This window comes from uncultured Friedmanniella sp., from assembly GCF_964244005.1.
Lineage (GTDB): Bacteria > Actinomycetota > Actinomycetes > Propionibacteriales > Propionibacteriaceae > Microlunatus.
In genome coordinates, this window is the sequence record NZ_CAXTHG010000009.1 from 1 (window position 1) to 57671 (window position 57671).

Below are 57671 nucleotides of genomic sequence, written 5' to 3' on the forward strand. Positions count from 1 at the left end.
CGCTGGAACCCCAAGATGAAGCGCTTCATCTTCACCGAGCGCAACGGCATCTACATCATCGACCTGCAGCAGTCGCTGACCTACATCGACCGCGCGTACGCGTTCGTCAAGGACGTCGTCGCCCGCGGTGGTCAGGTCATGTTCATCGGCACCAAGAAGCAGGCGCAGGAGACCATCGCCGAGCAGGCGACCCGGGTCGGGATGCCTTACGTCAACCAGCGTTGGCTCGGTGGCATGCTCACCAACTTCCAGACCGTCATCAAGCGTGTCCAGCGGCTCAAGGAGCTCGAGGGCATGGACTTCGACGACGTGGCCGGCTCCGGCTTCACCAAGAAGGAGCTGCTCGGCTTCCGTCGCGAGATGGTCAAGCTCGAGAAGACCCTCGGCGGTATCCGCGACATGAGCAAGACCCCGCAGGCCGTCTGGATCGTCGACACCAAGAAGGAGCACCTCGCCGTCGACGAGGCGCGCAAGCTGAAGATCCCGGTGATCGGCATCCTCGACACCAACTGCGACCCCGACGAGGTCGACTTCGCGATCCCGGGCAACGACGACGCGATCCGCTCCGTCTCGCTGCTCACCCGGGTGCTGGCTGACGCGGTCGCCGAGGGCCTGGTGGCCCGCTCCGGCGCGCAGAGCGGCACCGAGGCGACCCCCGAGGGTGTCGCCGAGCCGATGCCCGACTGGGAGCGCGAGCTGCTGGGTGCCGCCGAGGACGCCGCGCCGGCGGTGCCCGAGGCCACCCCGGCCGAGGACGCGGCTCCGGTGCCGGCTGCTGAGCAGCCCGAGGAGGCTGCGGTCGAAGCTGAGGCCGCCGCGGATGCTTCGGTCGACGTCGAGCAGCAGACCGACCAGCCGGTCGCCAACTGACACGCTGCCTGACCACGCACGAAAAGACGAGGAACCCAAGAGATGCCAATCACTGCCGCTGACGTGAAGAAGCTCCGCGACGCCACCGGCGCCGGGATGATGGACTGCAAGAAGGCGCTGACCGAGGCCGACGGCGACTACGACCAGGCGGTCGAGTACCTGCGGGTCAACGGCCAGGCCAAGGCCGCCAAGCGGGGCGCCGAGCGCTCCGCGACCAACGGTCTGGTGGCGTTCGCCGACGGCGCCCTGCTCCAGCTCGGCGCCGAGACCGACTTTGTGGCCAAGAACGACGAGTTCCAGACCCTGGCCAGCGCCGCGGTCCAGGCCGTCGCCGCGACCAAGGCCGGCAACGTGGACGAGGCCAACGCGGCCGCGCTGCCGTCCGGTCAGACCGTCGGTGAGGCCGTGGGCGAGCTCGCGGTCAAGATCGGCGAAAAGCTCGAGGTCAGCAACGCCACGTACTTCGACGGCCAGACGGTGGTCTACCTCCACCGCCGGGCCTCCGACCTGCCGCCCCAGGTGGGCGTGCTCGTCGAGTACGAGGGCAGCAACGAGACCGCGGCCCGGACCGCAGCGATGCAGATCGCCGCGATGCGGCCGCAGTACCTGAGCCGCGACGAGGTGCCGAGCGACCTGGTGGAGAACGAGCGCCGGATCGCCGAGGCCACGGCGAAGGAAGAGGGCAAGCCCGCGCAGGCCCTCCCCAAGATCGTCGAGGGCCGGGTGAACGCGTTCTTCAAGGACGTCGTCCTGCTCGACCAGCCCTCGGTGACCGACAACAAGACCACGGTCGGCAAGCAGCTCGACGCCGCCGGGGTGAAGGTCCTCCGGTTCGCCCGCTTCGAGGCGGCCGGCGCCTGAGGTGACAGAATGCGCTGCGGACCTGCGGGTCCGCAGCGCATTCGTCTGTCCCGGGTCGCGTGAGCGGTCCGCACCCCCCAAGGTTTGAGGAAGGACGACGATGAGCGGACCCTACAAGCGGGTGATGCTGAAGATGTCCGGCGAGGTCTTCGGCGGTGGTCACGTCGGCGTGGACCCCAACGTGGTGCACGGCCTGGCCGAGCAGATCGCGCAGGTGGTGCTGGAGAGCGGCGTCCAGGTGGCCGTGGTCGTCGGCGGCGGCAACTTCTTCCGTGGCGCTGAGCTGCAGCAGCGTGGCATGGAACGCGACCGGGCCGACTACATGGGCATGCTGGGCACCGTGATGAACTGCCTCGCGCTGCAGGACTTCATGGAGAAGCAGGGGGTCCAGACCCGCGTCCAGACCGCCATCACCATGGGCCAGATCGCCGAGCCCTACATCCCGCGCCGCGCCGAGCGGCACCTGGAGAAGGGGCGGGTCGTGATCTTCGGCGCCGGCTCGGGGATGCCGTACTTCTCCACCGACACCGTCGCCGCGCAGCGCGCCCTCGAGATCGGGGCCGAGGTGCTGCTGATGGGCAAGCAGGGCGTCGACGGCGTCTACTCCGCTGACCCGAAGACCGCCGCGGACGCGGTCAAGTTCGACGACCTCACCTACGACGAGTACCTCGCCCGCGACCTGAAGGTGGCCGACGCGACCGCCATCAGCATGGCCCGGGACTACCAGCTGCCGATGGTCTTCTTCGGTCTCGACACCGCGGGCAGCATCGTGCAGGTGGTCTCGGGTGAGAAGATCGGGACGACGGTCCACGCCTGAGCGCTCCGGCACGACGAGAGCCTGGCCATCCACCACCACGTGACCCGCACGACCAAGGAGCACCGATTCCTGTGATCGCCGACATCATCCTCGAAGCCGAGATCAAGATGGACAGCGCCATCGAGTACGCCAAGGAAGAGTTCGCCGCCATCCGTACCGGCCGGGCTCACCCGGCGATGTTCGCCAAGCTGACGGCGGACTACTACGGTTCGCAGACCCCGCTGCAGCAGCTGGCGACCTTCCAGGTGCCGGACGCGCGGGTGGTCATGATCACCCCGTTCGACCAGTCCTCGGTGAACGCGATCGAGAAGTCGATCCGCGACTCCGACCTCGGGGTCAACCCGTCCAACGACGGCAAGACGATCCGGGTCACGCTGCCCCAGCTCACCGAGCAGCGCCGCAAGGAGTACATCAAGCTCGCCAAGGCCAAGGCGGAGGACGCCCGGATCTCGGTCCGCGGCGCACGGCGCACGGCCAAGGACGCCCTCGACAAGATGGTCAAGGACAAGGAGGTCGGGGAGGACGAGGTGGCCCGCGCCGAGAAGCAGCTCGACGCCGCCACCAAGAAGCACACCGACGTCGTCGACGACCTGTTCAAGCACAAGGAAGCCGACCTGCTCGCCGTCTGAGCGGGCCGCAGGCACCGGCGTGAACGCGTCCTCCTCGCCGACCCCGCCGCCGTCCGGCGCGGCGGGCGCGACTCCTGTCTTCGGTCGCGCGGGTCGCAACCTGCCGGCGGCGATCGGTGTCGGCGTCGGGCTGGGCGCGTACGTCATCGCGTCGCTGCTCTTCTGGCCGTTCGGCTTCGTGCTGCTGGTCGGCCTCGCACTGGCCCTGGCCTCCGTCGAGCTGCACACGGCGCTGCTCAAGGTCGGGATGCGCTCGGCGGTCGTGCCCATCGTGGCGGGCAGCGTCGCGATCGCCATCGGTTCCTACGTCGCGGGACGGCAGTCCCCGGTGGTGTTCTCCACCACCAGCGTGCTGTTGGCCTCGCTCGCCCTGACCGTGCTGGCCAGCCTGATCTGGCGGATGCCGGGTGGGGCCGAGGGCTACGTCAAGGACGTGGCCGCCAGCCTGCTGACCATCGGCTACGTGCCGCTGCTCGGCTCGTTCGCTGCGCTGATCCTGGCGGCCCCCACCGACGGCGTCGCCCGGACGGTCACGTTCCTGCTCGTGGTCGTGATGAACGACACCGGCGGCTACATCGCCGGCGTGCTCTTCGGCCGCCACCCGATGGCCCCGAGGATCAGTCCCAAGAAGTCGTGGGAGGGCTTTGCCGGCTCGGTCCTGCTCGGCACCGTCGCGGCGGTCTGCATGACGGTGCTCGGCCTGCACGCACCCTGGTGGATCGGCGTCCTGCTCGGGGTCTGCCTCGTGGCTGTGGCCACCTGCGGCGACCTGGTCGAGTCGATGGTCAAGCGCGACCTCGGCATCAAGGACATGAGCTCGTTCCTGCCCGGTCACGGCGGAGTGATGGATCGCTTGGATTCGTTGTTGCTCGCCGCCCCGGTAGCCTGGCTGATCATGTACATACTGGTTCCCGGCGGATGACCGCGTCTCCGCACGCTGCGGGTGGGGCGACGCCTCCCGCGTCCGCTGAGGCCGTCTCTCCCGCGCCCACCGCAGCGACCCGTTCGCTGCCGTTGGTGATGAACGCCCCCCGTCGCGGCCAGCCGCCGCAGCACTGGGCCGACCTGACCCCCACCCAGCGGCGCGAGATGGTCGAGGCGACCGGTCAACGGGCGTACCGGGCCCGTCAGCTGTCGGCTCACTACTTCGAGGGTCTGCGTGACGACCCGGCCGACTGGACCGACCTGCCGGCCGCCGTCCGCGACGAGCTGGCTCGGGCGTTTCTGCCCACGTTGCTGACGCCGGTCAAGACCACCGAGGCCGACGCCGGGACGACGGTCAAGACCTTGTGGCGGCTGCACGACGGCGCCCTGGTCGAGAGCGTCCTGATGCGCTATCCCGACCGGGTGACGATGTGTGTGTCCAGCCAGGCGGGCTGCGGCATGGCCTGCCCGTTCTGCGCCACCGGCCAGGGCGGCCTGCAGCGCAACATGAGTGCCGCCGAGATCGTCGAACAGGTGATGGACGGCGCCCGTCGCCTCGACCGCGGGCAGATCGCGGGCGGATCGGCCGGTGGGCCGGACGATTCCGACGCTCGGGACCGGGTCAGCAACGTGGTCTTCATGGGCATGGGCGAACCGCTCGCCAACTACAAGGCGGTCGTCGGGGCGGTGCGTCAGCTGACCACCCCCGCGCCGGACGGTCTGGGCATGAGCGCTCGCGGCATCACCGTGTCCACCGTCGGCCTGGTGCCGCGGATGCAGCAGCTGGCGCAGGAGGGTATCCCGGTCACGTTGGCCCTGTCGCTGCACGCCCCCGACGACGAGCTGCGCGACGAGCTGGTGCCGATCAACACCCGCTGGAACGTCGAGGAGGTCGTCGACGCCGCCTGGGAGTACGCCAAGCTGACCAAGCGTCGGGTCTCGATCGAGTACATCCTGATCCGCGACATCAACGACCAGGCCAGCCGGGCCGACCTGCTCGCCAAGGTGCTCCGCCGCCGCGGCAACTGGGGCTGGGTGCACGTCAACCTGATCCCGCTGAACCCCACGCCTGGCTCCAAGTGGACCGCCTCCCGGCGCCGCGACGAGGACGAGTTCGTCCGCCGGCTGCAGGCTCGCGGGGTTCCCGTGACCGTCCGCGACACCCGCGGTCGAGAGATCGACGGCGCGTGCGGTCAGCTGAAGGCCACTGTGCTTGATTGACCTCGCTCCGCTCGGTCTGCAGATTTCGCTCTGATCCGATGCCTTCCTCCTGCGTGGGCAGGACGGAAAAGCGTGTCCTGCCCGCTTAGTCGTCCAGGCACCGGCGCGAACTCAGGCGGTCGTCGCGACAGACTACTAGGGCAGTTGAGCGATTGTTGCCTTGATGGTGCCGTCGTGCAGCTCCAGGATGCCGAGGGTTCGGTGCGGCTGGCGGCGCTTGTCGGTGGGGGAGCCGGGGTTGAAGATGCGCAGGCCGTCGCCGGTGACGTCCATCGGGATGTGGGAGTGACCGAAGACCACGAGGTCGGCGGCGGGGAAGCGGCGGCGGAGCCGGGCGGTCCGCCGGTCCTTCGGCCCGCTGTCGTGGATCATCGCGACGGCTACCCCACCGAGCGTGAGCTCCAGGGTCTCCGGAGCGCCCCAGGCGGCGACGTCCGGGCCGTCGTTGTTGCCCAGCACCACGTGCACGGGGGCGAAGGCGGCCAGCGTGTCCAGGACGTCCGGCGTACAGACGTCGCCGGCGTGCAGGATCACGTCGGCGGTCGCCAGGTACGCGGCCACCGCCGGCGGGCAGTCCTTCCAGAAGCGCGGAGCGTGCGTGTCGGACAGCACGATGACCCTCACGGCAGCAGGTCCTCGAGTCGCACCAGCTGCTCGCGCGACAGCCACGACGGGTTGGCGGCGAAGGGCTGCCGCTGCACCTCGAGGTCTCCGATGCCGCTGGTCCGCAGCTCGGCGTCGGTGACCGGCTCCTCGAACAGCGGGATGTCCACCGCCACCCGGGCGCGGATCCCGTGCCGGGCTGACGGCTCGCGCCAGAAACCAGCCTCGTCCTCCACCCAGGTCTCCGCCTCGGCGACGATCTGGCCCAGCCCCCAGATACCGCGGGCGAACCCGGTTCGGCCGTCCCCGGACACCCACCACAGCACCCGGTCGGTGGGTCGCATCATCGCGCTGCGGTAGCCCGGCCGGACCGCCCACGAGGTCAGCCGCCGCTCACCAGCCGCCCAGAAGCCGGGCAGGTCCCACGCCGTAGGGTTGCACTTCAGCAGCCAGGCGCCGAGGTCGGACCGCCGAACCGAGCCTCCCGTTGCCATCCCGCCATCCTTCCAGGCCGCCGCCCTCGGACGTGTCGGGAACTCCGGTCCGGGCACGACAAGATGGTGCCCATGCCCAGCCCGACCTCTGCCCTGCACCGGCTCGCCGATGCCCTGTCCGTCGCCACCGCCTACGGAGACTGGCAGGGTGCTCACCGGCAGATCACCGACCAGACCCTGGTCGCGGTGCTCGCGGGACTGGGCGTCGACGCCGCCACCGACGAGGCTGCCGAGGCGGCGCTGGCCGCGCACGAGGAGCTGCCGTGGACCCGGTTGCTGCCGCCGTGCGTGGCCTTCCGCCGCGGTCAGCCCGTCGAGGTGCTCGTGCACCCGGCGCAGGGGGAGCAGATCGAAGCCTGGATCGAGCTGGAGAACGGTGGGCGGCGTGACGACGTCGTCCGCCGTCCCGGCGGCCGCCCTGCGCGCCGGGTCGGTGACCGGATGGTGGCCGAACAGCTGTTCGGGCTGCCCGAGGACCTGCCCCTGGGCTACCACCGGCTGCGGGCGCGCAGCGAGTCAGCGGAGGGCACCACCGAGCTGATCGTCACACCCACCTGGCTGGGGGTGCCCGATCGGCTGGGCGACCGCAAGGCGTGGGGGCTGGCCGCCCAGCTCTACAGCGTCTGCTCCCGGCAGTCCTGGGGCGTGGGAGACCTGACCGACCTCGAGGACCTGGCCGTCTGGTCGGCGGCCGAGCACGACGCCGACTTCGTGCTGATCAACCCGCTGCACGCGGCCGAACCGCTACCGCCGTTGGAGCCGTCGCCCTATCTGCCCACCACCCGGCGGTTCACCAACCCGATGTACCTGCGGCCGGAGCGGATTCCCGAGTACGCGAGCGCCACCGACGCCCAGCGGCAGCAGATCGCGGCGTTGCAAGCCCAGGTGGCGACCGCCGACGGGCCGGCGGTGCCGATCGACCGGGACCGGTCCTGGACGGCCAAGCGGGCGGCGCTACGGCTGGTCTTCGCGGTGCCACGGACGCCCGGCCGAGAGCTCGCCTTCGCCGCGTACCGGCGCCGGGAAGGGGTCGGGCTGCAGGACTTCGCCACCTGGGCGGTGTTGTCGGAACAGCTGGGACGGGGGACCGGCGACTGGCCGGCGGAGTTCCGGCACCCGAGCTCCCCGGCCGTACGGGCCTTTGCCGCCGAGCACGCCGAGGAGGTTTCGTTCCAGTCCTGGTTGCAGTGGCAGCTCGACGAACAGCTCGCCGCCGTCCAGCAGGCCGGTCGCCGCGCCGGGATGGGTCTCGGCGTGATGCACGACCTCGCGGTCGGCGTGCACCCGGCCGGCGCCGACGCCTGGAGCCTCCAGGACAGCTACGCCGCCGGGATCACCGTCGGGGCGCCGCCAGACCCGTACAACCAGAACGGTCAGGACTGGAGCCAGCCGCCGTGGCGACCCGACCGGCTCGCCGAGACCGCGTACGCCCCCTTCCGGGCCATGGTCTCCACGATCCTGCGGCACGCCGGCGGGATCCGGGTCGACCACGTGATCGGTCTTTTCCGGCTGTGGTGGATCCCGGCCGGCCTCGGCCCGACCGAGGGCACGTACGTGCGCTACGACCACGAGGCGATGGTCGGCATCCTGGCCCTCGAGGCGCACCGGGCCGAGGCGCTGGTGGTGGGGGAGGACCTGGGCACGGTGGAGCCCTGGGTGCGGGACTACCTCAGCGAGCGCGGGATCCTCGGGACCTCGATCCTGTGGTTCGAGTTCGACTGGGAGGGTGACCGGCTGCCGTTGGCGCCGGACCGCTGGCGCGAGCTGTGCCTGGCCTCGGTCACCACCCACGACCTGCCGCCGACCGCGGCGTACCTGGCGGGGGACCACGTCCGGCTGCGGGAACGGCTGGGAGTGCTCACCCGGCCGCTCGCCGCTGAGCTCGAGGCCGCCGCGGAGGAGCGCCGGGCGTGGACCGACCAGCTCGAACGCACCGGTCTGCTGGCCGCGACCGAGACCTCCGAAGCCGCGATCATCGAGGCACTGCACCGCTACCTGACGCTCACCCCGTCACGGCTGCAGTGCGTAGCCCTGACCGACGCCGTCGGCGACCGCCAGGCCCAGAACCAGCCAGGGACGACCAACGAGTACCCCAACTGGCGGGTGCCGCTCACCGGCTCCGCCGGCGAGCCCGTCCTGCTCGAGGACGTCTTCACCAGCGACCGCGTCGCCGCCCTGGCGGAGGTCTTCGAGGGCCAGAACCGCCGCTGACCCCATGCGTCACCGTCAGCGGGGGCCGACGTGCACGATGCCGGCGTCGGCGGCCTTCTTCACCGCGTCGGCCTCGGTCTGGGTCAGCGTCCCGGCCTTGACGGCGTCGGCGAGCCGGTCGTCGACGGCCTTGTCCCGCGCGGACTTCTCGGCGGCGCGGATCTCGGCGAGCGCGGTCGTCACCTTGGCCTGGTCGACGTCGAGGGACGTGGCCAGGGCCTGAGCGAGCGCAGCGTCGTCCTCCGCCTTGGGTGCCCGCTTCGTACCCGGGTCGGGCCTGGTGGTCGGACGGTTGGCCTCGCGATAGGTCCGCAGGGCGGTCTCGACCTTGGCTTGGTCGACCCCGAGCTTGTCGGCGAGCTGCAGGGCCAGCTGCTGCCCGTGCTCCCCACGACCGGGGCCGCCGCGACGGTCGCCGGGCGCTCCGCTGGGCGTTGCGGCGGGCGCACTCGCGCTGGGGGTGGGGCTGGGCGAGGTGCTCGGGTCGGCGGAGGCGAGGCCGGCCACCCCAAGGCCGAGGCCGAGGGCGAGCGCCCCGGTGGCGGTGACGGTGAGGGTCTTGGCGGTGCGGTTCATCTGTGCTCCTGGCGTCGGGGCCGCGGCGGCCCGGTGGTGCTCGAGTGTTCGGTCAACTGTGGTGGGTCAACCTGGGGTGTGACTGGCAGTGTCCTGGCAGGAGCCTGTCAGCGTAGGCGGAACTCCGGTTGGGTATCCGTCGTTAGGCTTTCCCCATGCCCGAAAGAGCCGCTGCGGCGGTCAGTACGCCGAACCAGGACGAGTCCGAACCCGCGAAAAGCGGAGGCGAAAGCCTGAAGACCGTCGTCATCGCCTTCGCGGCGAACCTGCTGATCGCCATCGCCAAGTCGGTCGCCGCCGTGATCAGCGGTTCAGCGTCGATGCTCGCCGAGGCGGCGCACTCCTGGGCAGACACCGGCAACGAGATCTTCCTGCTCGTCGCCGAGCGCAAAGCCGAACGCGGGCGGGACGCGCACCACCCCATGGGTTTCGGGCGAGAGTCCTACGTCTGGTCGCTCTTCGCCGCGTTCGGTCTCTTCACCGCCGGCGCTATCGTCTCGATCTGGCACGGCGTCACCGAGCTCCTCGACCCGGAACCGGCCGGGGACTACCTGATCGCCTACATCGTGCTGGCCCTCGCCTTCGTGCTCGAGGGCATCTCCTTTCGGCAGGCCTTCATGCAGTCACGTGCCGCAGCGAAGGGCCTCGACCGCGGGCTGCTCGAGTACGTCTCGAGCACCTCCAACTCGACCCTGCGGGCGGTTTTCGCCGAGGACGCGGCGGCACTCATCGGCATCCTGATCGCGGTCGTGGGAATCGCGTTGCACCAGGCGACCGGGTCGGTCATCCCCGACGCGATCGGCTCGATCATGGTCGGCGCCCTGCTCGCCGTCGTCGCGATCTTCCTGATCGACCGCAACCGGCGTTTCCTCGTGGGTGAGGCCGTCCGCCCCCAGATGCGCGAAGAGGTGCTCCGCGGGCTGCTCGAGCGAGCCGACGTCGAGCGGGTGACCTACCTGCACCTGGAGTTCGTCGGACCCGGCCGGCTCTACCTGGTCGCCGCCATCGACATGTCCGGCGACGACCGTGAGCACGACCTCGCCGTCCGGCTCCGCCGGGTCGAGCGGGACCTCGAGCAGAACGCCAACATCGAGGAGGCCGTCTTGACCCTGGCCACCCCCGACGAGGTGTCGCTGCAGGTCGGAGGACCGGACCACGAGGCAGCCGGCGGAGCTGGGTCCCGACGGGTATGACTTTGACCCAGTCCGCCGCTAGCACGTCAGAAACAAATCTGGCCCTCCCTGATACGAGTTCTTAACTTTCCGCTCGCGCCCCTCCGCGTCGGTGCAGACTGGTGTCCGTTCTGCTGTCGTCGCTCCGGCAACGCTCAGCAGAAGCAAGGCGCTGACAAATCGGGGGATTCCACATGCGCTCATCGGGGGAGACGACTGCCGTCTTCGTGCATCCCGCCGGCCTCTGCGAGAGCGACGAGGTCGGCGCGGGCACTCGCGTGTGGGCCTTCGCCCACGTCCTGAAGGGCGCCGTGGTCGGGCGCGACTGCAACGTGTGCGACGGCGCCTACGTCGAGGGTGGTGCCGTTCTCGGCGACCGGGTGACGGTCAAGAACCAGGTGATGGTCTTCGCCGGTGTCACCGTGGCCGACGACGTCTTCCTCGGTCCTGGCGTGACCTTCACCAACGACCTGCGCCCCCGCGCGCACCTGAAGAAGACCGGCGAGGAGCTGGACCGCACCACGGTCGGCAAGGGTGCCACCCTCGGCGCGCGGGTGGTCGTGGTCTGCGGCGTCAGCATCGGCGCCCACGCGTTCGTGGGCGCGGGCGCGGTGGTCACCCGCGACGTCCCCGACCACGGGTTCGTCGTTGGCAACCCGGCTCGGATGATCGGGTGGGCGTGCGTCTGCGGTCGGCGCCTGCCGGAGGACCTCGTCTGCGAGTGCAAGCGCCGCTACACCGTGCAGGACGGCGAGCTGCTCGCCCGAGAGGTCTGAGCGCTCGTGTACGTGACGTTGCGCGGTACACCGGAGCAGCCGTTGCCGACTGCTCTGGTCCTCGACGACCAGGTACCGCCGACGGGCCTGCGCCGCGGGGTGCCGGGCACCGTGCTGGCGCTCGGTGCGGTGAGCTTCTTCACCGACATCTCCTCCGAAGCGGTGGTGGCGGTGCTGCCGCTCTACGTCACCGCGGTCCTGGGCATGAGCCCGCTGGCCTACGGTTTCCTCGACGGGGTGTACCAGGGCGTCTCGGCGGTGGTGCGCGTCCTGGGGGGTTGGTGGGCCGACCGGACTCAGCGCAGCAAGGAAGTCGCGCTGCTCGGCTACGGGGTCTCCGCGGTCTCCCGGTTCCTGCTGCTCCCGGCCTCCGGTTTCGGTGCGCTGACCGGTACGGTCGCCCTCGACCGACTCGGCAAGGGGCTCCGCACTGGTCCGCGTGACGCGTTGATCGCGGGCGCCAGTGCCGAGCACCAGCTCGGCCGTAACTTCGGCGTCCATCGAGCGATGGACACGGCCGGCGCGCTCGTCGGTCCGCTGGCGGCGTTCGCCATCTTGATGTCCATCCCTGTCGGCCTCGGCGGTTACCGCTCCGTCTTCGTGCTGAGCGCCGCGGCTGCTGTGGTGGGGCTCGCGGTCCTCGTCCTGGCGGTGCCCGGTCGGTCGCCTCGCGTGATCGCAGCGGCGGCGGAAGCCGGCCCTCGGATGCGTTGGCGCGACCTGACCGACCCTCGGCTGCGCCGCGTGCTTGTCGCGGCTGGTCTGCTCGGGCTGCTGACGGTCGGCGACGGGTTCCTCTACCTCGTCCTCGCGGGCGCCGGCACCTTCGGGGCGAGCTGGTTCCCGTTGCTGATGGTCGGGACCAACGCGGTCTACCTGCTGTTGGCGGTCCCGCTGGGCAGGTTGGCCGACCGTGTCGGCCGGGCACGGGTCTTCCTCGGCGGTCACCTCGCCCTGGTCGGTGCCTACGTGCTGACCGCGACCCAGCTCGGCGGCGCCGCCTGGGTGATCGCGGTGCTGGCGCTGCTGGGGACGTTCTACGCCGCCACCGACGGCGTGCTGGCCGCGATCGCGAGCCGGCTGGTACCGCCAGCCAGCCGCGCCAGTGGGATCGCCGCAGCGCAGACGGTGGTGGCGTTGAGCCGGTTCGGATCCTCGGTGGGTTTCGGGCTGCTGTGGACGCTGACCGGTCGCTCGACCGCGATGGTCGTGGTCGCGGTGGGTCTGACGGCCGTGCTGCCGGTCGCCGCCGGCCTGCTGCGGCTGCGCCGTACCGCGGAAGCCTCGTCGTGACGCGGGGGCGGATGGTGCTGCTCGCGGTGATCGGCGTGCTCTGCTTCGTGGTGGCTGCCGGCTACTTCGTGTATGCCCGCAGTGCGGTGACGGCACCCGCGGCCGCCACTCCGGTGCCGACCATCGCGGTCGCCGCGGCTCTCGCCGCTCCCCACCTGGTGTTCCGCAACAGCGCGCTCGGCGCCGACTACGGCAAGCTGGCCCTCGTCCCGCTCGCCGACCCGGCTGGGCCACGGGCCGTGGTCGGTGACGTGAGCTGCGCGCGGGTCTACGCCGCTCCGCGGGCCGGCGTCTGCGTGACCGCGAGCCGGGGGATGACCCCCAGCTACGGGGTGTCCATGCTCGACGACGCTCTGCGACCGACCACCTCGACGGTGTTGACGGGAGAGCCCAGTCGGGCGCGGATGTCGGCCGACGGCCGCCTGGTCTCGACGACCACCTTCGTCACCGGGCACTCCTACGCCTCGACCTCGTTCTCGACCTCGACGATCATCCGCGAGGACGGGAGGGCCCTGGGAAACCTGGAGACCTGGCGGACCACCTTGCCGGACGGGTCTGACCTGAGGGCGCTGAACCGCAACTTCTGGGGCGTGACCTTCGCTGCTGATGACGACACGTTCTACGCCACGGCTGCCTCGGGCAGCACCACCTGGCTGGTGCGCGGCAGCATCCGGGCCCGCACCATGACCGCCCTCCGAACCGACGCCGAGTGTCCGTCGCTGTCCCCGGACGGGACGCACGTCGCCTACAAGAAGCGGCTCGGCAACGCCACCCCCGGAGTCTGGCGGCTCGCCGTGCTCGACCTCGCCACCTCCAGGGAGACCCTGCTCGCCGAGACCCGCAGTGTCGACGACCAGGTCGAGTGGCTCGACCGCTCCTCCGTCCTCTACGCCCTGCCACGCACCGGTACCGAGGCCACCACGACCGACGTCTGGGAGGTCCCGGCCGATGGCCTGGGCACCCCGACCGTTCTCGTCCCCCAAGCCAGCTCGCCGGCAGTTGTCCGGTGAGCAGCCCCTGCGTCAGCGTCACAGTCCACCCGCACCCCCCGGCGGCACCACCAGTCCCAGCCCAGCCGAGGAGAAGTCGATGACGACCATGACCGCGCCCCCCACCACTACCCTTCGAGCTAGTCGGGACTGCGGACCCGCGGTGCCTGTTCGCCAGCAGCCCGGCGAGGTCGACACCGCCAGCAACCCGCTCCCCCGAGCAACTTTGCCGACGGACGGTCGCTGACGTGGCCGCCATGCTCAAGCTTGCTCCGCGCGCACGTGGTCGTCGCGACCAGCGACCCCCGACCAGCCAGCCGCACGTCCTGATCGTCGTGCAGAACCTGCCCGTCCCCCTCGACCGTCGGGTCTGGCTGGAGTGCCAGGCCCTGAGGGACGCGGGCTACGCCGTGAGCGTGATCTGCCCCAAGGGCCCAGGAGACCCCTCCTTCGACGTCATCGACGAGGTCCGGATCCACAAGTACCGTCCGGCTCCTCAGGTGGACGGCGCCAAGGGCTTCCTGCTCGAGTTCGTCTACAGCTGGCTGCGTACCGCGTGGCTTTCCTTCGGGATCTGGCGGGACCGGCCCTTCGAGGTCATCCAGGCCTGCAACCCGCCGGACACCTACTGGGCGCTGGCGTGGCTCTGGCGTCGGCAGGGGGTGAGCTTCGTCTTCGACCAGCACGACCTGAACCCCGAGCTCTACCTCTCGCGGTTCGGGGAGCCGAAGACGTCCAACGGGAAGCTCCAGTACTGGGGACTGCGCTGGCTGGAGAAGATGACCTACCGGACGGCGGACCGGGTCATCTCCACCAACGAGTCCTACCGGTCGGTCGCGATCCGCCGCGGTCGTCGCTGGCCCGAGGACGTCGTCGTGGTGCGCAGCGGCCCCGACACCCGCCGGATGCGACCCCTTCCGTCCCACCAGGCCACTCAGCCCGGACGGCCCAAGTCGCTGGTCTACCTCGGGATCATGGGTCCGCAGGACGGTGTCGACATCGTCTTGGAGGTCATGCACGAGCTGGTCCACCACCGCGGCCGCACCGATGTGCGGGCGACGCTGATGGGCTTCGGCGACTGCTTTGAGCAGCTGCGGCGTCGGGCGAGCGAGCTCGAGCTCGACGACGTGGTCACCTTCACCGGCCGGGCGGACCTCGCGATGATCGCTGACCACCTGAGCAGCGCCGACATCGGGCTGTGCCCGGACCTCAAGTCACCGCTGAACGACGTCTCGACGATGAACAAGACCATGGAGTACATGGCTTACGCCCTCCCCTCGGTGGCGTTCGACCTGACCGAGACCCGGGTCTCCGGCGGCGAGACGGTGCTCTACGTCGCCTCCGGCGATCTCCAGGCCTACACCGATGAGGTCGAGCGGCTGCTCGACGACGACGAGCTGCGGCGCCGCCTGGGCCGTGCCGCCCGCAAGCGGGTGGTGGAGCTCCTGGACTGGCGCACCCAGGTCCCAGGCTATGTGGGCGTGTTCGACGGCCTGACCGGTGGAGCCGACCCGAGATCGGCTCCCGTGGTCGAGCTCGTCGACGACACCGATCTGTTCGAAGGGCCGCCGGACCATCGCGACCGCACGTACGTCGAGCTGGACACGAGCCGGGCCCTCGAGCCCGACGCTCTAGAGAGGAGCACCGCGTGATCGCCGAGCTCGACGGGCAGCCAATGTGGGAGGGGACGTCTGAGGCCGTCTCCCTCTCGGTCATCGGTTGCGGCTACCTCGGGGCGGTCCACGCCGCCGCGATGGCCAGCCTGGGTCACGACGTCGTCGGAGTGGACGTGGACGCCGGCAAGGTGGCGGAGCTGAACGCCGGTCAGGCCCCGTTCTTCGAGCCGGGCCTGACCGAGCTCCTCGGCGAAGGAGAGCGGACCGGTCAGCTCCAGTTCACGACCGATCTGGGCTCGGCGGCGTCCGCTCAGGTGCACTTCATCTGCGTCGGGACTCCGCAACGCCGGGGGGAGAACTCCGCCGACCTGCGTCACGTGGACGCTGCCCTGCAGCAGCTGCTGCCGCACCTGAAGCCGGGGGACGTGGTGGTCGGTAAGTCGACGGTGCCGGTCGGCACCGCCGAGCGGCTCGCCGAGCAGGTCCGCTCGGTCGAGCCCAGCGCCACGTTGGTCTGGAACCCCGAGTTCCTGCGCGAGGGGCTCGCCGTCAAGGACACCCTTTCCCCCGACCGCCTGGTGTACGGCGTGCCGGAGGGCCCGGCGGGGGAGCGGGCGGTGGTCGTCCTCAACCGGGTCTACGCGAAGGCGGTGGCCAACGGGGTTCCGGTCGTGGTCACCGACTACGCGACGGCTCAGCTGGTCAAGGTGGCCGCCAACTCCTTCCTGGCCACGAAGATCTCCTTCATCAACGCCATGGCTGAGCTGTGCGAGGTCACCGGTGGCGACGTGGTCCAGCTGGCCGACGCGATCGGGTACGACGCACGGATCGGTCGCCGCTTCCTCAACGCCGGTCTGGGGTTCGGCGGCGGCTGCCTGCCGAAGGACATCCGCGCCTTCATGGCCCGGGCGGGCGAGCTCGGGGTCGACCAGGCACTGACCTTCCTGCGGGAGGTGGACTCGATCAACATGCGGCGACGGGTCCGGATGGTCGATCTCGCCCGCGAGGTCTGCGAAGGCTCTATCGTGGGACGTCGGATCGCTGTCCTGGGCGCGGCGTTCAAGCCGGACAGCGACGATGTCAGGGACTCCCCAGCACTCAGCGTGGCTGCCCAGATGACCTTGCAGGGGGCTGACGTGGTGGTGACCGACCCGCAGGCGATCGCCAACGCCTCGGCGAAGTGGCCCGACCTCGTGTTCGCCGAGACCGCCGACGAGGCTGTCCGGGGGGCCGAGCTGGTGCTGCTGCTGACCGAGTGGCCCGAGTACATCGCCCTCGATCCGGTACAGCTGCGGGACCTGGTGGCCAAGCCCCGGATGCTCGACGGTCGCAACGCGCTCGACGCGGCGCGGTGGCGGGCCGCGGGCTGGACCTACCGTGCGTTGGGTCGCCGCTGATCTCGGCGTGCGCGATGCGAACTGAGATCGGGACTTAAGTCACTGATCTCGTCGGTGAGGGTGCAAGTCGTCGGGGAGCGGTGTACTCTCGCCGAGGCAGCTAATTAGGGGTTTGTTGTCCCCGGGGGTCAATGTCTTTCCGACCTCAACGAAACGGCTATTAGATGCGACTACGCACCATCTCAGTTGTCATGCTTTCCCTGATCGCGTTCGTCGCTCTCCTGCGTCCTGCAGGAGCTGACGCAACGACCGAGAGCCTGTTCGGGTCGACGGTCCCGGCGATCAAGTCGGCTAGTGACAGCCTTTCCGTCACGGTCGGATTAAAATTCAAGACCAAAGTCAATGGCAAGGTGATAGGTGTTCGGTTCTACAAGGGATCCGGCAACACTGGTACACACGTGGGAGCCTTGTACTCGTCTGCGGGAGTACAGCTCGCGAAAGCGTCCTATGTGCAGGAGTCCACGTCCGGATGGCAGTCGGTCTACTTCTCCTCTCCCGTGACTGTCGCCGCTGGGGCCACACTGACAGCAGCGACGCTGGCGCCGAAGGGGCACTACCCCTTCGCGGCCGGTTACTCCTGGCCCACGACCGGAACTAATCTTGCCGGACTCTCTGGCGTGTACCGGTACGGGTCGAGCATCAAGTACCCGAGCCAGACCCACAACTTCACCAACTACTTCGTCGACGTGATCTTCGCGGCGAGCCCGGTCCCGACGGTTCCTCCCGCGCCCAGCACAAGCCCGAGCCCCGTCCCGACGGTTTCTCCCACGCCCAGCACAAGCCCCAGCCCAAGCCCTAGTCCGAGCCCTAGCCCTAGCCTGAGCACAAGCCCTAGTCCGAGCCCTAGCTCGACCTCGAGCACCGCCTCAGCTCCTCCTGCTGTGGGCGCGTTCCCGGCCGCCAGCACCACCGGTGTTCCGTCCGGCGTAGCGCTCACCCCCACCGGCGGTCTGACGATCACCCAGCCGGGAGCTGTCGTCAACGGTCTGGATATCACCGGCCCGGTGGTGGTGCGTGCTGCCGGAGTCACGATCAGGAACTCCCGGATCAAGGGGAGCGGGGACGACGCGTTCTGCGTGCAGACCCAGGGTGCCGGCACTCTTACCATCGAGGACAGTGAGATCAGCGGCGGCTGCGAGAACGGCATCGGGTTCGACGATTGGACTGCGCGCCGGGTCGAGATTCGTGGGACGTTCGGCGACGGGGTGAAGCTGGGCAGCGACGTGTTGCTTGAGGACTCGTGGATTCATGACCTTGCCCCGGCCGCCGGCGCCCATGCTGACGGAGGGCAGGTCCAGAGCGGCGTCACGGACACAGTCGTCAGACACAACACGATCGACCTTGCCACGACCTCCCGAGCGAATGCGGCTTTGTTCCTTGCGCCGGATCTCGGTCCGACCACGAACGGTCCCCTGATCATCGAGAACAACAAGCTTAATGGCGGCAACTACACCGTCTTCTGCGTTGATGGTGCTGACGGTCGCTACGTCATCCGCAGCATCTCGATTAGGGGCAACCACTTCGGCGATAACTTCACCTACGGTCGTTCGAACGTGAACGTACCTATCCTGCAGTCGGCCAATGTTGTCGATTCCACCGGTGCGGCATTGACGCTCTAGGGGCCGAAAGCGCGCAATGCCGGGAGCCAAGAATGCCCGCTGCCTCCATCAAGTCGCCAGCACTCCTGTCAGTGGAAAATGTCTCCGAACGGTGGCGCTATTTGCTGACAAGGCTCGCAGGATGGCCGATCAGCCCGAGGAACTGCGATGCGCGCGCTTCCCAACTGTGGTCCTGCGCGAACGTCTGGCCGGCGCGCCGACGCTCGGGGCCAGTCGGGTTCCTGGCGAGGTGAGCGGTCAGCGCGGCGAACGCGGCAGGGGTGGAGGCGATGTGGACCAGTCCGTCGGGCAGGGCTCGCGCCGCCGGGAGGTCGGTGGACACCACATCGAGCCCGGCGGCGAGGTACTCGATGGTCTTCAGCGGGTAGCTGCCCTGATTGAACGGTGACGTCACATAAGGGGTCAACCCGACCGAAGCCGCGGCCAGGTACCGCGGTAAGTCCGGGAAGGGCCGCGGCCCGGTCCACTGCACGTTCGGACGCGCGGTCAGCGACTCGAATCCTTCCAAGCTGGACGTGAGCGCAAGAGGTCCGACGAGCAGCAGATTCACGCCGGCGTCAGCGACCGCCTGCAGGATCTGAATGTCAATGCGTTCGGAAATGTGTCCGAGGAAGACCGCGGTCGGGCGCGGTAGCGTCACGTCATCCGCGGGTGAGTCGGAGCTCGTTCGGGCTAGGGCTCGGGCATCGCAACCGTTCGGGAAGATGTGCACCGCCCGACCGGGTGCGGCCCAACGCTCGGCCAATTGTTGGCTGACACCCATGATGAGGTCTGCATTCGACAGCTGTCGCGACTCCTCCTGCTCGAGGCGCTCGACGGGTATGCCCATGAGATCCGCTCCGGCGACCCAGTCGTCCGTACCCCACAGGACACGGAGGCGGGCTCGGCTGGAGTTCAGGACGTCGTCGAAGGAAGCGGCGACGATCGCGTCGACGCGAGCCGCCCCAAGTCGATGAACCGCTCGCCGGATGGCACGACGTGTCATCAATCGTGCGACTTCACGGAGCACCGGGCGAGTCACACCGGGCAGAGAGACCGGTGTGACGCGGGCCAGGCCTGGAAGCACGACACGCACCGACGAGCTCAGGGGCCGTGATCGCAGGTGCGGTTTCCGCAACCAGGTCAGCGTGGAGACAGGCGGGTCGACGTAGAGCACAGGAACCCGCTCACTCAGGGCAAGCGCTAAGTGCTTTTCCGACATCCAGGGGTCGTCCCACGAGACACCCGCTGCGATGACGATGAGGTCATTCCATCCTCCCGGCTCCTCGGGCAAGGACCAGTCCCACTCGTCGGCGGATCGTGTGGCTGCAGCGCTGGTGGCCCGGTTGTCCCCGTGCCCTCTGACCCGAGCTGTCCTGCACTCGTCCCCCGTGCGTCCGGGGTGCGGGAAGGAGGGCCGGGTGCTCGAGAAGTCGAGATCGACCCGGACTTGGCCGGGGAGGGACTCCGTCAGTACGAAGCCGCTCAGGCGGAAAAGCGAACCGACTGCTCCGATGGCGAAGAACAGCATGCCGGACACCTGAGGGAAGCCGAAGGCGTCGAAGGTGGCACAGGCGAGAGCCGCGGAGGCGATCGTGGCCATCAGCGAGCGGGCGAGGCTGCGGTCCGTGGGATCAGGCAATGCCCGGCTCATCTTCTGAGCGACCACCAGCGTCGTGGCCAGAAGAGCGAGAAAAGCGACCAGGCCGACGACCCCCGTTTCGATGAGCAGGCCGAGATACTGGTTGTCCAATATTCGGTAGCTGGGCAGGAAGGTTGAGATTCCGCGTCCGAAGACGGGGTGCTGGCGGATGAACTCGAATGCCAGCCCGTAGCTGTCGGTGCGTGATCGGGCGCTGTCGTCCTCAGAGATGCCCGTGAACAGCCGGACCATCGTCCCCAGCACCCCTGGAAGGAGCAGGTAAACGGCGCCGAGGCCCGCGATGACAGCGACGTAGGCGAGTCGTCGGCGCGGAGGCGACCAAGAGGGCAGCAGAACGGCGAGGACCACGGCGAGCCCGAGGAAGGCAGACCTCGACATCGTGAGTGGGAGGGCGGCGCAGATGGCGACCACCGGGGCAAGCCGGGCAAAGCGCGAACGGTGCACGTCGGTGAACGCGAAGTGCAGGGCGATTGGAAGCACCATCGTCAGCACCACCCCGAACTCAATGGGGTGGGTCGCAGTCCCGGCCGTCCGAGCGAATCCATTGCGGTCGTACACGCTTCCGAGCGTTTGGTGGGTCGAGAGCCCGGGAATGGCGAGCTGGTCGACGTAGGAGGTGTGTGTCACGTACTGGACGACTCCGAGGATCCCGACCAAGGCCATGCAGGTGACCAGGAAACGAAGCAGTCTCAGCAGATGGTGGCGTGACACCACCCCATCGGTGGTCAGGAGCATGAGACCGGCCCACGACGCCACCAGAATGACCCCTCGGTCAGCCGAGCTGACCTCCAGGGCCTCCACAGGGCGGCGCGCCGCTGATACGTAGGAGAACAGCATGGCCAGAGCAAAGGCAAGCATTGCCGACCGGGTGGGGATGGAGGGCTGGATCACGTGCTGGGAACGGTTCAGCTGCACCCCAAGCCACCACAGCCCGGCCACAAGCCCGAGGATCTGGGCCGGGGTGCCGGCTGCCCCCAGCGGGGCAAAGAGGAGCGTCGATGGGATCAGGAGGAGCGCGCCTGCCCAGGCGTAAAGCACGATGCCGGCGTGAGCAGGCCCCCTAGTGGACGGCAACATGGTTGGCATCCCATACAGGGGCAAGCCGCTCACCGTGCTGAGTCTGCCCATACCCACGTTGTGTCTGAGTCCTCCGGCGCCTCAGTCTCGGGAGCCGGGCGAGGCTGCGGCTCAGACTTGCTGGCCGACCTGCGGCGCAGGAGGCCGTCCAACGCGTTCGTTCCCAGGACGGTCAACGCGAGGCCCCCAACGGCAGCCGCCAGAGTCGCCCTCAACTGCTTCTTGATCGACGGCTCGGGGCTGGTGTCCCGAGTGACCTCAGTGAGAGTGAGCAGGTTGGAGGTTGGCCGCACGCCCACCTGCGCCTGGAGCTTTGACAAGACCTCTGGCATCGCCTTGACCACCGAGTCGAGCAGCGCCAGGGCTCGGGCCGGATCGGAGTCGGTCACGTCGACCAGGAGCATCGGACCGCTTGACGTGGTGTCGCGCGAGACCTCGAACGTCGCTGAGCCGTGGGCCGGTGCGAGGGTGTCGTGAATGGGGCCGCTGTTCATCGCGGCCGCAAGCATGTCTGCGGCTGGTTCGAGTCCCCCGAGCACAAGGTAGGGGTTGCCCGCCTCGTCGGCGGCACGAGCGGTGGGGAGAACCATCAAGGACGCGCGAGCCTCTTGCTCAGCCGGTACAAGGGCGAAGGCGGCATATGTGAGGGCGGCGGTCGCCAGCAACCCGATCACGACCGCCCACCAGAGTCGCCTCAGTGCGCCCACAAGTTCCACCAAGTACATCGAAGCCCTCCGCCCCTATAGCCCCCGCGGGCATTCTCCCAACGTCCTGCGACTCCAGAGTAAGGGCTCTAGACTGCTTGGTCTGGTGGTCCGGGCAACTCGTGCCACCAAGTCATGGGTTGGGGTCCTCGGCGGGGGGACGACGAAAGAGCGGGGTGGCCGATGACCTTCGGGGACGTGCTTGTACTCAGCTGGCGCTTCCGGTTCGTCACCGCGGTCGGCCTCCTTCTGACCGGTGTCGCTCTGTTTCTTGTCTCGCCGCCGGTCGAGGCCTGGAACGTGCGTGTTTCGGTGATTCTGCTGGTCCCGAAAGGCACCCCGGGAAACGCAATCGCCTCGACGACCACCTCCCTGATCGCGACGACAGGAGTCGTGGCCCGCAACGTCAATGGTCCCAACGACCAGTCCCAGACGGTCTCCTCCGATCTGACACTCGCAAGCACGGAAACAGAACCCGGATGGAGTCTGCGCCAGCCGAACGCGGGTGGGCAGTGGGACGTGGACTACGAGGAGCCGCGGCTCGACGTCAAGGCTTGGGGCTACACCTCTGAGGAGGCGTCCGCGCAGATGCGGGACGCGCTGACGAAGATCGAAGGATCTTTGACAGCGCTGCAGGATAGCCGGAAGGTCGCTGAGAGCCAGCGGATCCGGCTTACCCTGAGCCCGGACCAGCCGGTCTTCACCATCCAGTCCGGATCACGCGTTCGCGCGCTAGCGGGCACCGGTCTCGCCGGAATCCTGGTGACCCTGGCCGGCATCCTCGGGCTGGAGCGCCTTCTACGAGGGCGAACATCAGCGCCGGAACCAAGCGGTGCGGACGGCGCCGCCCTCGACGAGTTCGCTGACAGTGACCGCTGACAGTCTGCGGATCTCCAGCTCGTCCAGTATCGCAGTTGTCAGCGCAGCCCGGTCGACGCTCGCAAAGACAGGGGACCCGTCCGGACCCGGCTCCAGGCGCTCGTGCAACAGAAGAATCCCACCCTCAGTGAGTCTCGCAAACGCCTGGTCGACGTGTTCGAGCAGCTCAAGATCCTCCCAGTCGGCTGCGTCGGCCGACCACACGACGACCTCTAGCCCGGCCCGGCGCGCGGCCAGCCAGCTGGTTGGTGTCTGCTTCCCGTAGGGAGGCCTGTAGTAGCTCACTCGCACCTGGGCGACATCCTCGAGCCGCAGTCGCGCCTCATTCAGGACGCGCACGGCAGCACGGTGCGGGAGCGACGGGAGCGGTGTGTGGTCAAAGCCGTGCAGAGCGATCTCGTGGCCGCTGTCACGGATCTCGCGCACCAGCTCTGGGTGCCTTTCGGCTTGGGAGACCAGCAGGAAGTAGGTGGCGCGAGCCCCTGCTCCTTCTAGCGCCCGCAGGATGAGGGGGGTCGTGCCGGGGTCAGGGCCGTCGTCGAACGTGAGGGCCGCGCTCCCCGGCGAGCTTCCCGCGTTGATCGAGCCGAACCCTGGAGCGAGCGCCAAGTCGGCCAGCTGGCGGGCGACGACTCGCCCCCCAGGTCCGAGCCGAGCGCGGAGTTCCCGCATCGCACCTCCACCCCTCCCACTTTCGGCTCCGGTCGAACCCACGCTACTGGCTCACCGATGCCGGTGAGCACGACTTACTGAATCCTGGTGCGTCGCCTGCACGGCTCACGACGGCCAGCGCGGGCGTAGAGCCTGCAGGCAGGCGGCGCCGCTGCAATGATGCTCGGCGGGTAGTGAAGAAGTGGAGGCCACATGTCGTCAGATCGCCGCGTTGGCGAGACCCGGGAGTTCACGATCGGCTTCGCCTGCCACTGGACCCGGCCCTTCGAGACCTCGTGGTCGGGGACCCCCTGGAACCTCCGAGCCGAGATGAGGAGCCTCGCGCACGTCGTGGACCTCGGGGTGGAACTGCCCACAGTGACCAGACAGGCTCTCCGTGCCGGGTACGCGCGGCAACGAGCCGGACGTTGGGGCTCCTCGTGGCGCCAGGGCCTGGCCACCCGGCACCTCGTCAGCAGGTCACTCCAGCGCGCTGCTGCTCGTAGCGAGGTCGATGCCGTCCTCGAGATCCAAGACCTCGGAGAGGTGTCGGTCCCCTTTCTGGTGCTGCAGGACCTCAACTACGCCATCCTGCTCGAGCGCTTTGGACCTGAGGGGGTTCCTCACTTCCGGACGATCTCACGGCGTCGGCTTGACGCCCTTCGCCGACGTCAGGACCACATTTACGCCAGCGCCGCCATGCTGCTGCCGATGAGCCGCTGGCTACGCGACCACCTTGTCGCTGGTGGTGTTCCCATCGAGCGTCTGCGAGTGGTCAATCCCGGTTCCACTGCAGTCCCCGCCGTCGGCGCCCCCGTCATGCCACGACGAGCGGGCATCGAGCGGAAGTTGCTCTTTGTCGGCCGGGACTTCGACACGAAGGGGGGCCCGCAGGTGGTCGCGGCCTTCGCACGGCTCCGCCAGCAGCTCGGAGCGCAGATCAGGCTGACGGTGGCCGGCCCGGACGTCTGGCCACTACGCGGCGACATCCCGGACGGCGTTACCTTCCTGGGCAAGGTGCCTCATCCCCGCGTCGGCGAGCTGATGGACGAAGCAGATCTTCTGGTGATGCCCTCCTTGATGGAAGGCTTCGGCATCGTGTTCGCCGAAGCGCTGTCCCGCGGGCTGCCCTGCATCGGTCGCGACGCCTGTGCGATGCCCGAGATCATCGACCCGGTGTCGGGTGGCCGGCTCGTCACGTCGAACTCCGTCGACGAGCTTGCCAGTCTCATCCACGACACCCTCGAGGACGACCACCTCTACGCCGCGTGCGCTCAGGCCGCCGACCAGCAACGTGGTCATTACACGTGGAGTCGGGCTGGTCGTGAGGTCGTCGCCGCTGTAGGAAAGGTGCTAACGACCGCGACCTGAGTCCGCGTGCCGATTCTAGCTCACGAGGGGCCGTCCAGCTCCACGAGCACCTAGGCCCCGCCGCCCCGTCCTTGCTCGACCGGCAGTCCGAAGAGGGTCGATCGTGCCCGTGGATAGCCCTCTGACCAGTCGCGGCGGCGTCGCCACACCGTCCACCACGTCCCCCGGCGACCGAGTGCGCGCTCGGCCGTGGCCCGTAGCAGTGTCCCAGCTGCGATCAGAGCGATGCCGATCCTCGCCCTCCCCGGGGTCCAGGAGCGCTTGAGCAAGGTTGTCTTACCCGCCATCACCATGCTCATCTTCGCGCCGTGCCAAGCGCTCGAACCGCCGACGTCGTGGATGACGACAGCCTGGGGGACGATGACTGGACAGTGGCCTTGCCGGGTGGCGCGGATGCTGAAGTCGGCGTCCTCGCCGTAGAGGAAGTACGTCTCGTCCATGCCACCGAGCGCGTCCCAGTGGGCACGGCGCATCAATAACAGGCAGCCGGTGATGATCGGTACCTCGCGCACCGTGTCGCGAGCCCAGGATCCGAGCGACTCGGGGTCGAACAGCCGTGACCGCTTGAAGATGGTCGAAAGGCCCAGGGCGAAGCAGGTCAGCGACCACAGGCTCGGGGCGCCCCAGCAAGAGCTCGGCTCGAGGCTGCCGTCGCGGTGCACCGTACGACCGCCGTAGAGCCCGTAGTGGGGGTTGTTCTCGGCGAAGGCCATAAGACTTGCGAGAGAGCCAGGTCGGACCACGGTGTCGGGGTTCAGCAGGAGGACGTACTCGCCCGCTGTTCGCCTCACCCCACGGTTGACTCCAGCTGCGAAGCCCAGGTTCGCCCGAGCTTCGTCAACGACCACTGAGGGATACCGCTCGCGGATCGCTGCGGCGGAGTCGTCCGTCGACCCGTTGTCCACAACGACGATGGTGGCATCGTTAGGCGGGGACTCGAGGACGCTGCTGATGCATTCGAGCGTCGCATCGCGAGTGTTGTAGCTCACGATGACGATTGAGACAGCCATGCCTCAACCTGACACGGGAGCAGAGGAGTCCGGGATGCCGCTGGCTTCGCCCGTAGAAGGCCGCATGCCGATCACTTTCGCGGGCACCCCAGCAGCGATGCACTGCGCCGGGAGATTTTTCGTGACGACAGCCCCGGCGGCGATGACAGCCCCGTCACCGATAGTGACCCCCGCGAGCACGACGACGTTGGCGCCGAGCCAGACATCGTTGCCAAGCACGACGTCCTGCTCGATCTTGGGCTGGTACATCACCGGGATGCTGCCCTGGTCGATCCCGTAGTTGGATGCGGTGATCGTCACGTGCGGTGCCAGCAGGCAGTGGTTGCCAAGCGTCACTGTGCCGGAGGTGTTGCCGGCCCAGATCATGTCGTGCTCGCCGATATGGCTCTCTTTCCCGATGGTGATGCGCTCGCCGTTGCGGAAGCTGGCGTTCGGGGCGATGCGGACCCCTGGGCCCAGAGTGATCTTGCGGACCTCACGGACGTAGGAGTACGAGGCGAAGTGCACCGAACGAGCCAGGTGGATCCAGGTCCGGGGGCTGAGCAGGGAGTGAACCGCCGATACCAGGCGCACCGCGCCGCGGCTCTCCCCAGCGGGAGGGGCGTCCTCCGTCGCCGGGCGAGCGGCTCGGCCCCCGCCGGTCCTGACCATGGCTCGACGATAGACCGTAATGCCCGTCGGCGCCGGAGTTCCTCGAGATGCGAGCAGCCGGTCTAGAGTGAGTTGAATTGCAGCAGGGAGGAGCGGCTCGGTGCCAGGACCCGTCAGCGTGATAATCCCGGCGCACGACGAGTCCGGCGTGATTGCAGGGACACTTCGGCGGCTCATCGACACCGATCCTGAGAGCCGGCTCGAGCTCGTCGTGGCGGCTAACGGTTGTTCTGACGACACCGTAGCAATAGCCGCCGCGGTCTCACCCCGCGTCAAGGTCGTCGAGGTTGCCGAGGCGTCGAAGATCGCGGCTCTCAACGCCGGTGACGCGGCAGCCACAGCGTTCCCACGAGCTTACCTCGACGCTGATGTCCGGGTCTCCGCCGGAGCGTTGCTCGCTGTTGCGGACGCACTCACCGAGGGCGGTTTCGTCGCGGGTGCGCCGCGGCTGGAGGTCGACGTGGCCGATGCGAGTGTGTTCGTGCGGTGGCAGTACCAGGTCTGGGCGCTCACGGACTACCGCGGTAGGAACATGATCGGGTCCGGCCTCTACCTCTTGTCAGAGGCCGGGCGTGCGCGGTTCGACCGGTTCCCGGACGTGATCGCCGACGACCTGTACGTTCTGCGGCTGTTCGACAGCGCTGAGCGACTGTCCGTCTCCGATCAGGTGTTCGTGATCACTGCTCCTCGAACCCTGAGTTCCTTCACCCGCAGGCAAGCGCGCATCATCGCCGGTAGCGAGGAGATCGCTCACCGCTTTCCGCACTTCCACCACGAGGAGCGCCTTGGGAGCAGCCGTGTCCTGATCAGGCGCATCGCCCGCAGACCGTCGTTGTGGTTACCCGCGGTTCCGTACTTCGGGTCTCGACTGCTAGCCGGTCACCGAGCAGCACGCATGCGTGGCCACTGGGCATCCCAGGCCTGGAACCGTGATGAGTCCACTCGCGCTCCAGGGCTCTGACGGGGCGACCAGGGGCTTAGTCGGGTGCGGAAGGAAGCTGATCCAGGCTCCGCGCAGGACTGACCTGCCAAAATCGGCTCGAGTGTCCGATCGTAATCGATTCGTGATACTTTCTCGCCCGGCGCCGATGGACCGCGGTCGATCGAATGCCGCCCTGCTGTCCTGCACCGCGACCCAGTCGCCGGTGCGACAGCGCCGGGCAGACAGTTCTTCGCACGCGCAGGTCAAGGCCATGTCCACTCCAGCAGATGTGAGCTGGTACGAAAAGGAAACAGATGAGACGAAAGAGATCGCGCACTGCGTTGCTGTCGATCGGCATGGCACTAGCCTTTGTGCTGACGCTGGGGGGACCAAGCCTCTGCTCGGTCGCGGCTGGTGGCGAGCGGACCATCTGGGGTTGGAGAACCCCTTCCGGGGTGACCGCTGCGACCGACGACTCGGATTCTGTCGAACTCGGAACAGCCTTCACCGTCGAGGTCGATGGCCAGATCACCGGTATCCGCTACTGGCAGACCGGTGCTTCGCCTGCAGTCGGTCAGACAGGGTCGCTGTGGGCCGAGGGGGGGCGGCGTCTTGCGATGGCTAGCTTCTCCAGCTCGACCGGGGCAGGTTGGCAGTCTGTGTCTTTCGCCTCCCCGGTCGGGGTCAAGGCCTCTGACTCATTCGTCGCGTCCTACTTCGCTCCTCGGGGGCAGTACGCCGTCACTGAGAACTACTCGGGGACGTCCGCCGCAGCAGAGATCACGATTCCGCGCGCGGACGCGGGACGCTACCACTACGGGTCGTCGAGCTCCTTCCCCGACCAGACCTATAGGTCCAGCAACTACTGGGTAACTCCGGTCTTCAAGCCTTCTACCCAGGGTGGGTCCTCCGCGCCTTCTGCGCCCGCACCGAGCACGGCACCGAGCTCGTCAACGTCCCCATCCCCGTCCGCGACCCCGGCTCCGTCGACGTCGACCTCCTCGTCGACGCCTTCCACCGGCGGCTCAGAACCCGGTCCGACGACTACGGGACTCCCGGTGGGCACAGTGCTCCGGCAGGTGGCCAGTCTCCGAGTCACCCAGGCGAACACGTTGCTGTCGGGGCTCGATATCACCGGGGGCATTTCGATCGAGGCTCCCGGCGTGGTGATCGAGAAGTCGAGAATCCACGGTTCGGGGAGCGGCAATGCCGTCCAGGTGCGGTCGGGCGGCGTGACCATCAGGGATTCCGAGATCTACGGGTTCGAGAACGGCATCGGTGGCGATGATTGGCAGGCCTACCGCGTCAACATCCACTCCACCTCCGGGGACGGCGTCAAGCTCGGCTCCGACACTGTGCTGGCGGACAGCTGGATCCACGATCTGACGCCTGACTCCGGTGCCCATGCCGACGGCATCCAGGTCCAGTCTGGGGTGGTCAACGCGGTGGTCCGCAACAACGTCATCGACATGGCGACGACGAAGTCGGCCAACACAGCGATGTTCGTCGCACCCGACCTTGGCCCGAGCTCCAAAGGGCCCTTACTCGTCGAGGGCAATTATTTCGACGGCGGTAACTACACCGTGCAGGTCGTCGACGGAAACAACGGCCAGTACTTCATCGACGATATCGAGTTCCGCAACAACACCTGGGGTCGAGAGAGCAATTACGGTCCTGTTCGTACGAACGTGCCCTTGACCTGGGTCAACAACACCTACGCGGACACAGGTGCGGCCATCCGTCCGTAGGTGGGGAACTTGTGCCCGCCGAGGTCTATCGAGCGACTCGGGCGGCGGCGACCGGCTTGGTGTTGAAGTCGTCGGTCGTCGCGCGCCCGAAAGCTCGGCGTAACTTCTTGTCCCGCTGGTAGCGCGCATACGCAGGCAGAGCCCTGGTCCCACCGGCGACCATCGCGGAGGTGCTGGGCTTGGCCTCCAGCGCCGACTCGTAGAATTCCACCTGACGGCGAGCTGCGGCTGTCAGCGAGAATCGTTCGACCACCAGCGTGCGACCCATGGTCCCGACCGTCCGGCAGACTTCTGGGTGGGAGACCAGGTGGTCGAGGATCCGTGTGAGGTTGGCTGAGCCCTGCGCGACATCCGAGCCCACGCCATACCAGCCCTGCCAGAAGAAGGTCGGGGCGCTGGCTTCGTCGAGCAGGGAGAAGAACCCACGTTCGCCCTGGACGATCAACGGCTTCGAGTAGGCGAGAGCGCGAAGCGCGGATCCCCCCATGCCCAGCACCGCGTCAGCCGCCGCATAGGCGGGCCGCGGGTCCATGAGCTGACCGGCGAGGGTGACGACGGTTCGACCCGCCTTGCTGTTGGCCGTAGCCGCAGCCTGCCGGATCTCTTCGCGTGCAGGACCATCGCCAACGATGAGGAGCCTGACCCGCCAGCTCGCAGGAAAGTCCGCGGTTGAGCTGATGGCTGTGAGCATGCCTTCGGCCTTGAGCTCGCGGGCCAGCCTGCTCACGCAGACGATCAAGAAGTCGCGCGTGCCTACTTCAAACCGACGCCTGAAGGACGCGACCTCTTCGGCAGGGACTGGCGCGTTGTGGGCGAGGTCCACCGGGGGCTCGAGCACGCCGACCTCCGCTCGGCCGGCAACGCGTTCCGCGTCAGCGATCTGCTCGGTTCCGACCAGTAGGGGCATCCTCCGGGGGAGAAATGGCGCAACAGACATCGACATCACTGTCGAAACGCCAACAGTTGCGTGTAGTCGAGCGGACGCCAGGTAGCACTCCAGTGCCGGTGGCCATTCGTATCCGTGCAGCACCGTCGCACCTCGGTGAGTCGCCGCACCTCGAAGTGCGCTCACCACCGCCGGAGAGGGCCGACGGCGAGGTCGAGGAGCTTCGACGAATTCCAGACCGAGCTCGGCGATACGCGTGTTCAGGGCGCCCGGACGCCCAAAGATGGTGGCATCGACACCCAGGTCCCGTACTGCCGCCGCAATCTCGATGGCGTTCAACTGGCTGCCGCCCATGTCGAGGTCGTGCGGGAAGACGATTACCTTCACGCAGCCACCTCCTCGCCCCGGTGTGAGCGGATTGCCGCGAGCTCTCCCCGTCGCAGGAAGATCAGGACGGCTGCGACCACCCCGGCCAGGAGGCCGGCGACGACGCAGACGGTCAGCGGGTTGCTGACTAGATACGCGATGAGGCTGGTGAAACCGACGATCACCCCGCCCCCGAGCGCAGATGGCGCGAATTCCCGGGCGAGCCCGCTGAGCCGGACGCCAGCCCGCCGCAACAACACGCAATAGGCCGGGACGACGACGCAGGCAGAGACCAGCAGTTGCCCTGCTGCGGCGCCCACAAGACCGAAGAAGTGCACGCCGACGAGCAGAGCGGGGGGTAGCGCGATCAACCAGAGGACTTGCACGACCAGGATGCCGCGAGTCGCTGTGCGCACCACGAGATAGTCGTAGCTGAGCTCGAAGAAGATCCTGGCGATGGCGGCCGCGGCTAGCCAGTGGAGGACCACCGCTGAGGGAAGCCACCGTTCGCCGTAAACCACCCGGACGACTGGGATGGCGGCGGCCGCCAGAAGCGCGCACGTCGGAATCGTGACCGCGAACAGGATGCCGAAGACCGAACGGAAAGCGTGGTTCATCTTGTCGGGCTGACCCTGGAGGCGTGCGAACGCTGCAGGAGCCACGCTGCGCAACGGTTGAGAGAAGATGCTGACCGGCCAGCTCGACAGGTTGAACGCGAGGACGTAGAAGCCAAGCAGGGCCGCATTGAGTCGGGAGCCGACGACCAACTGGTCGGTGTAGCCGACGAGAAAGACGATCACGCTGGCGCCGGCGAGGGGCAGTCCGAACCGCAGGAGGCGACGCGCTACGTTGCGGTCGAGACCGAAGCGATAGGGAAGAGGCGACCAGACCAGAAACAGGACGGCGGCGACGAGACTGCCCGCGATCCGACCGACGGCGAGGCTCATCGCCCCTAGCCCTGACAAGGCGAGGCCGAGCGATACGGCGGCCCCGAGCCAAGTGTTGACCTGGTCGATCGCCATCCGGCGGCCCTGACGGAAGTTGCGCTGAAGCAGAGCCGCGGGCGATGCGACGATTCCGTTGATCACGATCGAGACCGCCATCAGCCGGACGACAGGCGTGGCGGACGGGTCGCCCATGGTGCTGGAGAACCACGGGGCCGCGAACCACACTCCGACCAGCAGGAGGCTGCTCATCGCCACCGAGAGGGTGTTGACGGTAGGCGTAATCTCTTCGGGCTCGTCAGTCCATCGCACGATCGCCAGGCTGACGCCGAGCTCGTTGAAGCTCAGCATCGCGAGCAGGGCAACGGTCGCGACGGCGAAGGTGCCGAACGATTCAGGACCGAGCAACCGGGCGAGCGCGATGCCGATGGCCAGCGTGCCGAAGCGACCGACGATGCTGTTCAGGAAGCTCCAACCGAAGGCGCGGCCGGCCTTCGCTGCGAGGCCTGCGCCAGGGGGCGCTGGGGGTGTCTCGACCGGAGCCGTCATGCGAGGTCAGCGCTTCAACGATGCAGCAAGCGCCGCGACGACCCGAGCCTGCTGCTCCTCGGTGATGTGCGGGAACAACGGGAGGGACAGGATCTCTTCGGCCGCCGCCTCGGTGACCGGAAAGGCGCCGGCTGGGTACCCGAGGGAGGAGTAGGCCGGAGCGCGGTGGACCGGGACCGGGTAGTGGACGCCAGCGCCGATGCCGCCTTCGTTGAGTTCGGCCAGGATGCGGTCCCGCTCGGGCACGCGCACGACGTACAGGTGCCAGACGTCCACGTTGCCCTCCAGGGAACGGGGCCGGCGGACCGAGGGAAGGTCGGCGAGCAGCGCGTCGTAGCGTGCCGCCGCCTGTCGGCGCTGCTCGTTCCATCGCGGCAGACGCCTCAGCTTGGCGTTCAGCACGACGGCCTGGATGGTGTCGAGACGGGAGTTGATCCCGATGACGTCGTGGATGTACTTACGGCTCGAACCGTGGCTAGCGACCAGTCGCACGCGCTGAGCGACTCCGGCGTCGTCAGTGGTCACACCACCAGCGTCACCGGCTGCCCCGAGGTTCTTGCCGGGGTAGAAGCTCGTACCAGCCACGAGCCCCAGTGAGCCCGCGAAACGGCCGTACCGGGTTGCTCCCTGCGACTGCGCCGCATCTTCCACCACGACCGCTCCGACGGACTCGGCGATCGGGATGATCCGCTCGACGGGAGCGACCTGACCAAACAGGTGAACGGGCACTACGGCCTGCGTACGCGGGCCGACGGCTCGGGCGACCGCGTCCGGGTCGATGAGCAGGTGGACGTCGTCGACGTCGACCAGCACCGGCACCGCGCCGATCCGCGAGACCGCTTCTGCCGTAGCGACGAAGGTGTTCGCCGGGAGGACGACCTCGCCGCCCGGACCGACCCCGGCCGCCCTCAGGGCGAGCTCGAGGGCGTCCGTCCCGTTGGCGACGCCCACGCAGTGGGCGACGTCGGTCGCCTCGGCGTAGGCCAGCTCGAACTCCGCGACGGCCTTGCCGCCGATGAAGGAGGTCGTCGCGAAGACCTCGTCCAAGCCGGCGCGCACCTCGTCGTTGATCTCAGCCTGCTGAGCGCCGAGGTCTACCAGTGGGATGTTCATGCGGATCTGTTCCTCAGGTGGGTGACGTTGTGGTGGAGCGGACGGGCCGGGCAGCCGACCCAGGTCTGGTCGGCCGGAAGGTCCTCCAAGAGGACCGCTCCCATGCCGAGGGTGGACCGCGGGCCGACCGTCAGCCGCTCCCGCACCGAGGCGGCCATGCCCAGGTAGGCCTTCTCGCCCACCCGCACCTCGCCTCCGAGCGTGACCTGGGCGCAGAGCGTGACGTAGTCACCGACCTGGTTGTCGTGGGTCAGGGTGACGTGCGGCATCGTCACGACGTGGCTGCCCACGCTCACGTCAGCGGTCAGCACCGTGTGGGCCAGCAGGACGCTGCCGGGTCCGACCCGGCAGCTGGAGTGCACCCGGACGGTCGGATCCAGGACCGTGGCGTACCGCCCGCCGTGGATGCCGCGAGCGCTGAGGCGCTCGACGATCGCCGCCCGCGCTCGACCCGACCCGGCGCAGATGACGAACGAGGCCTCCCGGTACCGGTCGGCGGAGTCAATAGGGCCGCGAACCTCCACTCCGCCGACGCGAGTCCCGTGCACAGCGCCGTCGTCGTCGAGGAAGCCCAGTACCCGGTCCTGCCCCCGGGCCTCGACCGCGGCAAGCACCTCTCGCCCCAGTCCACCGGCGGCGATCAGGATCAGGGACGCCATCTAGCCGGCCGCCCCGGTGCCGGACAGCACCTCAAGCACGCGACCCTGCTCGCTGTCATCCATCTGGTGGAAGAGCGGCAGGATGAGCGTGGAGTCGGTGAGGTGCTCGGTGACGGGCAGCGTCCCCGGTGCGGCGACGCCGACGTAGGGCGGCTGCCGGTGGGTGGACATGATGCCGCGGCGGGCCGAGATGTCGGCATCCGCGAGCCGTACCAGCAGTTCGTCACGGGTGAGACCCGACTCAGGGGAGACCTCCAGCCAGAACGACTGGAAGTTGCTGGTGCCATAGGCCGGGTCCGCCACGCATCGCAGCCCGGTCAGCTCGTCGACCACCTTGGCGTAACCGGCCGCCAGCGCCCGGCGCCGGGCCACGATCTCAGGCAGCCGACCGAGCTGCACGATCCCCACTGCGGCCTGCAGGTCCGTCATCCGGAAGTTGTAGCCGACCTCGTCGTAGGTCTCGGCCGGCGCGAGCACCTGGCCGTGCCGGTCGGCGGCGGAGACGCTCATGGCGTGCTCGCGCAGCTTGCGAGCCCGCGCAGCCCACTCCGGGCGAGAGGTGGTGATCATCCCGCCCTCGCCGGTGGTCAGGATCTTGCGTGGGTGGAACGACCAGGCCGCGATCTCCGCACCGGCCCCGACGGGCCGGCCCCGGTAGGTCGAGCCGGCCCCGCAGGCTGCGTCCTCGATCACTGTGATGCCCCGGGGGTCGCAGATGGCGCGGATGGCGTCGAGGTCGACCGGGACGCCGCCCTGGTCGACGACGATGACGGCACGAGTCCGTTCGCTGCACACGGCCGCCACCGTCTCCGCCGTGAGGTTGCCGGTGGTCACGTCGACGTCGGCGAACACCGGGGTCGCTCCGATGTAGCGCACCGCGTTGGTGGTGGCGATGAAGGAGAACGACGGGACAACGACCTCGTCGTCCGGCCCGATCCCGACGACCTCGAGGGCCAGGTGCAGGGCGGTCGTGCACGACGAGGTGGCCACGGCGTGCTCCGCCTGCATGGCGGCGGCGAACGCCGTCTCAAAGGCTGCGACCCGCGGGCCCTGGGCGACCCAGCCCGAGCGGAGGACCTCGGTGACCGCGGCCACCTCCTCCTCCCCGAGGTAGGGCACCATGACGTTGACCCTGCTCATGCGCCCGCTCCTGCGGCCTCGAGCTGCTGGTCGACGGCGTCGAGGTCGAGCTCCTGCTCGGCGCGCCACCAGGCGACCAGCTCGGTCAGGCCCTCGGTGAGGCCGACAGTGGCGGTGAAGCCGAGATCGCGGCTGGCGGCCTCGGTGCTGGCCAGTCGCCGGGTCACCCCGTTGACGGGCCGGTCGGGACCGTGTTCCACCCCGAGGTCAGAACCCATCACCTCGAGCAGCGCTTCGGCGAGGCCCTTCAGGGAGGTCTCCACACCGCAGGCCACGTTGTAGACGCCTTCGTCGACCTCGCTGGCGGCGGCTAGCAGGTTCGCCCGGGCGATGTCGGTGGTGAAGACGAAGTCCATCGTCTGCCGCCCGTCGCCGAAGATCAGCGGCGGCCGGCCCGCGCTGATCCGCTCCATCCACCGGATCAGCACCTCGGTGTAGAGGCCGTGGATGTCCATCCGGGGGCCGTAGACGTTGAAGTAGCGCAGCGCCACATAGTCCAGACCACTCATGGCCCGGAAGCTGCGCAGCATCCCCTCGTTGAAGGTCTTGGCGGCCCCGTAGAAGGTGTCGTTGTCGTACGGGTGGTGATGCTCGGTCGTGGGGAACTCCTCCGCCAGCCCGTAGACCGAGGCCGAGGACGCGGCGACGAGCTTGTCCACGCTGTGCTGGGCGGCAGCCTCGATCACGTTGAAGGTGCCGTCCACCAGCACCTCCAGCGCGAGCCGGGGCTCTTCTGCGCACTGGGTGATCCGGATCGCGGCCTGGTGGAAGACGAGGTCGGTGCCCCGGGTCAGGTCGTGGACCAGGTCGCGGTCCCGCAGGTCACCGACGACCAACCGCAGCCGTGGGTCGTCGAGGACCTCGCGGAGGTTCCCGCGGCGCCCACGGACGAGATTGTCGAGGATCCGGACCTCGGCGACGTCGGCGGCCAGCAGCTGGTCGACGATGGTCGAGCCGATCGTGCCGGCCCCGCCCGTCACCAGGACGGTCGCGCCGCTCAGGTTGGCGGTGCTCACGCGACCAGCTCCTTGGTGCTCGCGGTGGCGTGAGAAGTCGGCGCGACCGCACCACCGGTGACCAGGCTCGTGCTGACCGCCTCGAGCACCGAGAGCACCCGGAGTCCGGCCGTGCCGTCGGTCCGCGGTGCCCGCCGCTCCTCAATGGCGGCAGCGAACTCGGCCGCCATCCCCGCCAGGGCCTCCGTCTCAGGCAGGGCCGGCACGGTGATGTCGCCCATCCGATAGGAGACGGTGACCGCCGCCCGGCGCTTGACGTCCGCGGCCTGGGTGCCGAGGTCGACGCCACGGTCGTGGATCGCGATCCGCTGCTGCGGGTTGAGGTCGTCCCAGACCAGCGTCCGGCGGCTGCCGCCGACCACCATCTGCCGGATCTTGGTCGGGGAGAGCCAGTTGACGTTGATGTGGGCGATGCCCCCGGAGGCGAGCGGCATGGTCAGGTAACCGACGCAGGCCTTGCCGGCCCCGAGCGGGTCCGCCCCGCTGGCGCTGACCGTCACCGGGTCCAGCCCGCCCGGCAGGATGAAGTCCAGGATGGAGAGGTCGTGCGGCGCCAGGTCCCAGAAGACGTCGACGTCGGGCTGTACCAGGCCCAGGTTGATCCGGGTCGAGTCGACGTAGAGGATCTCGCCGAGCTCACCGGAGGCCACGACCTGCTGGATGTGGCGGACCGCCGGGGTGTAGCAGTAGGTGTGGTCGATCATCAGCACCCGGTCGGCTGCGGCTGCGGCGGAGACCATCAGCGCCGCGGTCTCGGCATTGTCGGCCAGCGGCTTTTCCACCAGCACGTGCTTGCCGGCCTCGAAGGCGGCCAGCGCGAGCGGAGCGTGGGTGCGAGCTGGGGTGGCGATGGCGATGGCGTCGAGGTCGTCTCGGGCGAGCAGCCGCTCGACCGAGGTCTCGACGTCGACCGTGGAGCGCGCCCCGACGACCTTGCGGGCCCGGGCCTCGTCGAGGTCGCAGACCGCGACCAGGTCCCAGTCGGCGCTGTTGCGGAAGTTCCGGACGAGGTTGGGGCCCCAGTAACCAGCCCCGATGACGGCGATCGAACGCATGCGTGTTTCTTCCTGTAAGTAGTGGTCGTCGCGTCGGGCTCAGATGAGCACGAGCACGTCGACCCAGAAGTTGGTGGTGTTGGTGGTTGCGGGATAGGTGTCACCGTTGCCGGTGCGCCCACCCGAGACGGCCACGCTCAGCGGCCCGGAGGTGTAGGCGGAGCTGTAGCCACCGGTGGTGGTCGACCAACGTCCGACGGAGCTGTAGTAGGAGGCGACGTAGGTGGTTCCAGCCGTGATGGCCACCGGGGTGGCGAAGTTGGCCGTGCGCCAGCCGGTGCCGGTCGCCGTCGTGGTGGCCGTGCCCAGGACCGTTCCGGTGGACGAGTAGAGCTTGACCGTTCGCGCCGTATTGGTCGAGGCCGCGTAGTAGCGGATGCCCGTCAACGACCCGGCTCGGCTGGAGCTGAACGAGACGCCCACCGTCGTCGGTGTGGTGGTGGTGACCGTCGCGCTCGGCGTCCTAGTCGTGGCGTACAGGCTGAAGGTCTGCGCCGCCGTCGCGAAGGACCAGGTGGCGGGGGCCATCGGCGTCCCGCCGGCGCTCGTGGCGTTCACGGTGGCTGTGTAGCCGGTCGAGCTGGTGAGCGCGGCGGAGGGGGTGAACGTGATCGTTCGCGTCGCGGTGTTGTAGGTCGTGGTCCCGGTGACGCTGCTGCCGGCCGCGGTCTTGAGACTGAGCGACGGCGACGGGCTGCTCGCGACGGAACGCGCGAAGGTGGCGGTCACCGTGCTGGTCGGAGCGACGTTGGTGGCCCCAGCCGCCGGCGCGCGGCCAGACACGACAGGGGCGTCGGTGTCGGCAACGGTGAAGGACCACGTCTTGGCGGTGGCCATCGCCACCCCTGACGGGTTCTTGGCCGTCACCGTGGCGGTGTAGGTGGTAGCGCTCCCCAGTGCCGCGCCCGGGGTGAAGGTGGCAGTCCGGGTGGCGGCGTTGTAGCTGGTACTGCCACTGACCGATGTCCCGGCCGCGTTCTTCAGGGTCAGCTGGACCGACGCCGGGTCAACGGTCCGGGCGAAGGTGGCCGACACGACGCTGGCGCCGGCAACCCCGGTCGCGCCTGCGGCGGGAGCGGTGCTGCTCACCGTAGGCGCGATGGTGTCCGCCGTGGTGAAGCTCCAGGTCTTCGGCGTGGGCATGCTGATCCCGGAGGTGTTGCGCGCCGAGACCGAGGCCGTGTAGCTGGTGTAGTTCGCCAGCGCCGCCGACGGGGTGAAGGTGGCCGTCCGGGTCGTGGCGTCATACGACGTGGTGCCACTCACCGAGGTGCTGGTTGCGGCGTTGGTGACGGTGAAGAGGGGCGAGGTCGGGTCGATCGGGTTGGTGAAGGCAGCACTGACGCGTGCTGTCGGCGACACACCCGCCGCGTCTTCTCCGGGACCGACGGCGGCGACAGTCGGAGGCTGGGTGTCCTCCGTGGTGAAGCTCCAGGTCTTGGACGCGACCATGGCTACGCCCGAGGAGCTGCTGGCCGTAACCGACGCCATGTAGGTCGCTCCGGCGAGCAGGGACGACGAGGTGGTGAAGGTCGCGGTCCGGCTCGAGGCGTCGTACAGCAGCTGACCGCCGACCAGCTGCCCGTTCGGGTCGGTGACCCGGAAATCGAGGGTCGTCGGGTCGATCGGTCGCGCGAATGTGGCTGTGACCGCAGTCGAAGCGGGCACGGAGGTGGCGCCCGCCGTCGGAGCGACGCTGCTGACGACGGGAGGGTCGGTGTCGTTGGTCGTGAAGACCACGTCGACGTAGTAGTTGCTCCTCATGTAGCTCTTGTTCGGGAATCCGTTCGCGTAGAGGTACACCCCGCCGGGTGAAGCAGAGCGAAGGGGCGGGTTCGACACATCGCTGCCGAAGTAGTTGAGATCGACCGAGTAGCGCCCGTTCGGCGCGTAGTAGGCCGCGACGTAGGTGGTGCCAGCGGTGACGGGGACCGTGGTCGCGAAGTTGGCGGTCTGCCAACCCGTCCCACTGTCGGTGAAGGTGAGGTCGGCCAGCCGCTCCCCGGCGGCGGTGTACAGGGTGCCGGTGTGCGTACCGGTGTTAGCGGCGTCGCGGTAGTAGCGAAGGCCCTTGATGTAGCCGTTCACCGTGGGGGTGAAGGTGACTCCCAGCGTCACGGCGGCAGTGTCGCCCGAGTCGGACTGACCCGGTTTGATCGTGCTGTCGAACAGCGTGCACGGGCAGGCAGCGGCACCAGAGGTGGTGAACGTCGCGGTGGTCGTCGAGGTCATCGGCGTGCCCGCGAGGTTCCGGGCCCCCGACACGGTAACCGTGTATTTGGTACCCGGGTCAAGGTCGCCCGCCGGTACGAAGTTCGCGACCGAGCCTTGGGACTCCCCGCTCGTCGTACCGTCGATAGCGACGCCGTCCGACACCCGCTTCAGGCTGATCTGCGCGGAGCCTGGCTGGATGTCGGTGCTGAAGGTGACGGAGACCTGGGTGCCGACCCGGACCGAGGCGGCGCCGTCGGCGGGCGATATCTGACGGACAACGGGAGCGGCGGCGGGAGCTGGGGCGAAGACCGGATCGACGAAGTAGTTCGCTGACGAGGTGCTCGTCGGAGCCGACGTGGTGAAGCCGTAGCGGCCGCCGTTGGCCACCGAGGAGAGCGGAGCCTTCGTGAGCTTGCTCGCGAGACCGCCGCCGGTGAAGGCGTAGCGCCCCAGCGGTGCCAGGTAGGACGCGACGTAGGTCGTACCCGTCTCGACCGGAACCGGCGTGTCGAAAGAGGCTTGCTGCCACCCCGACGTCGTCTCGCTCGTGACGTTGGCCTCAGCGAGCTTGGTGCTGCCCGACCAGAGGGCGACGGTGTGGTCACCCTGGTTCTCGAGGTTCTTGTAGAAACGGATGCCGGTGATCTGGCCAGGGTTGCCTACGGTGAACGCCATGCCGAGCTGGACCGGACGCGTGTCGGCATCAGGGCCGCTCGCGGGCGCCTCGTCGTCGTTGAACAGGGTGCAGGGACAGACGTTGGGCTGCCCGTCGGGAACGGCCGTGGTGAAGGTCCACTGGACCGGCGCGGCGAGGTTGGCTGCGTTGACGGTGACCGTGTAGAGGGTGCCGCTGGCCAGTCCCTGCGACGGGTTCGCCGTGGCGGTGAAGGTTGCCGCGTCGTAGCTGACCGTCGCCGGCACAGCGGTGCCCGAGGGGTCGGTAATCTGCATCGTCAGTGAACTTGCCGGCACGTCCTTGGAGAAGGTGACCTTCGGGTTCGAGGTGACCGGCACCGAGGTGCCTCCCGCCGAGGGCTTGACGGCGGTCACCAGTACCGGGCTGGCGTTCACGTCGGAGTAGAGCGGGTCGACATAGTAGTTCGTCTGCCGGTAGCTGCTCGACGGGAAGTTCGCGCCTTCGGCGTAGACGCCGTTCGCCACGCCGGTACCCCCGCTGGCGGTCAGGACACCCGCGTTGTGCGGGACCGCGAAGTAGGTGAGGTCGGCTGAGTAATGCCCGTTCGGGGCGCGGTAGGCCGCGACGTAGGTCGTCCCGGCTGTGATGGCGACCGACGAGTTGAAGGTCATGGTCTGCCAGCCACTGGCTGTCTCGTTCTTGAAGGTGCCGGTGGCGAGGACGGTGCCGTTGGCGGCGTAGAGCGTTCCGGTGTGCGGTCCGGTGTTCGCCGCGGCCTTGTAGAAGCGCAGACCGCTGATGAAGCCGTCCGCTGACGCCGTGAACTTCGTCCCGAGAGTGACATCACTGCCGTCGGCTGCGTCAACCAGCCTGGGGACGGCGACGCCGAAGATGGAGCACGGGCAGGCTGAGTTCACCGCCAGCTTGGCGGGCACCTGCGTACGGGCCGAGTCGTCAGTTGCGCGGACCTGGATCGCTCCGGGCCCGTTGCCGGTCAGGATGTCGCTATAGGTCCACGATGTGGTCCCGCTGGCCGGATGGAAGGTTGCTCCGCCGTCGACCGATACCTCGACCCCGGCCACGACCCCGCCGACGTCCGACGCGGTTCCCGAAACCGTCACCAAGGAGCCCTGGGCGATGGTGCTCCCCGCGGCAGGCGCGCTGATGCTGACGGTCGGGGGAGTGGTGTCCGTGCTCGCCGTCGGTTGCACGAGATCACCTGCCACGGTCGTCGGCGTGGTTCCCATGTCGGCCAGCAGGTTCGCCGTGGCTTGCCGCATCCGAGGGTCGGCTGGTGTGGCGGTGCCGTCGTGATTGGAGTCCAGCCCCCAGCCCCACTGGATCGACCCGGCCGAAAAGACAAGAGCCCCGCTTGCGGCTCGGTAGAGCGTGACGTGATGAGTCGTCGTCCCGGACACGACGGTGTTGCCGTAGTCGGTCAGGTACTCCGGGGTGGGACCGACGGTGGTGGACATGTCGATGAGCCCAGCGGGTCGATAGCCGTTGTCCACATCTTCGTTGGACTCGTAGCCGACCGTGTGGTCACTCAAGGTGGCCGTGGTTCCGCTCGCCATCGCCGCGAGGGTCGTGCCGCGCCAGAGCCGGAGCCGGCCCTCCGCCGCGCTCACCTGAATAGCGAGGTCAACGGAGTTGGCTTGGAACTGGGTGCCGATCAAGGCGTTCTCGGGACCGTAGCCGTAGTCCAGCTGGCCGAAGCGCGGGTCCCGCCAGGTAGGGGTGGGCTCCTTGGGGTCGAGCTGGGTGTCTGCCCAGGTGTCCTTGTAGGTGACGAGCGTCCGGTTGGCGGTGTTGTTCCCGTCCTGCGACGGCTCCCAGCGTGACTTCCAGTAGACGTCGTTGCCTCCCATGAAGGCGAGGTTGACCCCGGAGTCGCGGGCGTCGGTCACGTTCTTGCGCTGGCCGGCTGTCCAGTACTCGTCGTGGCCGACCGACATGAACACCTTGTGCTTGGGGAGCAAGGCGGGGTCGGTGCCCACGTCCAGTCCCGAGACGTAGGAGACGTCGTAGCCGTTCTGCTCCAGGAACCGGATCGTCGGGAACTCGTTGGAGAACAGGAAGTCGCGTCCGTTCACCGTCCCTCGCGTGGAGAAGGGCCGGTTGTAGGAGAGCTTGAAGGCGCGGCCGTTCGCCTTGCCGTGGTAGAAGTCCGAGCCGCCGTAGTTGTTGTAGGCCTGCCACGTGGTGTCGGAGGTCTGGAAGAGCACGGACGAGGTGTTCCCGTCGTTGCGTACCACGAACGGGATGTGGGAGTCGCCGCCGGTGTCGGTCCGGATTAAGCGGGCGATGTAGACCCCGGACACTGCTGCGCCGGGCACGTCCCAGGAGGCTGATACCGCCCAGGTGCCGCAGTCGTAGACCTCCGTTGCGGCATCCGTGGCGCAAGCGGGCTGCGTCTGCGGGAGCGTGGCTGAGGGCGTGACGTTGGCGACCAGTCGAGCGCCATTTCCCTGGTAGTAGCCGAGCCGGTAGATCTCGATCCGGTAGGCGCGGGCGTCCGTGTCGATCTTGAAGTCGACCCGCGAGCCTGCGTTGACGCTCATCTTGGTCGAGAAGCCTTGGATGCTCTGGTCGCCCTCGTCATCGATGTCCCACGTGCTGGCGGGCGTGCCCGGGAGCTGGTTCTCGCAGACGATCACGTTCCCACTGCAGGCAGCTTCCGCTCGCTGCGCGGGCAACACGGTGATGGCGCCGATCACCACAAGAGCCATGGTGAGGAGAAGTGCGAGCGGTGAGCGGCGCCTAGCTGGTTGTGAGCGTCCCGCGTCTCCTGCAACGCGTCCGGACCGACGTGTCGTCATTTTCTCGCACCCCCCGGTGTCTGAGCCGCCCCCGCGACGACCAACAGCCTGACGAACTGCCGCTGGAGTGCCTGGCCCGACTTCGGCCAAACCCCCGCGGTACCGGGGAACCCCGTCGGCCGTCGAGCATCTGGAGCCTAACGGCGAGAGGCCGCTCGCGGGCCAACTACGGAATCTTTCCTGAGTTCGAGGTGGTAGGTCCGAAGTTCACGGGCCTCGGCTCAGCCGGTCAGGTCCACCTTGACGGTGTCGGTCACGGTCTGTTTGGTGTAATCCCTGGCATTCCGGTCGACGAGAGACACCAGCTCCAGCTTGAGGTCAACGGTGAGTCGTCTCGCGTTGTCGTCCAGGGCCGGGACAGCAAAGGACTGCTCGTAGCTGAACGGGGAGGTCGCCAGGTAACCCGGGGTGAGGTTGGTGGCGTCGACCAGAGGATCGGGCCCGGGCACGTCTCCGGTCGCGTCGCTGATGGTGAAGCGCATCGTCGCTCGCGTCACGTAAACCTTTCGAGCGGGTTTACGGATGTTCGTGACCTTGACGCTCACCTGAAGGGGTTGCGGGTTCTGCGCGGTCCACGTCGCGCCAGGTGAAGCAGTCGCGTAACGAAGGGTCACGCGGAGCCCGCTCGAGCTGATGGTGCGCCGTAACGGAGACTTGGCGAGGTCGTCCTGCATCGGGATTCGTCCAGCCGCAGATCTCTGCGGGCTCAGTGACGGGGAGGAGGACGGGAGCTGCACAGGAGGCCGACTGCCAGCCGTGCTCCCGGGGGCCGTCAGGCCGAGGGAACATCCAGTCGCACTTGTCACGACGAGAACCAACGCCGTCATCCAGATCGGTCCACGCATGCCTTACCCCCGAAGAACTACGCCGGCCCTCGCGCCAACCTGACGATAGGTCTTCGCAGGAGTGAGCACGTGGAAAGCCGCTGATCGTGCTTCAGATGCAACATCTCCTCCTGTCGGCAAGGGGTGCTCAGGTCAGCACCTCAGCGGCCTCGTCCAAGGAGTCGACGCAGAGCCACCGCCGCAGCCGTCGGCCGGTCAGCGCCGAGTCGCTGCAGCAGAGGCCAACTGGGATAGCGCTGGGTCCAGTACTCCACTCCCACCAGCACCAAGGGCACGACCAGGTCGGCGCGCTGAGGCTGTGGCCCGCGGTGGCGGCGGGCCAGCGCTGCTGGACCGCCAAGGCGGCCGCCAGGAGCTCCAGGGTGTCGAACAGCATGGTCGGCTCGGCGGCCCAGGGACTGAGGTAGTCGTCCAGATTCGCCCCCCTCCATCGCGCCTGGGCCGCCGCCGGTCAACACCGTCCGACCACCTGTGGTGAGCGCAGCGCCCAGCGCGGCTGCTTCGCCGTACGCGGGCTCGTCGCAGCGCAGCGCATGCCCAAGCATCACCCCGGCGAGTCGTCGAGGGTCCAGCCCGGCGGTCGCATCGTCCAGCGCGTCGGCGACAGCGTGCTCGTGCAGCGTGGCCGCCAGCGTGCGGTCCACCGACGGCGGCGCCTTGGTTCAGGCGTAGCCGGCGGCGTCCGGGCTGTCGGCGTACGGGTCGGTGCCCTCTAGAGCGGGTGGGCGTCGTACAGCGTGGGCCGGTACGGGTCGAAGGGCAGGTCAGGCAGCCGCGGGAAGAGCAAGGACCCACGTCACCGCAACCGGTCCTCACCTCAGGAGCACAGGTGCAGCCCGGGAACACCCGCACCCCGCGGGTCGTGCGCCAGCAGCGCGGCCGAACGGGTTGTAGGTCGAGGCCCTGGACGAAGCAGCCGGTCAGCCGGGGTGGCTGTCCAGGGCGGCGTCGAACGCGACGAGGGTGTCGATCTCGAGCAGACGGCGGGTCCTGGTGCCGCGATCCTGCCGGGGTGGCCGGCCGAGCCGGCCGGAGTGCGAGCACTTATGCTCGCGCGATGGACGAACGCGTGCTCGGAAAGACAGAACGTCCGGTCTCGGTCATCGGCCTGGGGACCTGGCAGCTCGGGGCGGACTGGGGCGAGGTGACCGAGTCGGACGCGTTGGCCCTGCTGGACGCCTCGGTCGAGGCGGGCGTCACCGTGTTCGACACCGCGGACGTCTACGGCGACGGGCGCAGCGAGCAGCTGATCGGGCGTTACCTCGGCGACCACCCCGACCTGACGGTCACCGTCGCCACCAAGATGGGCCGGCGGGTCGACCAGGTGCCCGAGAACTACGTCCTGGAGAACTTCCGCGCCTGGACCGACCGGTCGCGTCGCAACCTAGGCACCGACCAGCTCGACCTGGTGCAGCTGCACTGCCCGCCCACCTCCGTCTACTCCCACGACGAGGTCTACGACGCCCTCGACACCCTGGTGGCCGACGGCGCCATCGCCTCCTACGGCGTGAGCGTCGAGACCTGCGACGAGGCGCTGACCGCCATCTCGCGGCGGGGGACCGCGACGGTCCAGATCATCCTGAACGCGTTCCGGCTCAAGCCGCTGGAGTACGTCCTGCCGGCGGCTCAGCAGGCCGGGGTCGGCATCATCGCCCGGGTGCCGCTGGCCAGCGGGCTGCTCAGCGGCAAGTACACCGCGAAGACGACCTTCGCCGAGGACGACCACCGGACCTACAACCGCGACGGCAGCGCCTTCGACGTCGGCGAGACCTTCTCCGGGGTGGACTTCGAGACCGGTGTCCAGGCGGCCGTCGAGTTCTCCTCGCTGGTGGCCGCGCTGCCGTTCGAGGTCTCACCGGCCCAGGCTGCGCTGGCCTGGGTGGCGCAGCAGCCGGGCGTCAGCACCGTCATCCCGGGCGCCCGGTCGATCGAGCAGGCCCGCAGCAACGCCGCAGCCGGCTCGCTCGCGGCGCTGCCGGCCGACTTCCTCGCCGGGGTCACCGAGCTCTACGACCGGTTGATCCGGCCCCAGGTGCACGACCGCTGGTGAGGTGAGGACCCCTGCCCGGCGTCGGGGGGCCGCAGGGGCAGGGGTGGTCCGTGGGGACGGCCGGTCAGGCCGTCGGGCTGGCCGCCAGGGTGACCGTGGTGTGCGCGGAGTCGCCGGCGGCGTCGGTCCAGGTGACCTGGACGCGGTCACCGACGCCGTAACGGCCGAGTGCGGTGCTCAGGTCGCTGGCCGAGGTGACGGCGGTCGAGCCGACCGCGGTGATGGTGTCGCCGACCTCGAGCCCGGCGCGGGCGGCGGGGGAGCCGTCGACCACGGCGGCGACGCCGGCGCCACCGCCGGCCGCCGCACCCCCAGACCCGGTGTAGGAGGAGCCGTCGTACGAGGCGCCGGGAGAGACCGCGGTGGCGGTGTCGGTGACCTGCACGCCGAGGAAGGCCTTGGCGCCGACCTCCACGGTGGCGGTTGACTCGCCGGTGAGGATCTGCTCGACCACGGCGAGCGCGTCGGCGATCGGGATCGCGTACCCGTCGATCGTGGCGCTGGTCGAGCCGTTGGAGGCGGCGACGTCCAAGCCGACGACCTCGCCCTCGTGGTCGATCAGCGGGCCACCGGAGTCGCCAGGCACCACGTCGGCCGTGGTCTCGATCAGCCCGGTCAGCTCCTCCGACGCCACCGAGCCCTCGCTCGCGGTCGTGATGGAGGTGCTCAGGTCGGTCACAGTGCCCTTGGCGGCGGTCAGGGTGCCGGTGCCCTCGGCGTTGCCCACCGCCGTGACGGTGTCGCCGGTCCCGAGCGTGTCGTCGTCCACGGTGGCGGTGGGCAGGCTCGTGGCGTCGGTCAGCTTCAGCAGGGCTACGTCGGTGGTCGCGCTGTGCCCGACCACGGTCGCGGCGTAGGTCTTCCCGGTACTGGCTACGGTCACCTTGATGGAGGTCGCGCCCTCGACAACGTGGTAGTTGGTCACCACCTCCCCGTCGGCGGTCAGTACGACGCCCGTGCCGGCCCCGGCGGCGTCCTCGTAGCCGAGCACCGTGTTGATCAGCACGACGCCCTTCGACTGGCTGGCCGTGGCCGGGTCGGAGTCGACGCGGGCGTCGGGGGACTCGCTCTGCTGCTCGTACGTGCCCTGGCCGCCGCCGGACCAGCCGCCGTAGCGGCCGTAGCTGCCGGTGGCGTCTGACCAGTCGACCAGGGACACCGCGCTCGCGCTCGGCACGGCGAGGGCCGGCACCGCCGTCACGCTCAGGCTCACCGCCAGGAGTGCCGTCCCCATCGCCGTCCGCACCCGACGAGACGGGCTCCACCTGCTGACCATGACGTTCCTCCTGCTGCTCGGCTTCGTGGGAACGAGCAAAGCGTCCCGGCCGGTGAGGGCACTTGGAGGTTCCTGTGCGCGGCGTGTGAGCCCGGGGTCAGTGACCTCCCGTGGCCAGCTGGGCGATGGTGGGGGAGTGCAGCGGGACCGTCCGCCAGCGGGCAGTGCTCGCCCCGCTGGCCAGGTCGACGGTCAGCGTGAGCCGGTGCGGCGTCTCCAGCGCGATGAGCTGGGCCACCAACGAGCCGTCCACCTGCCGACCGGAGGCGGCCAGCAACACCCGGTAGCCGCCGGGGAGCGTGAGGTCGTTGCGCAGCCAGGCCCCGTCGCCGACCCGGACGGGCAGGTCGTCGTCCGTGATCGTCAGCCGCCAACCGCCCCCCTTCTCGACCACGACGCCGCCCACGGTCAGCGTCACGTCGGCCCCGGGCTCGGCGGTCGGGGAGATCCCGTCGTCACCGGGGGTCAGCGCGAGCGCGTTCAGCCGGGCGGCGAGGGCACTGTCCTGCTCGGGTGTGCTCGCGTCGACGGCGGGCAGCAGGTGCGTCCACGCCGCGTCCAGGATCCCCTGCATGTTCTCGGTCTGTGCGGTGATGGCCAACACCACGTCCTCTTCGGGCAGCACGATGCAGAACTGCCCGTACGCGCCGTCGCCCCGGTAGCCGTGGCGGGCCCGCCAGATCTGGTAGCCGTAGCCCTGCTGCCAGTCCGGGTTGGGCTCGGCCGGGTTGGCGGTATGCACGCGGCTGGCGTCGGCGACCCAACCGGCCGGCAGCAGCCGGGCGCCCTGCCAGACCCCGTCGTCGAGGTACAGCTGGCCCAGTCGCGCCACCGCCTCGGTGGTCAGGTGCAGGCCGCTGAAGCCGATCTCGCGGCCCGCCGGCCGGGCGATCCAGTACGGAGCGGGGATGCCCAGCGGCTCGAAGAGTCGCGGCTGGAGGTACGCCGAGAGGCTTTGCCCGGCGACCCGCTGCACGATCGCCCCGAGGGTGTAGGTGGCGCCGTTGTTGTAGCAGAAGACCGAGCCCGGCTCCTCCTCGGGCGGCAGGCTCAGGAAGCCGCGGACGGGCTCGGTGGCGTCCAGCTGGAACATCCGGTCGAGGGTGTCGTCGCGGTGTCCGGTCGCCATCGCGGCGAGGTCGCGGACCCGCATCCGCTGGCTTCGCGGGTCGGTGACCACGTGCGCCAGCTCGGGGAAGTGGTCGGTGACCAGGTCGTCGAAGGAGAGGAGCCCTTCGGCTGCCGCCAGCGCCGCCGCGGTCGCGGTGAACGTCTTGCTCAGGGAGTACAGCAGGTGGACCTCGTCCGGACCGTACGGCGCCCACCACCCCTCCGCGACCACGTGCCCGTGCCGCAGCAGCATCACGCTGTGCAGCTCGATGTCGGGAGCCGCCTCCATCGCGTCCAGGAACGCGGCCACGCCGCGGCTGGCGACGCCAGGCTCGGCTGGGGTGCTGCGGGGAAGGGATGTGGTGGCCATGCGCCCAACCCTAAAGACGGCCGTTTGACCGGCGGCGTACGGCACACTGGGCGGATGCGCGACGTGGTCATCCTGGGCAGTACCGGCTCGATCGGCACCCAGGCCCTCGAGGTGATCGCAGAACGGCCGGCCGAGTTCCGGGTGGTCGGGCTCGCCGCGGGCGGCGGCCAGATCGCCCTGCTGGCCCGGCAGGCGCTCGACACGGGCGCCCAGGTGGTGGCGGTGCACGCGGCGACGGCCGTGCAGGACCTGCAGCTCGCCTTCTACGCCGAGGTGAGCCAGCGCGGTTGGGCCACCGGGGAGGGCCGGTTGCCCAAGATCCTCGCCGGCCCAGAGGCGGCCACCGAGCTGGCCGCGATGCCGTGTGACGTGGTGCTCAACGGCATCACCGGTTCGGCCGGACTCGCTCCCACCCTGGCTGCTCTCGCCGCCGGCACCACCCTGGCCCTGGCCAACAAGGAGTCGCTGGTCGTCGGGGGCGTCCTGGTCACCGCGGCGGCCGCGCCCGGTCAGATCGTGGCGGTCGACTCCGAGCACTCGGCCCTGGCGCAGTGCCTGCGCGGCGGTACGCCGACCGAGGTCGACCGGCTGGTGCTCACGGCGAGCGGCGGCCCCTTCCGGGGCCGGACCCGCGCCGAGATGGCCGACGTCACCCCGGCCGAGGCGCTCAACCACCCCACCTGGGACATGGGCCGGGTGATCACCACCAACTCCGCGACCCTGGTCAACAAGGGGCTGGAGCTGCTCGAGGCCCACCTGCTCTACGGCGTCGACCTGGACCGGATCGACGTCGTGGTGCACCCGCAGTCGATGGTCCACTCGATGGTGCAGTTCGTCGACGGCTCCACCCTGGCGCAGTGCTCGCCGCCGGACATGCGGCTGCCGATCGCGCTCGGGCTGACCTGGCCGGACCGGCTTCCCGGTGCCGCCCGGCCGTGCGACTGGACGACCGCCTCGAGCTGGACCTTCGAGCCGCTCGACACCGAGGCCTTCCCTGCCGTGGAGATGATCCGCGAGGCCGGCCGGATCGGCGGCACGGCGCCGGCGGTGTTCAACGCGGCCAACGAAGAGTGCGTCGACGCGTTCCACGAGGGTCGGATCACCTTCCTGCAGATCCTCGACATCGTGGCCGCAGTGGTGGCCGAGCACACCCGGACGCCGGCCGGCGACCCCAGCGGCGACGTAGGCTCGACGCTGGTCCCGTCGCCCGACCTCAGCCTGGAGGCCGTGCTGGCCGCGGACCGGTGGGCGCGGGTGCGGGCCCGCGCACTGGCCAAGTAGAAGAGAGCAGCTCAGATGGACCTCGTGATCTACCTCGCCGGGGCGCTGATCTTCTTCGCCCTGGTGATGGCCTCCATCGGGCTGCACGAGGTCGGCCACCTGGTGCCGGGCAAGCTGTTCGACGTCAAGACCACGCAGTACTTCGTCGGCTTCGGCAAGACTCTGTGGTCGCGTCGCCGGGGCGAGACCGAGTACGGCGTCAAGGCCGTACCGCTCGGCGGCTACGTGCGCTTCATCGGCATGTTCCCGCCCTCGGCCCAGCGGCCGGGCCAGGTGCGCGCCGGCCGGACCGGCCTCTTCCAGTCGATGGCCGACAACGCCCGAGCCGCGGAGTGGTACGACATCCGGCCCGAGGACGAGGGTCGGCTCTTCTACCAGAAGAAGTCCTGGCAGAAGCTGATCATCATGGCCGGCGGACCGCTCATGAACATCGGCCTCGCGTTTCTTGTTCTGCTCGCCGTCACCGCCAGCTACGGCGTCCTCCGCTCCCAGCTCACCGTTGCCGCCGTGCCGGAGTGCCTCGTGGTGGCCAACAGCACCGACACGAGCTGTGCGGGCAAACCGGCCAGCCCAGCCGCCCAGTCGGGGATCCGGCCGGGTGACACGATCGTCTCCTTCAACGGCGTCGCCGTCTCCTCGTGGGACCAGGTCTCGCGGCTGATCCGCGCCAACCTAGACGGACCGGCCGTGATCGTGGTCGACCGGGCGGGTCAGCGGACCACCCTGACCCCGGTCCGTACGGTGATCACCGGGGTGGCCGACCGCTACGACCCCAGCAAGCGGGTGGCGGCGGGGTTCCTCGGCGTCCAGCCCGTCGTCCAGCGCGAACGAGGTGGCCCGGTCGCGGTGGTCCAGGACATGTGGGGGATGACCAAGCAGACGGCGGTGGCGCTGGTCGACTTCCCGGTGAAGGTATACTACACCGCGTACAACCTGGTGACCGGCAAGCCGCGTGACGTCTACGGCCCGATGAGCATCCTCGGGGCGAGCCGTGCCGCCGGTGAGATCGCGGCGACGGACAAGATCGGCTCGGGGGACAAGGTCGCCAGCCTGTTCACCGTGCTGGGCTCGGTCAACCTGTTCGTGGCCCTGTTCAACTTCGTGCCGCTGCTGCCGCTGGACGGCGGCCACATCGCCGGGGCGATCTATGAGGCCCTCAAGCGCGGTTTGGCCCGCCTCTTCCGCCGCCCCGACCCGGGACACGTCGACACGGCCCGGATGCTGCCGGTCGCCTACCTGGTCGGCGCGATCATCGCCGTCTCCGGATTCGTCTTGATCATCGCCGACCTGATCGACCCGATCCGCCTGTTCTGAGGCAGCGGGAGATGACGAGCACCGCGCCCGGTAAGACCAGACCCGGGCACGGGCGCCAGGACCGAAGCGTTCGATCGTGGCCATCGCGACAAGCCGGCCAGGTCGAGGGGTCGCGTACGCCGAAGCGGCTCAGCGGCGTCGTCCACGCGGACCGGCGCTAGGCTGGCCGGGCTATGACAATCAACCTCGGTCTGCCCGCTCTGCCGCCCCCCGTCCTCGCCCCCCGTCGCCAGACGCGCAAGATCAGGGTGGGCAAGGTCGAGGTCGGCGGTGACGCACCGGTGAGCGTCCAGTCCATGACCACCACCCTCACCTCCGACATCAACGCCACGCTGCAGCAGATCGCCGAGCTGACCGCCACCGGCTGCGACATCGTGCGGGTGGCCGTGCCGAGCCAGGACGACGCGGACGCGCTGCCGGCCATCGCGACCAAGAGCCAGATCCCCGTGATCGCGGACATCCACTTCCAGCCGAAGTACGTCTTCGCCGCCATCGACGCCGGGTGCGCGGCCGTCCGGGTCAACCCGGGCAACATCCGCGCCTTCGACGACCAGGTGAAGGAGATCGCCCGCGCCGCCGCCGACCGCGGCACCTCGATCCGGATCGGGGTCAACGCAGGCTCGCTCGACAAGAGGCTGATGGCCAAGCACGGCAAGGCCACCCCGGAGGCGCTGGTCGAGTCCGCGCTCTGGGAGGCGAGCCTGTTCGAGGAGCACGGCTTCCGCGACTTCAAGATCAGCGTCAAGCACAACGACCCGGTGATCATGGTCCGGGCGTACGAGCTGCTGAGCGAGTCCTGCGACTATCCGCTGCACCTCGGCGTGACCGAGGCCGGGCCGGCCTTCCAGGGCACGATCAAGTCAGCCGTCGCCTTCGGATCCCTGCTCAGCAAGGGAATCGGCGACACCATCCGGGTCTCGCTCTCGGCTCCGCCCGTCGAGGAGGTCAAGGTCGGCATCCAGATCCTGCAATCGCTGAACCTCCGCCCGCGCAAGCTCGAGATCGTCTCCTGCCCGTCCTGCGGTCGGGCCCAGGTCGACGTGTACAAGCTGGCCGAGGAGGTCACCGCCGGGCTCGAGGGGATGACCGTACCGCTGCGCGTCGCCGTGATGGGCTGTGTGGTGAACGGACCGGGCGAGGCCCGCGAGGCCGACCTCGGCGTGGCGTCGGGCAACGGCAAGGGGCAGATCTTCGTCCGCGGTGAGGTGATCAAGACGGTCAAGGAGTCCGACATCGTCGAGACCCTGATCGAGGAGGCCATGCGGCTCGCGGAGTCGATGCCTGCGGGCGACGGCGCGCCGGAGGTCTCGGTCGCCGGTGCGGCCCGGGTCTGACCGCGGACCGGTCGGCACAGCGATGAGCGAGACCGTGGGCGCCAGCGGGACCGGCGTCCGCGGTGCCGAGGGGTCGGGCTCGGCCCGGGTGCTGTCCCGGCAGGACCTGCCCTCGGCGATCCGGGTGTTGTCCACCGCCCCGGTGGAGAACGTGTTCGTGGCGTCCCGCGTCCGCGCGGCCGGGCTCGAGCAGGCGAGCCTCGGCTGTCCGGTCTGGGGCTACGAGCGGGACGGCGTGCTGCGCTCGCTCTGTCACGCCGGCTCCAACCTCGTCCCGGTGAACGCCCGCTCCGACGCGCTGGCCGCCTGGACCGAGCTCGCCGGCCCGCAACGGATGTGCGCCTCGATCATCGGTCCGTCGGCCGTCGCGCTGGAGTTCTGGCACCGGCTCGGTGAGCGGTGGGGCCCGACCTGGAGCGACGCGCGTGACGTACGCGCGTCCCAGCCGGTGATGTCGATCAGCAGCGAGCCCGCGGTCGAGCCGGACCGTCGCGTCCGTCGGGTCACCCTCGACCAGTGGGAGGCCTACACCGACGCCGCGGTCAAGATGTACACCGAGGAGATCGGGGTCTCCCCGGTCCAGGGCAATCCCGCCGGCTACCGCTTCTACGTCCGCCAGCTGATCACCTCAGGCCGCGCCTTCGGCATCTTCGACGGTGGCCGGGTGCTGTTCAAGGCCGACCTCGGCTCGGTGTCAGGGACGGTCTCCCAGGTGCAGGGCGTCTGGCTCGATCCCGAGCTGCGCGGGCAGGGCCTGGCAGCGCCGGCGATGGCGGCGGTGGTGCAGCTCGCCCGTACGGTCGTCCCCACCGTCTCGCTCTACGTCAACGACTACAACGCGCCCGCCCGGGCCACCTACCGCCGGGTCGGCTTCGCCCAGGTCGGCGAGTTCGCGACGATCCACTACTGAGCCGACAGTCTTGTCACTTCGGTGGCGTAGTCGCCATAGAACTGACAACACTGCTCATGCGAAGGCCGGAACCCGCTCGCACCGCCGGCAGCGGACGAACGGCTCCGCCCGCCCGCGGCCCGCAAGCACCGTCCAGACCTGGAAGGCGACCTCGCACGGCCGGTCGACCACGTCCGGCCATCCGTAGCGGAGGGTGATCAGCGATCGGAGCACGAAATCGTTGTCCCGCCTCATGTCCCGAAAGCGGCCCGCGCCCTCGTGCCCCAGCCGCCCGTCGAGCTCCACCAACAGGCCGAAGTCGTCGTAGCCCACGTCCGTCCTGTGCCGCAGACCACCGCGGTATCGCTGGCGGTTGCCGTCGGGTAGGCCGTGGGCCCGTTCGACGTCACGCAGGTAGTTCAGCTCGAGCTTGGACTCCACACCTTCGGCCATGTCACCCAGCAGGGTCTCGAGCAGCCGGCGGTGTCGGTGCCGCGATCGACCAGCGAGGGCGGCCAGCAGGCCGGCTGCCGTCACCAAGCGCTGCGCGGTCGCGAGCATGACCAGGTCGACCAGCTCACTCTCGGTGCAGTCTGAGGTCAGGTCCAATAGGGTCTCGCCCGCCAGCAGCCTCGGCGGTGATCCGGTCACCCGTCCGGACCGGGCTCCGGGCCGCTCCTGGGAGAAGACCCACGGCCCGCGGACCCGGACCGCCCGACCGAGCGGCACCAGCACGTCGATCGGCTCCGGCGCCGCACTCACCAGCCCGTGCAGGTGACCGGAAGCTCTCGCACCCAGCCTGGCCTGGTCGCCACCGACCAGGACGCCCGCCCAGGCCATCGTGTCCCACGACGGCGGCCCCGGACTCGTCGCGAACACACCCTGACCCAGCCGTGGCCACTCCCCGGACCGGCTGAGCCGGCCGAGCACGTCGCTCGACATCCCGTGGGCGAGCACCTGTTCACGGGTGAGAGCCCCGGCCTGGCAGCGCGCCAGCCGCAGCAGAGCAGGAGGAACGGTTGCTCGTGGGTGCATACCGAGACCCTCCGGACGGACGACCACGGTGTGCGACTTGGGCGACCAGCTGTGGACAACGGCGACGCACGAAGCAGCGTGTGCATATCTGTGGCGACTACGTCCCAGAATCGACAACGCTGGCCGTTCCGGCGGGTCCTGCCGGACCTACGATGAGGGTGGAGGCGAGCAGTGTGGACGTTTTCGGTCTGGCAGAGTGCGCACGCGGCGACATCGCCCGGGTGGGCGGCAAAGCGGCGAACCTGGGAGAGCTGGTGCGCGCCGGCTTCGACGTCCCGCCCGGCTTCGTGGTCACGACGCAGGGCTACCTCGACTTCGTCGCGACCCACGGCCGGGCCGCGAGGATCGCGGAGCTGGCCGAGCAGGGGCCCGAGCGGGCCGCGGAGATCCGTGCCGTGTTCGACGGCGAGCTGCCCATCGAGCTGGCCGACGCGGTCGTCACCGCGTACGAGGGCCTGGGCTCGCCGCCGGTGGCGGTGCGTTCCTCGGCCACGGCCGAGGACCTGCCCGAGGCGAGCTTCGCCGGCCAGCAGGACACCTACCTCGACGTGCGGGGCGCGGACGCGGTGCTGACGGCGGTCCGCAGCTGCTGGGCGTCGCTCTGGACCGATCGTGCGATCACGTACCGGCAGCAGCACCGGGTCGGCGCCGAGGAGCTCAGCCTCGCCGTGATCGTGCAGGAGATGGTGCCGGCCGAGGTGGCCGGGGTGATGTTCACCGCGAACCCGCTCAACGGCCGGACCGACCAGACCGTGATCAGCGCCGCGCGGGGGCTCGGCGAGGCGGTGGTCAGCGGTACCACCACGACCGAGGAGACCGTCGTCGAGCTCGCCCCCCGCCAGCTCATCCGCAGCAGCGGCGGCGGCGAGCGCGTCCTGACCGAGGAGACGGCGTACGGTCTGGCCGAGCTGGGGAGGCGGATCGAGGCCCACTTCGGGTCGCCGCAGGACGTCGAGTGGGCGCTCGTCGGCGAGCGGCTGCACGTCCTGCAGGCCCGACCGGTCACCGCGCTCGCCGCCCCGGAGGCCCCGCCGCCGACCGACTGGTCGGTGCCGGACCCGACGTCGCTCTACGCCCGGGCCAGCATCGTCGAGCAGCTACCGGACCCGCTCACCCCGCTGTTCGCCGACCTGATCGACGGCGCGGTCACCCGCTCGCTGACCGACCTGATGACCGAGCTGATCGGGCCCGGGGCGGTCCGGCCGGGGGACGTCGCGCTGCCCACGGTCAACGGCTACGCCTACTACCGCTACGGCCGCGCCGGGATGCTGCGGATCAGCCTGCTGTCGTTCAAGGCGCTCGGCGTGCTGGGCAACGGGCGCCGCAGCAGCCGCGAACGCTGGCGCAGCTACGCCCACCCCCGCTACCGGCAGGCGGTCGCCGCGTGGGCCGGCCGTGACCTGGCCACCCTCAGCCCCGCTGACATGGTGGCCGGGGTGGAGGCCCTGCTCTTCGCCGGCGCCGAGTACTACACGTCGGTGCAGACGATCATCCCGGTCGCGGCCATGAGCGAGGTCGCCTTCACCCGCTACTACGAGGGCGTGGTCCGCCGGCCGGGCGACCCGGCCGCAGCCACGTACCTGCTCGGTTTCGACAGCCTGCCGCTGCGGGCCGAGAAGTCGCTCTACGAGCTGGCCCGCTGGACCAGGGACGACCCCGAGCTCGTCGCGGCCCTCACCAGCACCTCCAGCCCGGAGCTGCTCGCCGACCGGAGCGCCGCGGACCCGCGGTGGCCGCAGCTGTGGCACCGGTTGCAGGCCCATCTCGACGCGTACGGCCACCTGGTCTACAACCTCGACTTCGCCAACCCGGTGCCGGCGGACGACCCGGCACCGCTGATCGACACGGTTCGGTTCTACCTCGGTCACGAGCCCCTCGATCCCGACGTCCGCCAGCTGCGCAGCGCGGTCGCCCGGGAGGCGGCGACCACGGCCGTCCTCGCCCGGCTCGACGGCCCCCGCCGACGGCTGTTCCGCGGGCTGCTGGGCTGGGCCCAGGAGGCCGCGCCCGTCCGGGAGGACGCGCTCGCCGACGTCGGCCTGGCCTGGCCGCAGCTGCGTCGGCTGCTCGCCGAGCTGGGTCGGCGCATCGTGGCCGCCGGCGTGGTCCAAGACGTCGACGACGTCTACTGGCTACGGGCGGTTGAGCTGGCTGCCGCCCTGAGCGCCGACCGACCGGACCCGCTGGACGCCGAGATCGAGCAGCGGCGCCGGGTCTGGCGGGGTGCTCGCCGGGTCACGCCTCCCCAGGTGCTGCCCGAACGAGGCTGGCTGCGGCTGATGGAGCGCTGGCTGCCGGCCGCCTCCACCGCTCAGACCGGGGACGTGCTGACCGGTCTGGCCGGGAGCGCCGGCCGGGTGACCGCCGTCGCCCGGGTGCTCGAGGGGCCGGGGGACTTCGGCCAGTTCCAGGCCGGTGAGATCCTGGTCGCGCCGATCACCACCCCAGCGTGGACCGCGCTCTTCGTCCGCGCCGCGGGCGTGGTGACCGACGTCGGCGGCCCGCTGAGCCACAGCTCGATCGTGGCCCGCGAGTACGGCATCCCCGCCGTGCTCGGCACCGGCGTCGCCACCCGCCGGATCCACACCGGCCAGCGGATCACCGTCGACGGCGACGCCGGCACGGTCACGCTGCTCGCCGACGAGGACGACGACGTCGGCGGACCGGGGTCGCGAGGCTAAGGTGCTGGGCGTGATCACGCGCATGTCGGAGCTGTTCGTCCGGACTCTGCGGGAGGACCCGGCCGACGCCGAGGTACCGAGCCACCGCTGGCTGCTGCGGGCCGGGTACATCCGCCGGGTCGCTCCCGGCATCTACAGCTGGTTGCCGCTGGGCTACAAGGTGCTGCGCAACGTCGAGACCGTCGTGCGCGAGGAGATGGAAGCCATCGGCGCCCAGGAGGTGCACCTGCCGGCGCTGCTGCCGCGGGAGCCGTACGAGGCGACCGGCCGCTGGACCGAGTACGGGGCCAACCTGTTCCGGCTGCAGGACCGGCGCGGCGGGGACTACCTGCTCGGCCCGACGCACGAGGAGATCTTCGCGCTGCTGGTGAAGGACCTGTACTCCTCCTACAAGGACCTGCCCCTCTCGCTCTACCAGATCCAGACCAAGTACCGCGACGAGGCACGGCCCCGCGCCGGCATCCTGCGCGGCCGCGAGTTCGTGATGAAGGACTCCTACTCCTTCGACATCGACGACGCCGGGTTGGCGAAGTCCTACGACCTGCACCGGGACGCCTACATCAAGATCTTCAACCGGCTCGGCTTCGAGTACGTGATCGTGCACGCCATGTCCGGCGCCATGGGTGGTTCGGCCAGCGAAGAGTTCCTGGCGATCTCGGAGACGGGCGAGGACACGTTCGTCCGTTCGGCCGGCGGGTACGCCGCCAACGTCGAGGCCGTGACCACCGTGCCGCCCGAGCCGGTGCCGTTCGACGACCTGCCCGCCGCGCACGTCGAGGACACCCCCGACACCCCGACCATCGAGACGCTGGTGGCCGTCGCCAACGAGCTCAGCCCCCGGGAGGACCGGCCCTGGACCGCCGCGGACACGCTGAAGAACGTCGTGGTCACGCTCGTCCACCCGGACGGGCGGCGCGAGCCGCTGGTCATCGGTCTGCCCGGCGACCGGGAGGTCGACCTCAAGCGGCTCGGCGCCCAGGTCGAGCCGGCCGAGATCGAGCCGTTCACCGAGACCGACTTCGCCGACCACCCGGCACTGGTCAAGGGCTACATCGGGCCGGGCTCGCTGGGCACCGACTCGGTCAGCGGCATCCGCTACCTCGTCGACCCCCGCGTCAGCACCGGCTCGTCCTGGATCACCGGCGCCAACCATCCCGGCCGGCACGTCTTCGACCTGGTGGCCGGCCGTGACTTCACCCCCGACGGCACGATCGAGGCGGCCGAGGTCCGGGCGGGCGACCCTGCCCCCGACGGGTCGGGTCCGCTCGAGCTCGCCCGCGGGATCGAGATGGGCCACGTCTTCCAGCTGGGCCGTAAGTACGCCGAGGCGCTCGGGCTCAAGGTGCTCAACGAGCACGGCAAGCT

At 69.3% G+C, this 57671-nt stretch carries 46 protein-coding genes and 3 pseudogenes (1 of these 49 running past the window's edge); 28 read left to right on the top strand and 21 right to left on the bottom strand.

Annotation, left to right across the window (positions count from 1 at the left end; translation table 11 throughout):
- From rpsB to rlmN, 6 genes are all read left to right on the top strand, one after another.
- Window positions 1-870, top strand: an 870-nt coding sequence (gene rpsB / locus ACFE76_RS07490; protein WP_375431121.1) for a 30S ribosomal protein S2, incomplete at its 5' end; no start/stop codon positions are given.
- A gap of 42 nt (window positions 871-912) precedes the next feature.
- Entirely contained in the window at window positions 913-1731 is an 819-nt protein-coding gene (gene tsf, locus ACFE76_RS07495; protein WP_375431122.1) for a translation elongation factor Ts, read from the top strand.
- A 100-nt stretch (window positions 1732-1831) separates the two neighbouring features.
- The gene (gene pyrH / locus ACFE76_RS07500) at window positions 1832-2548 is read left to right on the top strand and encodes a UMP kinase (RefSeq protein ID WP_375431123.1); all 717 of its coding nucleotides are present in this window, start codon (window positions 1832-1834) and stop codon (window positions 2546-2548) included.
- Window positions 2549-2622: 74 nt separating this feature from the next.
- On the top strand, window positions 2623-3177 hold the full coding sequence (frr, locus tag ACFE76_RS07505; protein WP_375431235.1) for a ribosome recycling factor: 555 nt from the start codon (window positions 2623-2625) through the stop codon (window positions 3175-3177).
- 19 nt (window positions 3178-3196) lie between these two features.
- The gene (locus tag ACFE76_RS07510) at window positions 3197-4099 is read left to right on the top strand and encodes a phosphatidate cytidylyltransferase (RefSeq protein WP_375431124.1); all 903 of its coding nucleotides are present in this window, start codon (window positions 3197-3199) and stop codon (window positions 4097-4099) included.
- Window positions 4096-5322 (top strand): 23S rRNA (adenine(2503)-C(2))-methyltransferase RlmN, encoded by a 1227-nt coding sequence (rlmN, locus tag ACFE76_RS07515; RefSeq protein WP_375431125.1) that lies wholly within the window; start codon window positions 4096-4098, stop codon window positions 5320-5322. The genes ACFE76_RS07510 and rlmN overlap by 4 nt, the downstream gene beginning before the upstream one ends.
- Before the next feature lie 135 nt (window positions 5323-5457).
- Here the strand turns inward: rlmN and ACFE76_RS07520 are convergent, their stop codons facing one another.
- Both ACFE76_RS07520 and ACFE76_RS07525 read right to left on the bottom strand, forming a co-directional pair.
- A complete protein-coding gene (locus ACFE76_RS07520) occupies window positions 5458-5946 on the bottom strand; it encodes a metallophosphoesterase family protein (RefSeq protein ID WP_375431126.1) in 489 nt (162 codons plus the stop codon).
- On the bottom strand, window positions 5943-6419 hold the full coding sequence (locus ACFE76_RS07525) for an EVE domain-containing protein (protein WP_375431127.1): 477 nt from the start codon (window positions 6417-6419) through the stop codon (window positions 5943-5945). The genes ACFE76_RS07520 and ACFE76_RS07525 overlap by 4 nt, the downstream gene beginning before the upstream one ends.
- 72 nt (window positions 6420-6491) lie before the next feature.
- On the opposite strand from ACFE76_RS07525, the gene malQ reads away from it, so the two are divergent.
- Window positions 6492-8630 carry a 4-alpha-glucanotransferase gene (malQ, locus tag ACFE76_RS07530; protein ID WP_375431128.1) on the top strand — a complete coding sequence of 713 codons (2139 nt, stop codon included), beginning with the start codon at window positions 6492-6494 and terminating at the stop codon, window positions 8628-8630.
- Between the two features lie 15 nt (window positions 8631-8645).
- Here malQ and ACFE76_RS07535 read toward each other — a convergent pair whose 3' ends face one another.
- On the bottom strand, window positions 8646-9206 hold the full coding sequence (locus tag ACFE76_RS07535) for a hypothetical protein (RefSeq protein ID WP_375431129.1): 561 nt from the start codon (window positions 9204-9206) through the stop codon (window positions 8646-8648).
- Window positions 9207-9361: 155 nt separating this feature from the next.
- Between ACFE76_RS07535 and ACFE76_RS07540 the strand changes: the two genes are divergently transcribed.
- From ACFE76_RS07540 to ACFE76_RS07575, 8 genes and pseudogenes are all read left to right on the top strand, one after another.
- Entirely contained in the window at window positions 9362-10399 is a 1038-nt protein-coding gene (locus ACFE76_RS07540) for a cation diffusion facilitator family transporter (protein WP_375431130.1), read from the top strand.
- A 173-nt stretch (window positions 10400-10572) separates the two neighbouring features.
- Window positions 10573-11154 (top strand): acyltransferase, encoded by a 582-nt coding sequence (locus tag ACFE76_RS07545; RefSeq protein ID WP_375431131.1) that lies wholly within the window; start codon window positions 10573-10575, stop codon window positions 11152-11154.
- A gap of 42 nt (window positions 11155-11196) precedes the next feature.
- A complete protein-coding gene (locus tag ACFE76_RS07550; protein ID WP_375431132.1) occupies window positions 11197-12447 on the top strand; it encodes an MFS transporter in 1251 nt (416 codons plus the stop codon).
- Window positions 12444-13457, top strand: a complete 1014-nt coding sequence (locus ACFE76_RS07555) for a hypothetical protein (protein ID WP_375431133.1) — start codon at window positions 12444-12446, stop codon at window positions 13455-13457. Before ACFE76_RS07550 ends, ACFE76_RS07555 begins: the two co-directional genes overlap by 4 nt.
- A gap of 236 nt (window positions 13458-13693) precedes the next feature.
- Window positions 13694-15088, top strand: coding sequence for a glycosyltransferase family 4 protein (locus ACFE76_RS07560; protein WP_375431236.1), 1395 nt, complete (start codon window positions 13694-13696; stop codon window positions 15086-15088).
- A 23-nt stretch (window positions 15089-15111) separates the two neighbouring features.
- Complete coding sequence (locus tag ACFE76_RS07565) at window positions 15112-16449, top strand: UDP-glucose dehydrogenase family protein (RefSeq protein WP_375431237.1); 1338 nt, start codon at window positions 15112-15114, stop codon at window positions 16447-16449.
- 191 nt (window positions 16450-16640) lie between these two features.
- Window positions 16641-17120 (top strand): annotated as a pseudogene (locus tag ACFE76_RS07570) (DUF4082 domain-containing protein); the annotation flags it as partial.
- Between the two features lie 210 nt (window positions 17121-17330).
- On the top strand, window positions 17331-18068 hold the full coding sequence (locus ACFE76_RS07575; RefSeq protein WP_375431238.1) for a right-handed parallel beta-helix repeat-containing protein: 738 nt from the start codon (window positions 17331-17333) through the stop codon (window positions 18066-18068).
- A 97-nt stretch (window positions 18069-18165) separates the two neighbouring features.
- Here ACFE76_RS07575 and ACFE76_RS07580 read toward each other — a convergent pair whose 3' ends face one another.
- Window positions 18166-20748, bottom strand: coding sequence for an O-antigen ligase family protein (locus ACFE76_RS07580; RefSeq protein ID WP_375431134.1), 2583 nt, complete (start codon window positions 20746-20748; stop codon window positions 18166-18168).
- Between the two features lie 68 nt (window positions 20749-20816).
- A complete protein-coding gene (locus ACFE76_RS07585) occupies window positions 20817-21512 on the bottom strand; it encodes a hypothetical protein (protein WP_375431135.1) in 696 nt (231 codons plus the stop codon).
- Window positions 21513-21674: 162 nt separating this feature from the next.
- Between ACFE76_RS07585 and ACFE76_RS07590 the strand changes: the two genes are divergently transcribed.
- Window positions 21675-22370 carry a hypothetical protein gene (locus tag ACFE76_RS07590; protein WP_375431136.1) on the top strand — a complete coding sequence of 232 codons (696 nt, stop codon included), beginning with the start codon at window positions 21675-21677 and terminating at the stop codon, window positions 22368-22370.
- Here the strand turns inward: ACFE76_RS07590 and ACFE76_RS07595 are convergent.
- Complete coding sequence (locus ACFE76_RS07595) at window positions 22305-23042, bottom strand: polysaccharide deacetylase family protein (protein ID WP_375431137.1); 738 nt, start codon at window positions 23040-23042, stop codon at window positions 22305-22307. The genes ACFE76_RS07590 and ACFE76_RS07595 overlap by 66 nt on opposite strands.
- Before the next feature lie 543 nt (window positions 23043-23585).
- On the opposite strand from ACFE76_RS07595, the gene ACFE76_RS07600 reads away from it, so the two are divergent.
- Window positions 23586-24392 (top strand): glycosyltransferase family 4 protein, encoded by an 807-nt coding sequence (locus ACFE76_RS07600; RefSeq protein WP_375431138.1) that lies wholly within the window; start codon window positions 23586-23588, stop codon window positions 24390-24392.
- 50 nt (window positions 24393-24442) lie between these two features.
- On the opposite strand, the gene ACFE76_RS07605 is transcribed toward ACFE76_RS07600, so the two are convergent.
- Together ACFE76_RS07605 and ACFE76_RS07610 are read right to left on the bottom strand one after the other, a co-directional pair.
- Window positions 24443-25402: a glycosyltransferase family 2 protein gene (locus ACFE76_RS07605; RefSeq protein ID WP_375431139.1), complete on the bottom strand. Its 960-nt coding sequence runs from the start codon at window positions 25400-25402 to the stop codon at window positions 24443-24445.
- A gap of 3 nt (window positions 25403-25405) precedes the next feature.
- Window positions 25406-25909: an acyltransferase gene (locus tag ACFE76_RS07610; protein ID WP_375431140.1), complete on the bottom strand. Its 504-nt coding sequence runs from the start codon at window positions 25907-25909 to the stop codon at window positions 25406-25408.
- A 244-nt stretch (window positions 25910-26153) separates the two neighbouring features.
- Between ACFE76_RS07610 and ACFE76_RS07615 the strand changes: the two genes are divergently transcribed.
- The 3 genes and pseudogenes from ACFE76_RS07615 to ACFE76_RS07625 all read left to right on the top strand — a co-directional run bounded on the left by ACFE76_RS07615 (window position 26154) and on the right by ACFE76_RS07625 (window position 28723).
- Window positions 26154-27014 (top strand): glycosyltransferase, encoded by an 861-nt coding sequence (locus ACFE76_RS07615; protein WP_375431141.1) that lies wholly within the window; start codon window positions 26154-26156, stop codon window positions 27012-27014.
- Between the two features lie 317 nt (window positions 27015-27331).
- Window positions 27332-27835 (top strand): annotated as a pseudogene (locus ACFE76_RS07620) (DUF4082 domain-containing protein); the annotation flags it as partial.
- A 198-nt stretch (window positions 27836-28033) separates the two neighbouring features.
- A complete protein-coding gene (locus tag ACFE76_RS07625) occupies window positions 28034-28723 on the top strand; it encodes a hypothetical protein (protein ID WP_375431245.1) in 690 nt (229 codons plus the stop codon).
- Between the two features lie 25 nt (window positions 28724-28748).
- Here ACFE76_RS07625 and ACFE76_RS07630 read toward each other — a convergent pair whose 3' ends face one another.
- The 10 genes from ACFE76_RS07630 to ACFE76_RS07675 all read right to left on the bottom strand — a co-directional run bounded on the left by ACFE76_RS07630 (window position 28749) and on the right by ACFE76_RS07675 (window position 43342).
- The gene (locus ACFE76_RS07630) at window positions 28749-29996 is read right to left on the bottom strand and encodes a glycosyltransferase (RefSeq protein WP_375431142.1); all 1248 of its coding nucleotides are present in this window, start codon (window positions 29994-29996) and stop codon (window positions 28749-28751) included.
- Entirely contained in the window at window positions 29993-31468 is a 1476-nt protein-coding gene (locus tag ACFE76_RS07635; RefSeq protein ID WP_375431143.1) for a lipopolysaccharide biosynthesis protein, read from the bottom strand. The genes ACFE76_RS07630 and ACFE76_RS07635 overlap by 4 nt, the downstream gene beginning before the upstream one ends.
- A gap of 6 nt (window positions 31469-31474) precedes the next feature.
- A complete protein-coding gene (locus tag ACFE76_RS07640) occupies window positions 31475-32581 on the bottom strand; it encodes a DegT/DnrJ/EryC1/StrS family aminotransferase (RefSeq protein ID WP_375431144.1) in 1107 nt (368 codons plus the stop codon).
- The gene (locus tag ACFE76_RS07645; protein ID WP_375431145.1) at window positions 32578-33240 is read right to left on the bottom strand and encodes a NeuD/PglB/VioB family sugar acetyltransferase; all 663 of its coding nucleotides are present in this window, start codon (window positions 33238-33240) and stop codon (window positions 32578-32580) included. The genes ACFE76_RS07640 and ACFE76_RS07645 overlap by 4 nt, the downstream gene beginning before the upstream one ends.
- Complete coding sequence (locus tag ACFE76_RS07650; RefSeq protein WP_375431146.1) at window positions 33241-34380, bottom strand: DegT/DnrJ/EryC1/StrS family aminotransferase; 1140 nt, start codon at window positions 34378-34380, stop codon at window positions 33241-33243.
- Entirely contained in the window at window positions 34377-35396 is a 1020-nt protein-coding gene (locus tag ACFE76_RS07655) for an NAD-dependent epimerase/dehydratase family protein (protein ID WP_375431147.1), read from the bottom strand. The genes ACFE76_RS07650 and ACFE76_RS07655 overlap by 4 nt, the downstream gene beginning before the upstream one ends.
- Window positions 35393-36451, bottom strand: a complete 1059-nt coding sequence (locus tag ACFE76_RS07660) for a Gfo/Idh/MocA family protein (RefSeq protein WP_375431148.1) — start codon at window positions 36449-36451, stop codon at window positions 35393-35395. The genes ACFE76_RS07655 and ACFE76_RS07660 overlap by 4 nt, the downstream gene beginning before the upstream one ends.
- A gap of 39 nt (window positions 36452-36490) precedes the next feature.
- Window positions 36491-42031, bottom strand: coding sequence for a DUF4082 domain-containing protein (locus ACFE76_RS07665; RefSeq protein ID WP_375431149.1), 5541 nt, complete (start codon window positions 42029-42031; stop codon window positions 36491-36493).
- A gap of 311 nt (window positions 42032-42342) precedes the next feature.
- Entirely contained in the window at window positions 42343-42795 is a 453-nt protein-coding gene (locus ACFE76_RS07670) for a hypothetical protein (protein ID WP_375431150.1), read from the bottom strand.
- Between the two features lie 298 nt (window positions 42796-43093).
- On the bottom strand, window positions 43094-43342 hold the full coding sequence (locus ACFE76_RS07675) for a hypothetical protein (RefSeq protein WP_375431151.1): 249 nt from the start codon (window positions 43340-43342) through the stop codon (window positions 43094-43096).
- Between the two features lie 681 nt (window positions 43343-44023).
- On the opposite strand from ACFE76_RS07675, the gene ACFE76_RS07680 reads away from it, so the two are divergent.
- Complete coding sequence (locus ACFE76_RS07680; protein ID WP_375431152.1) at window positions 44024-45016, top strand: aldo/keto reductase; 993 nt, start codon at window positions 44024-44026, stop codon at window positions 45014-45016.
- A gap of 64 nt (window positions 45017-45080) precedes the next feature.
- Here the strand turns inward: ACFE76_RS07680 and ACFE76_RS07685 are convergent, their stop codons facing one another.
- Both ACFE76_RS07685 and ACFE76_RS07690 read right to left on the bottom strand, forming a co-directional pair.
- Window positions 45081-46292, bottom strand: a complete 1212-nt coding sequence (locus ACFE76_RS07685) for a S1C family serine protease (protein ID WP_375431153.1) — start codon at window positions 46290-46292, stop codon at window positions 45081-45083.
- Window positions 46293-46389: 97 nt separating this feature from the next.
- Window positions 46390-47772 carry a serine hydrolase domain-containing protein gene (locus ACFE76_RS07690; RefSeq protein ID WP_375431154.1) on the bottom strand — a complete coding sequence of 461 codons (1383 nt, stop codon included), beginning with the start codon at window positions 47770-47772 and terminating at the stop codon, window positions 46390-46392.
- A gap of 54 nt (window positions 47773-47826) precedes the next feature.
- Here ACFE76_RS07690 and dxr point away from each other — a divergent pair, with 54 nt between their 5' ends.
- The 4 genes from dxr to ACFE76_RS07710 all read left to right on the top strand — a co-directional run bounded on the left by dxr (window position 47827) and on the right by ACFE76_RS07710 (window position 52611).
- Entirely contained in the window at window positions 47827-49053 is a 1227-nt protein-coding gene (gene dxr / locus ACFE76_RS07695; protein ID WP_375431155.1) for a 1-deoxy-D-xylulose-5-phosphate reductoisomerase, read from the top strand.
- Between the two features lie 15 nt (window positions 49054-49068).
- Window positions 49069-50367, top strand: coding sequence for an RIP metalloprotease (locus tag ACFE76_RS07700; protein WP_375431156.1), 1299 nt, complete (start codon window positions 49069-49071; stop codon window positions 50365-50367).
- Between the two features lie 173 nt (window positions 50368-50540).
- Window positions 50541-51701 carry a flavodoxin-dependent (E)-4-hydroxy-3-methylbut-2-enyl-diphosphate synthase gene (gene ispG / locus ACFE76_RS07705; RefSeq protein WP_375431157.1) on the top strand — a complete coding sequence of 387 codons (1161 nt, stop codon included), beginning with the start codon at window positions 50541-50543 and terminating at the stop codon, window positions 51699-51701.
- Between the two features lie 22 nt (window positions 51702-51723).
- On the top strand, window positions 51724-52611 hold the full coding sequence (locus tag ACFE76_RS07710) for a GNAT family N-acetyltransferase (RefSeq protein ID WP_375431158.1): 888 nt from the start codon (window positions 51724-51726) through the stop codon (window positions 52609-52611).
- A gap of 54 nt (window positions 52612-52665) precedes the next feature.
- Here the strand turns inward: ACFE76_RS07710 and ACFE76_RS07715 are convergent, their stop codons facing one another.
- Window positions 52666-53625 (bottom strand): hypothetical protein, encoded by a 960-nt coding sequence (locus ACFE76_RS07715; protein WP_375431159.1) that lies wholly within the window; start codon window positions 53623-53625, stop codon window positions 52666-52668.
- Between the two features lie 152 nt (window positions 53626-53777).
- On the opposite strand from ACFE76_RS07715, the pseudogene ACFE76_RS07720 reads away from it, so the two are divergent.
- The 3 genes and pseudogenes from ACFE76_RS07720 to ACFE76_RS07730 all read left to right on the top strand — a co-directional run.
- A pseudogene (locus ACFE76_RS07720) lies at window positions 53778-54632 on the top strand (PEP/pyruvate-binding domain-containing protein); the annotation flags it as partial.
- A gap of 1272 nt (window positions 54633-55904) precedes the next feature.
- Window positions 55905-56306 (top strand): PEP-utilizing enzyme, encoded by a 402-nt coding sequence (locus ACFE76_RS07725; protein WP_375431239.1) that lies wholly within the window; start codon window positions 55905-55907, stop codon window positions 56304-56306.
- A gap of 22 nt (window positions 56307-56328) precedes the next feature.
- A protein-coding gene (locus ACFE76_RS07730) for a proline--tRNA ligase (RefSeq protein ID WP_375431240.1) crosses the window boundary here: on the top strand, window positions 56329-57671 show its 5' portion. It continues 433 nt past the right edge of the window; 1343 of the gene's 1776 nt are visible here — the first part of the coding sequence; its start codon is at window positions 56329-56331; its stop codon lies off the right edge, out of view.

Coding starts and splice junctions, on each gene's coding strand:
- ACFE76_RS07715 (WP_375431159.1), bottom strand. CDS start 53,625: ATGCACCCACGAGCAACCGTTCCTCCTGCTCTGCTGCGGCTGGCGCGC.
- malQ (WP_375431128.1), top strand. CDS start 6,492: ATGCCCAGCCCGACCTCTGCCCTGCACCGGCTCGCCGATGCCCTGTCC.
- ACFE76_RS07670 (WP_375431150.1), bottom strand. CDS start 42,795: ATGCAGGACGACCTCGCCAAGTCTCCGTTACGGCGCACCATCAGCTCG.
- ACFE76_RS07700 (WP_375431156.1), top strand. CDS start 49,069: ATGGACCTCGTGATCTACCTCGCCGGGGCGCTGATCTTCTTCGCCCTG.
- ACFE76_RS07725 (WP_375431239.1), top strand. CDS start 55,905: ATGGAGCGCTGGCTGCCGGCCGCCTCCACCGCTCAGACCGGGGACGTG.
- ACFE76_RS07535 (WP_375431129.1), bottom strand. CDS start 9,206: ATGAACCGCACCGCCAAGACCCTCACCGTCACCGCCACCGGGGCGCTC.
- ACFE76_RS07595 (WP_375431137.1), bottom strand. CDS start 23,042: ATGCGGGAACTCCGCGCTCGGCTCGGACCTGGGGGGCGAGTCGTCGCC.
- ACFE76_RS07680 (WP_375431152.1), top strand. CDS start 44,024: ATGGACGAACGCGTGCTCGGAAAGACAGAACGTCCGGTCTCGGTCATC.
- ACFE76_RS07640 (WP_375431144.1), bottom strand. CDS start 32,581: ATGAACATCCCACTGGTAGACCTCGGCGCTCAGCAGGCTGAGATCAAC.
- ACFE76_RS07635 (WP_375431143.1), bottom strand. CDS start 31,468: ATGACGGCTCCGGTCGAGACACCCCCAGCGCCCCCTGGCGCAGGCCTC.
- ACFE76_RS07645 (WP_375431145.1), bottom strand. CDS start 33,240: ATGGCGTCCCTGATCCTGATCGCCGCCGGTGGACTGGGGCGAGAGGTG.
- ACFE76_RS07560 (WP_375431236.1), top strand. CDS start 13,694: ATGCTCAAGCTTGCTCCGCGCGCACGTGGTCGTCGCGACCAGCGACCC.
- ACFE76_RS07585 (WP_375431135.1), bottom strand. CDS start 21,512: ATGTACTTGGTGGAACTTGTGGGCGCACTGAGGCGACTCTGGTGGGCG.
- rlmN (WP_375431125.1), top strand. CDS start 4,096: ATGACCGCGTCTCCGCACGCTGCGGGTGGGGCGACGCCTCCCGCGTCC.
- ACFE76_RS07660 (WP_375431148.1), bottom strand. CDS start 36,451: ATGCGTTCGATCGCCGTCATCGGGGCTGGTTACTGGGGCCCCAACCTC.
- ACFE76_RS07565 (WP_375431237.1), top strand. CDS start 15,112: ATGTGGGAGGGGACGTCTGAGGCCGTCTCCCTCTCGGTCATCGGTTGC.
- pyrH (WP_375431123.1), top strand. CDS start 1,832: ATGAGCGGACCCTACAAGCGGGTGATGCTGAAGATGTCCGGCGAGGTC.
- ACFE76_RS07710 (WP_375431158.1), top strand. CDS start 51,724: ATGAGCGAGACCGTGGGCGCCAGCGGGACCGGCGTCCGCGGTGCCGAG.
- ACFE76_RS07675 (WP_375431151.1), bottom strand. CDS start 43,342: ATGCTGTTCGACACCCTGGAGCTCCTGGCGGCCGCCTTGGCGGTCCAG.
- ACFE76_RS07665 (WP_375431149.1), bottom strand. CDS start 42,031: ATGGCTCTTGTGGTGATCGGCGCCATCACCGTGTTGCCCGCGCAGCGA.
- ACFE76_RS07525 (WP_375431127.1), bottom strand. CDS start 6,419: ATGGCAACGGGAGGCTCGGTTCGGCGGTCCGACCTCGGCGCCTGGCTG.
- dxr (WP_375431155.1), top strand. CDS start 47,827: ATGCGCGACGTGGTCATCCTGGGCAGTACCGGCTCGATCGGCACCCAG.
- ACFE76_RS07605 (WP_375431139.1), bottom strand. CDS start 25,402: ATGGCTGTCTCAATCGTCATCGTGAGCTACAACACTCGCGATGCGACG.
- ACFE76_RS07650 (WP_375431146.1), bottom strand. CDS start 34,380: ATGAGCAGGGTCAACGTCATGGTGCCCTACCTCGGGGAGGAGGAGGTG.
- tsf (WP_375431122.1), top strand. CDS start 913: ATGCCAATCACTGCCGCTGACGTGAAGAAGCTCCGCGACGCCACCGGC.
- ACFE76_RS07690 (WP_375431154.1), bottom strand. CDS start 47,772: ATGGCCACCACATCCCTTCCCCGCAGCACCCCAGCCGAGCCTGGCGTC.
- ACFE76_RS07540 (WP_375431130.1), top strand. CDS start 9,362: ATGCCCGAAAGAGCCGCTGCGGCGGTCAGTACGCCGAACCAGGACGAG.
- ACFE76_RS07685 (WP_375431153.1), bottom strand. CDS start 46,292: ATGGTCAGCAGGTGGAGCCCGTCTCGTCGGGTGCGGACGGCGATGGGG.
- ACFE76_RS07545 (WP_375431131.1), top strand. CDS start 10,573: ATGCGCTCATCGGGGGAGACGACTGCCGTCTTCGTGCATCCCGCCGGC.
- ACFE76_RS07590 (WP_375431136.1), top strand. CDS start 21,675: ATGACCTTCGGGGACGTGCTTGTACTCAGCTGGCGCTTCCGGTTCGTC.
- ispG (WP_375431157.1), top strand. CDS start 50,541: ATGACAATCAACCTCGGTCTGCCCGCTCTGCCGCCCCCCGTCCTCGCC.